The sequence below is a fragment of the Shinella sp. genome (assembly GCF_052438155.1).
GTDB lineage: Bacteria > Pseudomonadota > Alphaproteobacteria > Rhizobiales > Rhizobiaceae > Shinella.
The window spans coordinates 1-57671 of sequence record NZ_JBQVPI010000025.1 but is presented as its reverse complement, the minus strand read 5'-3'; the positions used below and the strand labels follow the sequence as shown (position 1 = coordinate 57671).

Here is a 57671-nt window from a genome sequence, read left to right as displayed (position 1 = left end):
GGGCTCTGGGACCTGACGATGCAGACGCTGGCGCTGATGCTGATCGCCAGCCTCATCTCCGTCGCCATCGGCGTTCCGATGGGCATCTGGCTTGCGAAAAGCGAGCTGATGCGGCGCATCACGCTGCCGGTGCTCGACGTCATGCAGACCATGCCGAGCTTCGTCTATCTCATTCCGGCGATCATGCTCTTCGGCCTCGGCAAGGTGCCGGCGGTGCTCGCCACCATCATCTATGCCGTGCCGCCGCTCATCCGCCTCACCGATCTCGGCATTCGCCAGGTGGATGGTGAAGTGGTGGAGGCTGCAACAGCTTTCGGCGGCAGCCCGCCGCAGATCCTCTTCGGCGTCGAGCTTCCGCTCGCCACGCCTACCATCATGGCCGGCCTCAACCAGACGATCATGATGGCGCTCTCCATGGTCGTCGTCGCCTCGATGATCGGCGCGCGCGGCCTCGGCGAGCAGGTGCTGAACGGCATCCAGACGCTCGACGTCGGCAAGGGGCTGGAAGCCGGCCTCGGCATCGTCATTCTCGCCATCGTGCTCGATCGCATCACGCAGGGTTTTGGCCAATCCAGCCGGAAGGAACGCGGCAATGACTGACATCGCAATCCGCAACGTTTCCAAGATCTTCGGTGGCAACTGGAAGACCGCGTTGGCGATGACCAAGGATGGCGCCGACAAGACGGCGATCCTCGCCAAGACCGGATGCAGCGTCGGCCTCGACAATGTCAGCCTTGACATTCCGGGCGGCCGCGTCTTCGTCATCATGGGGCTCTCGGGCTCCGGCAAGTCGACGCTGGTGCGCCACATCAACCGCCTGATCGAGCCGACCAGCGGTGAAATCCTGGTCGATGGCAGCAATGTGCTCGACCTGAAGCCGAAGGACCTGCGCGACTTCCGCAACCGCCGAGTCAGCATGGTGTTCCAGAATTTCGGGCTGATGCCGCATCGCACCGTGCTGCAGAACGTCGTCTACGGCCAGCGCGTGCGCGGGCTCACCAAGGACGATGCCAAGCCGATCGGCATGAAGTGGATCGAGACGGTCGGCCTTGCCGGCTACGAAAACAAGTTCCCGCACCAGCTTTCCGGCGGCATGAAGCAGCGCGTCGGCCTGGCGCGGGCGCTGGCGGCCGATACCGACGTCATCCTGATGGACGAGGCCTTTTCCGCGCTCGACCCGCTGATCCGCGCCGACATGCAGGACCAACTGCTCCAGCTCGAAAAGAACCTGCACAAGACCATCGTTTTCATCACGCACGATCTCGACGAGGCCTTGCGTATCGGCGCGCAGATCGCGATCCTGAAAGACGGCAAGCTGGTGCAGGTCGGGACCCCGAGCCAAATCCTCAACAGCCCCGCCAACGACTATGTCGCCCGCTTCGTGCAGCGGCGCGCCGGCGCAGGAGAAAGCCAGCATGCCTGAGACGATCGTCCTCGATCGCCCCCTCACCTGGCAGGAGATCGCCGCCGTCGCGAAAGGCGCGGCGCTCTCCCTGTCGGACAAGACATGGCAGCGCATCGCCGATGCGCGTGCCATCGTTGACGCGCTCGTGGCCAAGCGCGTGCGCGGCTACGGCATCAATACCGGCGTCGGCGCACTCTGCGACGTGATCGTGGACATTCCCGAGCAGCAGGCGCTGTCGCGCAACATCCTGCTCAGCCATGCCTGCGGCGTCGGCGGGCCGCTCGGCCGGGAAGAGACCCGCGCGGTGATGGCCGCTCAGATCGCCAATTTTTCCCATGGCTATTCCGGCGTGCGCGTCGAGACGGTCGAGACGCTGCTGGCGCTGCTCAATGCCGATATCCTGCCGGTCATCCCGTCGAAGGGATCGGTCGGTTACCTCACCCACGCCGCCGCTATCGGCCTCGTGCCGATCGGTGAAGGCGAAGCGCGTCATAAAGGCGAGACGATCTCCGGCCGGCAGGGCATGGAGATGCTGGGTCGGACGCCGCTGGTGCTCGGCGCGAAGGAAGGCCTCAGCCTCGTCAACGGCACGCCTTGCGCAACCGGTCTTGCAAGCCTCGCCGTTGCCCGCACGGTGCATCTGCTCGATTGGGCCGATACCGCCGCCGCGATGAGCTACGAAAATCTCGGCGCACAGGCGGACCCTTTTGCCGCCGCGCCACTGGCACTACGCACCTCGCCCGGTCTCCAGACGGTCGGTGACAATCTTCGCCGCCTGCTGGCTGGCAGCCCGTTGCTCGCGCAATCCGCAGGGTCGCGCACGCAGGATCCGCTCAGCCTTCGCGGCGTGCCGCAGGTGCATGGCGCGGTGCGCGACAGCGTCGCGCAGATTGCCGAGGTCGTGAACCGGGAACTTTCGAGCGTGACCGACAATCCGGTGGTCGCGGGCTCGCCGGAAGCGCCCGAGGTTCACTCGCAGGCGCACGCCATCGGCGCCGCGCTTGGACTAGCCATGGATGGGCTCGCCGTCGCGGCTGCCGAGCTTGCTGCCATCTCCGAGCGCCGCATCGACCGGCTCGTCAACCCGCTCGTCAGCAACCTGCCCGCCTTTCTCGCGGAAGGCAGCGGCGTGGCCTCCGGGTTCATGATCATTCAGTACACGGCGGCCGGCCTCGTTGCCGAAAACCGCCGCCTCGCCGCCCCCGCCAGTCTCGACGGCGGCATTACCTCTGCCCTGCAGGAAGACATTCTGACACACGCCACCCCGGCGGCGGACAAGGCGCTGGCCATCATCACCAATCTGGAAACCGTTCTGGCAATTGAGGTGATGAGCGCGACGCAGGCCTATGACATGCAGCCGAGCCAGAGCGGCAAGGCGGCAGGCACCGGAGCCCTTTACGAGCGCGTCCGCACTGTTGTGCCGATCTATCGCGACGACCGGCCGCTCAACGGCCTGCTTGCGAGCGTGCGGAACCTTCTCCGTACGACCGCGGCATAGTGAAACCCCCTCCCGGCAAAACCGGGAGGGGCAAAAGCTTACTTCGTCGCGTAGAACTTCGCCATATCAGGCAGGCGCTTGACGCGGATGCTGGAGGCCTTGCCAGCGGTGCGGAAGGCTTCGAAGCGCTCCTTGCAGACCTCTGCCATCAGGGCGGTCGCCGGCTTCAGGTAGGTGCGCGGATCGAAATTGTCCGGCTTTTCCTTGAAATTCTTGCGGATCGTGCCGGTCATGGCGAGGCGCAGGTCCGTGTCGATATTGACCTTGCGCACGCCGAGCGGGATCGCCTTCTGGATTTCGGCGACCGGGACGCCCCAGGTCTGCTTCATCTCGCCGCCATAGGTGGTGAAGAGGTCCTGCAGCTCCTGCGGAACCGACGACGAACCGTGCATGACGAGATGCGTGTTCGGCAGCTTCGCATGGATTTTGGCGATCGTCTCGATCGACAGGATGTCACCATCCGGCGCGCGGGTGAACTTGTAGGCGCCGTGGCTGGTGCCGATGGCGACGGCGAGTGCATCGACGCCGGTCCTGGAGACGAAGTCGAGGGCCTGGTCCGGATCGGTCAAAAGCTCTTCGCGGGTCAGCTTGCCTTCAAAACCGTGGCCGTCTTCCTTTTCACCGGCGCCGGTTTCCAGGTTGCCGAGACAGCCAAGTTCACCTTCCACCGAAACACCGGCTGCATGGGCAATCTTCACGACTTCCGCCGTGACATCGACATTGTAGTCGTAGCTGGCGATCGACTTGCCGTCGGCGAGCAATGAACCGTCCATCATGACCGAGGTGAAGCCGTTGGTGATGGCCGAAATACAGGTGGACGGCTGGTCGCCGTGGTCGAGATGCAGGCAGACGGGGATATGCGGATACTCTTCAGCCGCACCGAGAATGAGGTGCCGCAGGAAGGCGTCGCCGGCATAGGCACGCGCACCGCGGCTTGCCTGCAGGATCACCGGAGAATCCGTCGCATCCGCCGCGCGCATGACCGCCTGGATATATTCCAGGTTGTTAACGTTGAATGCTGGCAGTGCATAGTCGTTTTCCGCTGCGTGATCGAGCAATTGCCGCATGGTGATCAATGCCATTCCTGTCCTCCTTGGATGCAGTTTCACGGGTCGGCGGCACTATTCACACATCGTCCGCCATATGCAACAGGCCTGAAAGACCGCATCGTAGGCCAAATCGATTAAATGGCGCACGGGAAATGAATTTCCCGTGGACAGGGCAAAAATCCGGCCCGCGCGTGCGGGCCGGATCCGGAAAATTCAGGCAATTCAAATAAGTAGGACAAATGCCCGGCGGCTGGGCAGTCGCCGCCGGCGCAAAATGTCAGTCGTCTTCGCTCGGCTCCGGCGGCGTGAAGCTGCCGCGTTCGCCAGTGATGATCTCACGCTTGCCGACATGGTTGGCCGGACCGACAAGGCCCTCCTTCTCCATGCGCTCGACAAGAGAGGCAGCGCGGTTGTAGCCGACGGCGAGACGGCGCTGGATATAGGAGGTCGAGCACTTGCGGTCGCGCATGACCACCTTGACGGCCTTCTCGTAGAGATCGTCGCCATCTTCGGCTGCAATGTCGCCCTTGTCGAACACCGCACCACTCGCCGGCTTCTCGTCCTCTTCGTCCTCTTCTTCGGCGGTGACCGTTTCGAGATATTCCGGACGGCCCTGCGCCTTCAGGTGCAGCACGACCTTTTCGACTTCTTCGTCGGACACGAACGGACCGTGCACGCGCGAGATGCGCCCACCGCCGGCCATGTGCAGCATGTCGCCCTGGCCGAGAAGCTGTTCGGCACCCTGCTCGCCGAGAATGGTCCGGCTGTCGATCTTCGACGTCACCTGGAAGGAGATGCGCGTCGGGAAGTTCGCCTTGATCGTGCCGGTGATGACATCGACCGAGGGACGCTGCGTCGCCATGATCAGATGGATGCCGGCGGCACGTGCCATCTGGGCGAGCCGCTGGATCGCGCCTTCGATCTCCTTGCCGGCAACCATCATCAGGTCGGCCATCTCGTCGACGATGACGACGATGTAGGGCATCGGATCAAGCGCGAGTTCCTGATCCTCATTGATCGCCTCGCCGGTTCCCTTGTCGAAACCGGTCTGCACGCTGATGGTGATCGTCTCACCCTTGTCGCGCGCCGTGGCCACGCGGCTGTTGTAGCCATCGATGTTGCGGACGCCGAGGCGCGACATCTTGCGATAGCGATCCTCCATCTCGCGCACCGCCCATTTCAGCGCCATGACGGCCTTCTTGGGGTCGGTGACGACGGGGGTCAAGAGGTGCGGAATGCCGTCATAAATCGACAGTTCCAGCATCTTGGGGTCTACCATGATCAGGCGGCACTCTTCCGGGCGGAACCGGTAGAGCAGCGACAGGATCATCGTATTGATGGCGACGGACTTGCCCGAGCCGGTGGTGCCGGCAACAAGCAGGTGCGGCATCTTGGCGAGTTCGGCAACCACCGGCTCGCCGCCGATGGTCTTGCCGAGGCAGATCGGCAGCTTGTAGCCGGACTTGGCGAAATCGGCCGAGTCGATCATTTCGCGGAAGTAGACGGTTTCGCGCGTCGCATTCGGCAGTTCGATGCCGATGACGTTGCGGCCGGGTACGACGGCAACGCGGGCCGAGAGCGCCGACATGGAGCGGGCGATATCGTCGGCGAGGCCGATGACGCGGGAGGATTTGACGCCGGGTGCCGGCTCGAATTCATAGAGCGTGACGACCGGGCCGGGTCGGACATGGATGATCTCGCCGCGGACGCCGAAATCTTCCAGCACGCTTTCGAGAAGGCCAGCATTCTGCTCGAGCTGTTCCTGCGTCAGCACGAAGCCGACGGTGCGCGGCGGCTCCTGCAACAGTTCGCGCGGCGGGTATTCGTAGGTATCGCCGGCGGATGTCGCCAGGGTGACCTGGAACGGCTTGGCGCGGGAGAGCACCGAGGATGGGGCCTCGCGCACAGGCTCGATGACGGCGGCCGGGGTGATGGTTACCGGTACGGGCTTGATTGCGACTGCCGCCGGCACGGCAACAGGTACGACTTCGATGACCGGCGTTGCGGCGACGACGACCGGCTCCGGCTTCACGTCCGAAACGGCGACAGCGGTCTCGACTATTGCCTGCCGCGTTGCGGCCGGGCGGCATTCGACGACGCGGAACAGCGAGGCGATGGTATCCGGCTCTTCACGCTTTTTCTCGATGACTGCAGGTGCACGCGTCGCAATGGCAACGGGAGCCGGTGCGGGCGCAGGCATGGGCATGCGCACGACTGTGGCGGCCCGTCGTACGGGCGCCTCGGAAGGCTCTTCGTCCGGAACAAACGTTTCCCAGAACGCATGGTCGGAGAGATGCGCAAAACGACTGATCGCGGCGCGCACGTCCGGCTTGACGACGGGCTTCGCGATCGGGGCAGCCTGCACGGTGGGCGCAGGCGCCGGCAGTGGGGTCGCCGGCTTGAACACGACGGCGGCATCGGCGGGTGTACCCGTCGTGCCGGCGACAACAACGGCCTGGACCAGCGGCGGCGTGGGTTCGACAGACAGTGCCGCGGCCGCAGCCTGCTGTTCCTCGGAACGGCGGCGACGATCTTCGAGCGCCTCGCGCAGACGCTGGAGCAGTTCCGACTGCGAGAGCTGTGCCGCCTCGGAAAGCTTCGTTGCCGGGGCTGCCTGCTCGACGACCAGCTGGGCGTGCTGCGCCTCTTCGGCCGCCGCCTCCTCGATCTTCGCGGCCACCTTGTCGGGGGTGCGCGTGAAGCGGACATTCGGGGCCATGTAAAAATGGCTCTCCCAGCTTCCGTCGGTATATTGGCCCGGGTCGTAGCTCCTCAGCGCGGGCGAGCGGAACCGCGGGCGGTAGTCCTCGTCATTGGCAATCGGCTCGCCGGCCGCATGCCAATCCTCGACCTGCGGAATCTCTTCCGGCAAGGCATTGTTTTCATAAGAGTCATGCGTCGCCTGAGCGTCGCTTTGCCCTTCGGTTTCAAGGATGGGATAGAAGTTTGTTCTGGAAATACGCATGAACCTGCAAACTCGACGATCATTGCCGATAGGGATGCGTAGATGGTTAGGAAATGAAGGTTAACATTGTCTTTGGAACGGACGGAAATCGTCTTCACGATCCCGTTTCAATCCAGCCGCATCCCCTCCGATCCGAAGAGGTGAAGCCGCTCCAACGGCAGGTTCACGCGGACTTTCAGGCCGGGATTGAGCATGCTGCGATCGAGCGTAAAAATTTTCAGTGGGATATCGTGAATGGTCACATGCATGATGATGCCGAACCCTGTCGGCTCGATGAGGTCGACCGTTGCCTCCAGAGCGCCCTGATCGCTCAGCACCACATGCTCCGGCCGGATGCCGAGCGTCGCCACCGAGCCTGATTCGATGCCGGCCCGCTGGTCGACGGGCAGCGTCACACCGTTTTCGAGCCGAAGCACAGCCTTGCCGTCCGAGACGACATAGCGTCCCTCGAAAAAATTCATGCCAGGCGAACCGATGAACCCGGCAACGAAAAGGTTCGCCGGCTGGTCATAGAGATCAAGCGGCGTGCCAACCTGTTGCACGATACCGGCATGCATGGCGACGATCCGGTCGGCGAGCGTCATCGCCTCGATCTGGTCGTGCGTGACGTAAATGGAGGTCGCGCGCAGATCGGCGTGCAACTTCTTGATTTCCGCGCGCATCTGTTCGCGCAGACGGGCGTCGAGGTTGGAGAGCGGTTCGTCGAAGAGAAAGGCTTTCGGCTGGCGCACGATGGCGCGGCCCATGGCGACACGCTGGCGCTGACCGCCGGAAAGCGCGCGCGGGCGGCGCTCCAGCAAGGGATCGAGGCCGAGCTTCGACGCGGCATTGCCGACCGCGCTGGCGATCTTTTCCTTGGCGGTGCGGCGCAGCCGCAGGCTGTAGCTCATGTTGTCGGCAACGCTCATATGCGGATAGAGCGCATAGGACTGGAACACCATGGCGATGTCGCGGTCCTTCGGTGGAAGATCGTTGACCCGCTTGCCATCGATGCGGATTTCGCCTGCCGTGACCTCCTCAAGGCCGGCGATCATGCGCAGCAACGTGGATTTCCCGCAGCCGGAGGGGCCGACCAGCACGATGAATTCGCCGTCGCGAATGGTGAGATCGACGCCGTGCAGGACGGGAAAGGTGCCGAAACTCTTGCGGATGCCGTGGATGTCGATGGAAGCCATTGAAAACCCTTTCAGCCTTTGACCGCGCCGGCCGTCAGGCCCTGCACGAGATAGCGCTGGATGAGGAGGAAGAAGAGGCAGGCCGGGATGAGCGCGAGGATGCCTGCCGCCATCATCTGCCCGAAATCGACCGAGAATTTCGAGACGAAGGTGAGCAGGCCCACCGGGAAGGTCGCCGCGTCGTTGCCGGAGATCAGCATCAGCGCGAAGAGCAGTTCGCTCCAGGCGGCGGTGAAGACGAAGCCGAGCGTTGCGGCGATGCCGGGAAGCGTCAGCGGCAGGATGATCTGGCGGAAGGCGATGAACTGCGTCGCCCCATCGATCATCGCCGCCTCTTCGAGATCCTTCGGGATGCCGTCGAAGAAGGACTGCATGAGGAAGGTCGCAAACGGCACGTTGAAGGCGGTGTAGACGATGACGAGGCCGGTCAGGCTGTTGGTGAGGCCGAGCGGCGAGAGCATCTTGAAGATCGGCGCGACCAGCATGACCAGCGGGAACATCTGCGTGATCAGCATCAGCGCGACGATCCAGTACTTCGCCCGGAAATTGAAGCGCGACAGCGCGTAGCCGGCGAGCGAGGCGAGGATCGTCACGGCGATGGCCGTGGAGCCGGCGACGATCAGGCTGTTCTTGAAGAAGGTCGGGAAGGCGCTGTGAGCGATGACGAACTCGTAGTGCTCGAAGGTCGTGCGCGACGGCCACATCCGCACGCCCTCGCTGTAGAGCAGGTCGTTCGGCGTTACCGACACCTTCAGCAGCCAGAACAGCGGGAAGAGCGCCACGACGATATAGGCGAGAATGGCGAGGCGGTGCGCGACGGTGAGGAGGAGCTTGCTGGTGCGCATGATTTCAACCCTTGTTCAGCAGCGTCTGGCGCAACACCACGATGAGCATCGAATAGGCGAGCAGCAGCACCAGCAGCACGAGGGCGATCGCCGAGGCGTAGCCGAAATCGAGCCGCTTGAAGGCCTGGGTGAAGATGTAGCTCGCGACGATCTGCGTGCGGTCCGCCGGCCCGCCATTGGTCATGACCACTATGAGGTCGGCAAAGTTGGAGATCCAGACGGTGCGCAAGAGGATGGTGATGGCGATGGTCGGCGCAAGGAACGGCAGCGTGATCGACAGGAAGCGCTGGACCGGCCCTGCCCCGTCGATGCTGGCCGCCTCATAGAGATCGCGCGGGATCGCCTGAAGTGCGGCGAGCAAGGTGATGGCGAAGAACGGAATGCCCCACCAGACATTGGCGACGATCGGCCCCCACATGGCGAGATGCGGATCGGAGAGGATGTTGTTCGGCGCATCCATGATGCCGAGCGCATACATCCAGTGCGGCAGCGGGCCGATTACCGGATTGAACAGCCACGCCCAGTTGAGGCCGGCCAGAAAACTCGGCACCGCCCAGGGCAGGAAGACCAGCGCCTGCGCGAGGCCTCGACCCGCAAAGGGTTTGTCCAGCAGCAGTGCGAGGATGAGGCCGAAGATGAATTGCAGGAAAACCGAGGCGCCCGTCCACCACAATGTGTTGCGCAAAGCCCGGAAGAAGGCCTGGTCCTCGGCGAGCGCGCGAAAATGATCGAGCCCGATGAAGCCGCCGGAAAACGGCTTCAACAGCTGGATGTCTCGAAATGCATAGGAAATGCCGAGCACCAGCGGCACCAGCATGACCGTGATGATGAGGATCAGCGCCGGGGCACTGTAGAGATAGGGCTCAGACGCGTCGGCGATCCGCTTCCTGAGCGGTTTGGTGGCTTGTGGATGGGCGGCAACGGTCATCGTCTCGCTTCCGTTCTCGGGTTGCGCGGCGTTTCGAAAGATGGTTCCGGACGGAGCCTCGTGTTCCCCGCCCGGAGGTTCCCCGGCCTATTTCTTGGCGAGGAACTTTTGCTGTGCCTTGGTGAGATAATCGGCCCACTGGTTGGCGAGATCTTGCGGCGTGATATCGCCGAGAAGCGCTTCCTGCGAGGTCTTGATGACCAGCGAATCCTTGAAGAAGGCGAACTCTTCGAGATGCGTCGGCATCACGGTCGGCACGGCGTCCTTGTCCTCAAGCTCGGCGAACCAGCCCTTGAACTGCTCGCTGGCATAGAAGGGGTCCTTTTCCGCCGAAGTGTGGACCGGTAGCGCGCCCGTGCGCTTGTTCCACTCGATATTGCCTTCCGGCCCTTCGAGCGTCTCGATCAGCTTCCAGGAAAGATCCTTGTTGGCGCTGGACGAGAACATCGACCAGCCCGCGAAACCGATCGTCGGGAAGGTCTTGCCGCCCGGTCCCTTCGGCATGGTCATGATGCCGTAGTCTTCCGCCTTCATGCGCTCCGCAATGGCGATGAGCGCATCCGGGTCCTGGTCGAGGAAGGCGCAGGTGCCGCTGTAGAAACCGGCGACGATCTCGTTGAAGCCCCAGTTGACGCTGTCCTTCGGTGCATAGCCGTTCTTGTAGAGATCGACGACCCAGGTGAGGCCCTTGACCCAACCTTCGCTGTTGAAGGTGGAGGTGCCGTCCTCGTTGAAGAATTTATTGTCACCGGCCATGGACGCACCGAACATCACCCAGCCGTTGAGGCCGCCCGGGCCGCCGCGCAGGCAATAGCCGTATTTGCCGGGCAGCGCCGAAATCTTCTTCGAGGCCTCCGCGAACTCGTCCATGGTCTTCGGCGGTTCGGAAACGCCAGCTTCGGCGAGCAGCTTCTTGTTGTAGAACATGGCGCGCAGATAGAAGCCGTAGGGCAGCATATAGGCCGTGTCCTTGATGTCGCGGCCGAGTTCCAGCGCGCGCGGCGTCAGGCCGGGCGTATGCTCCCATTTTGCAAGATAGGGCTCGAGGCTTTCGAGCATACCGTTATTGGCATAGAGCGACAGCCAGGTGTCCGGCATTTCCATGACGTCAGGCACTTCTCCGGCCGAGACCATGGTGGCGAATTTCTGGAAAGCCTCGCCCCAGGGCAGCGAGATGATCTCGACCTTGGTGCCTGGGTTTTCCGCCTCGAATTTGCCCACAATGGATTTCAGCGTTTCCGTGCGCTCGGGGCTGGTAATCACCTCGACGAGTTTTAGCGTCGTATCGGCCAGCGCGCTGGTCGCCATCAGCGTGGTGAGCAGGGCTGCGGTCAAAAGTCTCTTCATGGTCGTTCCCTCTTTTCTGGTTGAATCTGATTTCTGACGTCAGGCTTCGGATGCGGCTGTTATCGCCGCTTCCAGATCACTCCACAGGGCCTCGGTTCCCTCCAGGCCCACATGAAGACGCACGGACCGCGCATCGATACCGAACGTATGCGCGGAATTCGGTTGGGCCTTCTGCTGCAACACCACCTCGCCCGGCACGATCAGGCTCTCATGGCCGCCCCAGGAGACGCCGAGCTTGAAGAGCTGGAGGTGATCGGCAAAGGCGCGGATATCGATGCCTTCGCGGAAGGTGAAGGAGAACAGGCCGGATGTGCCGGTGAGCCCCGGCGGCAGGCGATTGGCGAGCGCCGGGTGGAAGACCGTGTCGACGATATCCAGCGCCTGCAGCCGCTTGGCGATGTCGAGCGCGGACGCCTCATGCGCCTTCATGCGGATCGGCAGGGTGCGGAGCCCCCGCACCAGCAGCCAGGCATCAAAGGGCGACAGCTTGCCGCCGAGATACGGATAGGCCTCCGAGCGGATGCGGCCGATCAACTCCTTCGAGCCGGTGACAATGCCGGCGACGACATCGCTGTGACCGCCGAGATATTTCGAGGCCGAATGCAGCACGAGATCGACGCCCAGCGTCAGCGGCCGCTGGAAGATCGGGCTTGCCCAGCTGTTGTCGATGACGCTGACGACGCCCTGCTGCTTGGCAAGGGCGGCCAGCGCACCCACGTCATGCGCTTCCATGACCCAGCTCGTCGGGCTTTCGAGATAGAGCAGCTTGGCGCCCGGCAGCGCCTTGGCGACCGCCTCCTCATCGCGACCGTCGACATAGGTCACCTCGATCTTCATGCGCTTCAGATGCGTGCCGAACAGGCGGAAGGCGTCCGGATAGCAGTGGCGTACCGCGACGATGCGGTCGCCCGGCTCAACGAAGGAGAGCACCGTCGAGGAAATCGCGGCCATCCCGCTGGCAAACCCCAGCGCATCCTGGCCGCCTTCGAGCTTAGCCAGCATTTCTTCGAAAGCACGTACCGTCGGGTTGAGGCCGCGCGTATAGATCGGCCGCACAATCTCGCCACGATAGGCGGCCACCATCTCGTCATAGCTGCCGAAGGTGAAGAGCGAGGTCTGCACGATCGGAGGAACCACCGCCTCAAAGGCATTCGCCTCGTCATGGGCGACGATAAGAGAGGCAAAGTCGAACGGATCGGCTCCGTTGATCATCGGGACATGTCCTTGATGTCTTCCTCGACGACGGCGAGGATTTTTAGGGTTTCGGCGCGGGCGGATTCTGGGTCCTGCGCGGCGATCGCGTTGAAGAGCGTGCGGTGAAACGGAAAGGAACGGCGGGCGAAATCGGGCCGGTTGAACGGCTTTTCCCAGAAGCGCTCGAAGGCACCGCGCATCTGTTCGAGAAGCTGCTTGAACAGCGGGTTGTGCGTCGCGTCGTAGATGGCAAGGTGAAAGGCAAGATCTTCCGGGCCGGACGTGCCCTTGGCGAGATGCACCCGCTCCATCTCGTCGAGCTTTGCCTCGATCGTGACGACGTCTTCCGCGGTGCGCCGCCGCGCTGCCACCATGCCGGCCTCGCACTCGATGCCGCGGCGAACCTCCAGCGTCTGGAGCAGCACGTCGCGCAGATGGATCGCGTCGAAGGAGAGCGGCATGTGCACGGTGGCGCTCGTCACCGGCTTCAGGAGATAGGTGCCGCTGCCCTTGCGGCTTTCCATGACGCCGAGCGCCTGGAAATGCCGGATCGCCTCGCGGATCGTCGACCGGCCGACCGCCAGTGCCGCCATCAGCTCGCGTTCCGCCGGCAGCCGGTCACCGGCCTGCAAGTTCGCACGATCGATATAGGAGGCCACAGCCTCCGTTACCTGTCGCGCCCTGTCGATGGGCGGCAACGGCTCGATTCGTGGCCTGTCGCTCGGATCAGCTGGCATGACGCCAAGTTCCCTGTTTGATGTCAGCTTCTCAAATTGGTCTGACATCTTAGCATTATGCGGCGAAACCTGCCTGTCAAGCGGCAATCATTGGCGAGCAGATCGATCACAAATAAAAACGGGCCGATCCAAAGATCGGCCCGTACCGGGAGAAAGCCGCTCAGCTTAACGGCATGGAGCGTGGAAAATTGATCCGCCAACCAATTTGACGCCTCTAGAGGCGTGGGCGAGACGCCGCGTCGCCGTACCAGCCACCGACCGCCTCCTCGAAGGCGAGGCCGGCGCGGAAGACATCCGCATCGCGATAGGTGCGGCCGACGATCTGGAGGCCGGTCGGCACGCCATTGCCGGCATGGCCGGTCGGCACCGAAAGCACGGGGCAGCGGCTCATCATGTTGAACGGCGTCGTCATGACCCAGCCGAGCGAGGGGTTGACCACCTTGCCGTTGATCTCGACCGTGCCTGTCGAATGGTCGAAATCAGCCGGCACGGCTGGCAGTGCGTTGGTCGGGCAGACGAGCACGTCGTAACGCTCGAGGATCGGCCCGAGCGTCTTGTACATCTCGCCGACGACCTCCAGGCTCGCGACGAAATCCGTGGATTTCGAGGCGCGGCCATGTTCGGCGAACTGGCGGGCATAGGTGGTCATCTCGTCGCCATGCGTGTCGAGAAGGGTCGAGAGATAGCCGCCGAAAAGGTGTTCGAGATACCCCATGCCGGCAGCGAGAACGTGCTTCGGCCAGCCGAGATCGACCTCCTCCACCGTCGCGCCCAGCGAGCGGAAGACATCGAGCGCCGCGAGCGTGTTCTTCTGCACCTCCGGATCGACCTCGAAGAGGCCGAGATCCATGGAAAATGCGATCTTCCAGCCCTTGATCGGCTTGTACTCCAACGGCAGGCGCAGCTTCGGCCGCAGCGACACGATGTCGTCCGGGCTCGGGCCGCACATGATGTTCTGCAGCAGGATAGCGTCCTTCACCGTGCGCGCCATCGGGCCGGTATGGCAGAAGAAATCGAGGTTGAACGGCGTGTCGTCCGGGTTGCGGCCATAGGGCGGCTTGTAGCCGACGACACCGCAGGCCGACGCCGGAATGCGGATCGAGCCGCCGATATCCGAGCCCGTAGCAAGCGACGATGTACCGGACGCGAGCGAGGCGCCGGCCCCGCCGGATGAGCCACCGCAGGTGAAATCCGGGTTCCACGGATTGCGGGTGACGCCCCACAGGCGCGACCAGGTGGTGCCGGCGCAGCAGAATTCCGGCGTCGCCGTGCGTGCGTGCACGATGCCGCCCGCCGCCATGACCCGGGCATTCATCGTCGAGGTCCGGTCCGCGATATGGTCCTTGTGGATCAGCGAGCCGATCGACGTCGGCTTGCCCTTGATCTCGCTTTCGTCCTTGATGCCGACCGGCAGGCCCTCAAGCACGCCGGTGCGTGCGCCCCTAGCGTATTTGGCTTCGGCCTTGTGGGCAAGGTCCATCGCCTCGTCGAAATGCGTATAGGTCAGTGCGTTGACCGAGGCCTTCAGCGTCTCGGCCCGGCGGATCGTCGCCTCCATCAGTTCCACGGGCGAGAGTTCACGGCTCTTGAAGCGGCGGAGCGCTTCGTGGGCGGGCAGGTAACACAGGTCGAGATCGGTCATGCTTGGCTCCGGTGGGATTGTCTTGTCGGAAGGGCGCATCACTTCAGCACCTCGGTCCAGATTTTCGTGTAGAGGTCGGTAACGTGCTGCGGACAGGCCGGCGAAAAATGCCCGTTGTCGACGAATTCGGCCGGCACGACGATTTCCGGCGCATTGCGCATCTCTTCCGGCATGTATTTCTCCGAGCCGACGATGCCGTTCGCGTAACGCGCATAGGCGGAAATCAGCGCGGCATTTTCCGGATCCATGATGAAGTTCTGGAAGAGTTTTGCGTTCTCGACGTTCGGCGCGGTCTTCAAAACCGCGACACTGTCCATCCAGATCGGATAGCCCTCTTTCGGATAACCATAGACATAACGGGAGCTGACCAGGCGCACCCGCATGGCGGCACCACCCCAGTTGACGCCCGCCGCATAGTCGCCGTCGACGAATTTTTCGGTGCTCGGATAATCGAGCGCCACCCACTTGTCGCGCGCAGCCGCGAGGCGGTCGCGGACCTTGCGCAGGATGGCGAGATCGTCGGTGCAGGCCGTGCCACCTTCGTAATAGATGGCGAGCGCGAGCACGTCGCCCATTTCCGGCAGCACGTTGATCTTGCCGACGAGTTCCGGCGGTGGATCGAGGAAGATCGCCGAGGTGTTCGGGTCGCCCGAATAGACCTCGGTATCCACCAGCACGCCGGTCGTTCCCCATTGCCAGGGCACGGTATAGTGGCGGCCGGGATCGAACGCCACGTTCACCCAGCGCGGGTCCATGTTCTTGAAATTTTCCATCTGGTCGGGGCGGGATTCGAGCAACAACCCCTCATCGATCCAGATCTTCACGAAGGTCGAGGACGGCACGACGATATCGAACTGGCTACCGCCCTGCCGGGCCTTAGCAAGCGCCGTATCGTTGGAATCGAAGTCGGTGACCGTCACCTTGACCTTGTAGGTCTCCTCGAATTTCTGGACCAGTTTTGGATTGGTGTATTCCCCCCAATTGTAGATATTCAGAACGCCCTCCGCATGGGCCTGCCCGAAGGCAAGAAGGGCGACGATCGATGTGGCGGCAGTCACAAGCATGCGCATGAAAAACCCCCTTGGATTCGACGAAACGAGGCACACCGTCCGCGAGTGAACGCCGGTTGCTGCGCGCAGGATTTTCAGGGATGGCGGATCCTCCATTGCCATCCCGCCTCCAAGGCAAATCTCGCCGCGCCCGCCTCCCCGCGGTTGCCTCGTGGGGCAGTAAGAAACAAACTGAATGTTTAGTCAAATAGTTTTATAGCGAGAAGGATGCACTTCGCAGCGGCATGTTCAAAGACGCATAGGATCAGGACGCCGGCCCCTATGGAAGCAATGCGAGAAGACGCCCGGCTCCCGTGCCCGGCGTAAAGGCGGTGCGCATCGTCCGCGCATCGCGACTTTCGATGTGGAGTAAGGCGCCTTGCTCGGCAAGGGCATTCAATTCGCGTAGCACGAGGGCATGGGCGAGGCCGAGCTTGCGGGCAAAGGTGCGGCTGTCATGTGCGACGCCGAGATGGGCGGCAACGAGAAGACCGGCCTGTATCGCTGTCAGGTGCGGAGCCTCGGCTTGAAGACGTGCGACGCAGGCCAGGAAACGGTCGATATCCGGCGCGCCGCCGCTCACGCCGCCTCGCGCCTGCGGAAGGTCACCATGACGGATTTGGAGGTCGGCGTGTCGCTTTCATCCCCGGCGCTGCCGAGCGGTACCAGCACGTTCAGTTCCGGATAGTAGCCGGCAATGCTGCCGCGCGGGATATCATAGGGCACGAAGCGGAAATCCGCCGCCAGGCGCTCGATACCGTCGTCATGGTCCCCGACCACGTCCACCCGCTCTCCCGCCTCGGCCCCCATGGCCTTCAGGTCTTCCGGATGGATGAAGATGACCTGCCGCTCGCCGTAGACCCCGCGATAGCGGTCATCAAGGCCGTAGACGGTCGTGTTGTACTGGTCGTGCGAGCGGAACGTCTGCAAGGCGAAACGTCCGCCGCCACGTTTTGCCCGCTGATGCACGGTCTCATGCGGCAGCGTCCCGGAGAAGAACGTCGCCTTGCCCGCCGGCGTGTCCCATTCCCGATGCGCGGCCGTGTTGCGCAGCAGAAAGCCGCGGGGCTTGCGCAGGCGCTTGTTGAAATCCTCGAAACCCGGAATGGTCGCCTCGATATGATCGCGGATACGGTCATGGTCGTCGGCAAGCTCCGCCCAGTCGACGACAGCGTCGCCGACGGTTGCCGCCGCTATCCCGGCAATGATGGCTACTTCGGACAAGAGATGCGGTGAGGCCGGACGGTTGATGCCGGCCGAGCCGTGCACCATGCTCATCGAATCCTCGACGCTGATCAGCTGGGACTGGCCCGCGGAATTGAGATCCATCTCGGTCCGGCCGAGGCACGGCAGGATGTAGGAGACCTCGCCCGGCATCAGATGCGAATGGTTGGGCTTGGTGGCGATGTTCACCGTCAGCTTGAGGTTGCGAAGCGCCTTTTCGACCAGCGCACTATCCGGCGTCGCGCGGGCAAAATTGCCGCCAAGACCGATGAAGGCCTGCGCGGAACCATCCAGCATCGCGCCGATCGCCGACAGCACGTTGTGCCCGTGTTTGCGCGGCACGGCGAAGCCGAAATGCTGCTCCAGCGCATCGAGAAAAGCTTCCGGCGGTTTTTCGTTGATGCCGACCGTACGGTCGCCCTGCACGTTGGAATGGCCGCGCACCGGGCAGAGGCCGGCGCCCGGCCTGCCGATATTGCCGCGCAACAACATGAAATTGGCGATCTCGCGGATCGTCGCGACGGAGTGCAGGTGCTGCGTGACCCCCATCGCCCAGGTGCAGATGACGCGTTCGGCATTTATGTAGACGTCCGCCGCCCGCTCGATCTCCGCGCGGGTCAGGCCGGACTGGTCCTCGATCTCGGCCCAGCCCGTCGCCTCGACGGCGGCACGATAGTCTGCAAGACCGGCGCAATGCTCGGCAAGGAAGGCATGGTCGAGTACGGCGGGAAGGCCGGCGGCGACTGCCGCATCCTCGGCCGCGAACACGGCTTTGGTCATGCCGCGCACGGCCGCCATGTCGCCGCCAAGCTGCGGCTGGAAATAGTGGCTGGCAATGTCGGTCGAACCGCCGCGCAGCATCTCGATCTTGTCCTGCGGATCGGAGAAACGCTCGAGGCCGCGTTCGCGGATGGGGTTGAAGACGACGATGCGGGTGCCGCGGATGGCCGCGCGGCGCAGATCCCCCAGCATGCGGGGGTGGTTCGTGCCGGGATTCTGGCCGATCACGAAGATCGCATCGGCCTTCTCGAAATCCTCCAGAAGCACCGTGCCCTTGCCGACGCCGATCGCCTGGCGCAGGCCCACGCCGCTCGCCTCATGGCACATGTTCGAGCAGTCGGGAAAATTGTTCGTTCCATAGACGCGCACGAAGAGCTGGTAGAGGTAGGCCGCCTCGTTGCTGGCGCGACCGGACGTGTAGAACTCCGCACGATCCGGGTTTTCCAGGCTTTTGAGGATGGCGCCGATCTCGGCAAAGGCGTCGTCCCACGCGACCGGCAGATAGGTGTCGCTTGCCGCGTCGTAGCGCATCGGATGCGTCAAACGGCCGTGGAGCTCCAGTTCATAGTCCGTCAGCTTGCGGAGTTCCGAAACGGTGTGTGCGGCGAAAAAGGCCGGCGTGGCCCGCTTTTCCGTTGCTTCCCACGCCACGGCCTTCACGCCGTTCTCGCAGAATTCGAAGGAGGAGCCGTGCTCCGGGTCGCCCCAGGCGCAGCCGGGGCAATCGAAGCCGTCCGGCTGGTTGGCCTTCAAGAGGGTGCGAGCACCGGAGATCGGCATGCCGCTCTCGAGCAACCGCTTGCCGCAACTCTTCAACGCTCCCCAGCCGCCGGCTGCGGAGGACTTTTTGCCGATAAAGGTAGTAGCCATTCCTCCTGTATTTGCGATCCGTCAGGAATGATCAAGGGGACGGTTCGTATGGCTTGATAGGGAATTCCTATCGCCTGCAGCCACCGCCCGGCATCGCCGCACCTATCGGACGACAGAAGAGGGGCGGCCGGGAGCCACCCCTCTCCTTTCAACCGCGACGGGAGGAGATACGACGCGGTTACCGTCAGGGCGCCGACGGGTCGCTGCCCTCATGCCTCAAGTGAAAGGCGGTTACCCCGTCGCGTTCCACAGATCACGCACCATCTGTCGCAGCATGAGCGCCTCCGCCCAGCGGTCCGTCGTGTCATTGCCGTCCCTGCCGGTGATCGCATAAGGCTTGGGACCGAGTTCGCAGGTGAAGACGAGTTCGGCATCATCGGCTGCGCGCGACCGCCAGCTACGAATACCGTAGTCCCACCATTCGAGGAAGAGATCGACCCAGGGACGATGATGCGGAAAGGAAATTTCGATCTGCACCTGCTCGCGTGACGCGACGCGTCCGTGAAAAGCCTGCGCATTGCGCAAGATGCGCCGGATCAGCGCGTGGTTCTCCTCCTCGATCGGAAAGGCAAACTCCCGGCCGACCAGGAAATGCGACAGGTCGGCGAGGAGCGGCAGATCGGGCCGTTGGTCCAAAAGGTCCAGCGTGAAGAACAGGTCCGTGGTCATCCGGTCGCGGTGCGTTTCGATCAACACGGGAATGCCCGCATCCTCGGCAAGCCGCATCCAGCCGTCGAGCAGCGGCAGGCAATCCTCCACCCGGCGCAGACGGGTATCCGGCTGCAGGTTGATGTGGCTGACGGGATACTTGGCTGCAAGCTCCAGCGGCAGGCGCAGGTCATCGACCGTACGCGGGAAGCAGACGCCCTCGATCTTCAGGCCAGTCCCCACTATGGCCTGGTTGAGGCGCGTGACGTCAGCGCGGTTGGTATAGTGCGCGCTGATACCGTCGAAACCGGCATCAGCGATCATCGCGACATTTTCCGCAAGACTGCGTTCGTGGCCATCCGTGTGCCGGCGCTCCATGGCCCAGAGGGATTGGAAGAAGAGCAGGGGCTGCATCAGGCTGCCCGCGCGCTTTTCAAAAGCGATTTGAGGTTCACACCGGGATCTTCAAGCGTTGCAGGATCGGGGTTCATCCCGGCAGCGATCAGCATCTCGGCCAGTTTGATGTCCTTGGCGAGACTGTTTCCGGGGCCAAGGCCCGCCGCCGCCACAAGGCATCCGTTATCGAGGAAGAATTCCAGTTCCCCTTCGCCGACTGACCGCACCACACTCTGATGCGACGGCAATGGCAAGCCCGCGACCTGCAAGCCGAGATCATATTGATCCGACCAGAACCACGGAGCGGCGGCAAAGGTCTCGTTTGCTCCGGCCATATTCCGGCCGGCCGTCTCGGCCTGGCTGCGGGCATTTCGCCAGCTCTCGAACCGGGTATGCCCGCCACCGGCCTGGGATACCGCGGCGCAGTCTCCGGCCGCGAAGACGTGCGGATCGCTGGTGCGAAGGGAAACATCCGCCAGGATGCCGTTGCCGGTGGCGAGCCCCGCCGCTTCGGCCAGCGCCATATCCGGCTGAACGCCGATCGCAGCGACCACGATATCCGCGCGCACTAGACTACCGTCAGCAAGCAGGACCGAGCCCGGCGTGATTTCCGCAATGCCTTGGCCCAGATGAAATTGGACGCCTTCTTCCACGTGCCGGGCATGCAATTTCGCTGCAAAGCGCGGGGGAACGGCCCGTCCAAGCGGTTTTGGTGCCACCTCGATAATGCTGACGGCAACACCTTTGGCACGCAGCACGGCTGCAAGCTCCATGCCGATCAGACCACCGCCGATGATAGCGACACGCCCGCCGGCTTGCGCGCGGGAGAAGATCACCGTCGCATCTGCATAGGTTCGGAAGTCGAGCGCGTGGTGTGCCCCGGGGCAGCTCAATTGTCTGGGTCGCGCACCCGTGGCGAGGAGCAGTTTTTCATAATGCAGGGAACGACCGTCACTGAGCGTCACACTCAGCAGACCTGTATCAAGACCCGATGCCGAGACGCCCTGAAGATAGTCGATGCCTGCGGCTTCCAGTGCTTCGGCCCCGCAGATCGCCTTCATCTGTACGGTGCCTTCGAGCGGCTTAGACAGCGGCGGGCGTTCGTAGGGCAGGTGCGGTTCCGAGCCAACCAGCGTGACGGCGCCGGCAAACCCTGCTTCGCGTACGGCGAAAGCCGCCCTTGTGCCGGCCTCGCCTGCGCCGATGATGACGATACCGTCCATGGTGTCTCCATGTGAAAGGGACCGACACATCCGCAAGATGCGCCGGCCCAGAGGGAGGATCAGTTCTTGTTGGCGTAGTCGGCCATGTTCTTCGGCGTCACGAGTTCGAACGGCACCCAGACCTGCTTTTCGACCGGTTCGCCGCGCACCAGCGCGACCGCGGCATTCACCGCGCTGGCTGACTGGCCCTTGGCGTTCTGGAACACGGTCGCGTCGAGATCGCCGGCCGCCATGGCGGCAAGGCCGTCCTGCGTGGCGTCGATGCCAACGACGATCACGTCCTCCATCGAGACACCCGCCGCCTTGAGTGCCTGGATGGCGCCGATCGCCATTTCGTCATTGTTGGCGAAGACCACGTCGATCGGCTGGCCGGCGGTGATCCAGTTGGTCGTCAGGTCCATCGCATTGGTGCGCGTCCAGGCGCCCGACTGCTCGTCGGCAAAGGTTACGCCCTTGCAATCGCTGGCCGCCAGCGTTTCCTTGAACGAGGAGGTGCGGTCGCGCGAGGCCTGGTGCGCGAGATCGCCCATCAGGATATAAACCTGTGCATTGCTGGTCTTGCCCTTCTCCTTCAGGATCGAACAGGCGGCTTCCGCGCCCAGCTTTCCGGAATCCGTTTCCTTCGATCCGACATAGGCCTGCTTTTCCGGTAGCTTGCCGACATTGTCGGGCTCAAGGTTGAGATAGACCAGCGGAATGCCCGCCTTCTCGGCCGCTTCGCTGATGCCGGGTGCGGCGGACGTGTCCGTCAGCGTCATCACGATAGCGTCCACGCCAGCCGCGATGAAGTTGTTCACCTGGTTGAGCTGCTTGGAAATGTCGGTCTGCGCATCCTCGATCTGCACGTTGACGCCTTCCACCGCCGAAGCCCGTGCGCTGATGCCTTCGCGCAGAAGCGTCTGGAAGTTGTTGTCGAAGCTCTGCATGGAGACGCCGATCGTCTCCGCCGAGGCAGCACTTCCCATCAAGGCGGCCAAGGCGGCCGCCAGGTACATCGATTTCATCGTATCCTCCCAATGGGTGCCGGCTCACCCGATCGCATTCCGGAGGCCCGGTCGGGCCCGGTCTCTAAAGGCGCGCCCCTAGGTCAGGGCCACGCGAACCTCTCCGTCGACGACCTCCGCTGGATAGGTTTTCAGGTTCTCGCAGGCGGGAAGCCGGATGGCCTCGCCGGTGCGATAGTCGAAGACGCCGGAATGCTTGGGACATTCCACCTCGAAATCCATGACCAGCCCATCCGCGAGATGGATCGCCTCGTGGGTGCAGAGACCGGCCGTGCAATAGACCTGGTCATCGGGGGCGCGGTAGATCGCGTAGGTGCGGCCGCCATGATCGAAGCGAATGGCGCCTTCCTGTTCGATATCGTCGAGCTTGCAGGCGGGAACCCAGATCATTCTGCTGCTCCCTGGATTTCGGCGCGGGCCTTGCGGGCGGCGAGCTTTTCCTTGCGCCTGCGGTAGCGCTCCTGCATCTGCGCCTCGCCCTCAGTCGAGCCGTCGTGCCAGGTGCCGAACCACTTATCGAGCGGGATCAGCGCGTCGCCGTAGTTCACCTCGAAATACTTGTGGTGCAGGTAGTGCGCATAGGCGTGGCTATCGACCAGCTTGTCCTCGCCCACCTCGACCTTGTCAAAGCCGACATGGCCGGGGATGGCGCCGAAACCCGCATAGTGCAGCTGGTAGAGCATGAGGATCGGGTTGGACGGCAGGATGAGGTGATAGAACGCCGTGCCGAGATAGAGCAGATGCTCGACCGGATGCATCGACAGCGACGACCACGGCGACGGGTTCACGGAATTGTGGTGGACCGAATGCACCCACTTGTAGAGGAACGGCGTGTGGATGAGCCGGTGGATGCAAAAGAAGTGGAATTCGTGAATGATCGGCACCACGAGGGCCACGAGCGCCAGTGTCCACGGGTTCTCCGAAAAGCTCAGCCAGGGTGCATAGCCGTTGGCATAGGCCCAGAGCATGGCCACTTCGATGGCCGTCCAGATAGTGACGCCCGAAAGGAACGTGCGCAGGATGTTGTCAAGGTTCTGGCTTTCGAACCAGAAGGCCTTGTTCTTCTGGTCTGAGGGGAATTTTCCATTGTACTTGAAGCGGTTTTCCTGCCGCTTCAGCACATAGAGGTGGACCTCGAAGGCGCCGTAGAAGAGGAGAACGCAGACCGCATTCACGGCATAAAGCCAGGCCGCCCAGCCGATGCTCAATGTCTGCATGGTTTCGACGGACGGAATGACCCAGGCCCAATAGGCGACCGCCGACAGGGCAAAGATCACATTCCACGGGAAGAAGTAATGCGGCAGCCATTTCACGACTGCCATCAGCTTTGGCGGAAAGACGAAGAGCGGCGCGGTTTCAACCGGCTCGTTCGGCGCCCAGTCACCGCGCTTGTTGCGCTTGCCATATTTCAGATCGTCCATTGCGCTCTCCTTCGGGTTTTGGCCCGCACAATTTGTGAAAGGAGAGCGCATGACGCGCCTTACCCGTACGTTCTGGTTGGAACGCCGGCTCTCCTCCTGATTTGAAAATTATCAGGAGTGCCGTGGAACGGCGAAGGCTTCCTTGATCAAATCAGATCAAAGCCCTTCGGCGGTTATGGTGATGAAACGAATGGGATTCCGGTCCGGTTCGATCTCGGTCAGGCCGATGCGGCGCAGGATGAGATCAAGCGCGCGTTGCGCCTGCGCCTCGGGTGCCTGGTCGAGCACGACATCCATGATGCCCTCGCTCAGCGCCGAGCGTGTATAGTCGGTCAGTTCGTGGCCGACGAACAGGATATCGCGGCCCCGCGGATGGCGCCGCAGCACGCTGATGAGCGCGGAATTCGCCCCGCCCGCATTGTAGAGGCCGACGAGGTTCGGGTATTTTTCAAGCGCAATGGAGAGTGTTTCCGCACTGAAACTCTCCTCATCCCGGCTGTAACCGAGCCATTCGAAGGCGATCGACCCTGGATGATCCAGAAAATAGTCGGAGAAGCCCCGAATACGGTCGCGGTGCACCTGGTAGATCGGGTGGCAGAGCGCCACGACTGGCCCCTCCACCTTGGCCATTCGCGCGATGAAATAGGCCGCCGTACGGCCGGCGGCATAATTATCGATGCCGACGAATTCCGCGCTGTTGCCGGACGCTCGGGTCACGACATGGACGACGGGCACGCCGCGGGCGATGACCGCCTCCACAGCCGCGCTGATCAACGGACTGTTGGGAACGGCGAGGATCAGGCCGGCGCGGGGCGTCTCGGTGGAAAGAATGCGTTTGGCGATCTCCTCCGGCTTCATTTCTTCCGTGAAGCTGCGGTGAACGACGGCGAGCGGATCGAGCGTGGCGGCAATGCGTTCGAACGCCTTGGAAAGCCGTCGATAGAAGGTGGTCTCGGGGCGCACCATCAGCACTTCGATGCGCAGCAAGCCGCGATGGGTGTCGGGCAGCGTGCGCGGGTATTTCAGGCTACGCGCCGCAATGACCACCTTCGCGACCAGATCGGGCCGCACCCCGCCGCGGCCGTTCAGCACGCGCTCGACCGTGGCGGTCCCGACACCGGCATGCCGGGCGATGTCCCCGTAGTTCGGCTTGCTCACGTCGCGAAGGCCTTGGATTGAGTAACGCTGCGATGAGATGCCAAACTACCGCAAGACGTTTGCCTATGCGCGCGCCAAAATGGCCTCCGCCGCCTTTTCCGCAATCATGATGACCGGCGAATTCGTATTGCCGGAGACAATCGTCGGCATGATCGAGGCATCGACGACGCGCAAATTGCCGATCCCGTGCACGCGAAGCTTCGAATCCACCACAGCCATCGGGTCGTCGCCCATCTTGCAGGTGCCGACGGGGTGGAAGATCGTCGTGGCGATGTCGCCAGCGCGCTGGATCAGTTCCTCATCGCTCTGGTATTCGCGACCCGGCAGCATTTCCTGCGGACGGAAGCGATCGATCGCCTTGGTCTGCATGAGGCTGCGAGCGTGGCGAATGGATTTGGCCGCAAGCAGACGGTCGCCGACGGTCGAAAGGTAGTTGGGGCGTATTTCCGGTGGCAAAGCCACGTCGCGGGTCGTGACGTGCACAGTACCCCGGCTTTCGGGCCTCAGATTGCAGACGGAAACCGTGACGGCCGGGTAGCGGTGCAGCGGCTCGCCGAGCCGATCGGTGCTGAGCGGCTGGACATGGTATTCGAGATCGGCCGTGGCGACGGCGGGATCGCTTTTCGCAAAGATGCCGAGCTGACTCGGTGCCATGGAGAGCGGGCCGGAACGATTGAAGGCATATTGCAGGCCCATACCGGCGCGGCTGAACAGGTTGTGGTAGAGTTGGTTCAGTGTACGTGCGCCTTCGATCTTGAAGACAGTACGGATCTGCAGGTGGTCCTGCAGGTTTTCACCGACGCCCTGCAGCGCGTGCTGCACGGGAAGATCGAACGCCGAGAGCACATCCGGCCGGCCGATGCCGGACAGTTCCAGGATCTTCGGCGAGTTGATGGCGCCGGCCGACAGCAGGACTTCGCGGGAAGCCCGCGCGATGCAGAGTCGTCCACCAAGGCGGAAGCGGACGCCGGAGATCGCCTTGCCCTCGAATTCCAGCCGCTCAGTCTCGGCCCCAGTCAAGACGCGGAGGTTCTTCCGTTTCATGGCAGGCCGCAGGAAGGCCTTCGTGGTGTTCCAGCGCAGGCCGCCGCGCTGGTTGACCTCGAAATAGCCGGAGCCTTCATTGTCGCCGTCGTTGAAGTCGTCGGTCTTCGGAACCCCGAGTTCCTCCGCCGCATCGCGGAACGCATCGAGGATCGGCCAGGACAGGCGCTGGCGCTCGACGCGCCATTCACCGCCGGCACCGTGCATGGCGGATTTACCGCGATAATTGTCTTCCGACTTCAGGAAATAGGGCAGGACATCGTCCCAACCCCAGCCGGCATTGCCGGCCTGCCGCCAGCCGTCATAGTCGGCCGCCTGCCCGCGCATATAGATCATGCCGTTGATCGATGAGCAGCCGCCCAGCAATTTCCCGCGCGGATAGTTCAGCGCGCGACCGTTAAGCCCGGCTTCCGCGGCCGTCTTCATCATCCAGTCGGTGCGCGGATTGCCCATGCAGAAGAGATAGCCGATCGGCACATGCACCCAGTGATAGCGGTCCGTGCCGCCGGCCTCGAGCAGCAGCACCCGGTTCTTCGGGTCGGCCGAGAGCCGGTTTGCCAGGACGCAGCCGGCCGAGCCGGCGCCGACGATAATGAAATCGTAGGAGCCCTCGTCGACCGGCGTTTCAGTATCATGCAAAGTCACGCCGCAACTCCGGTAGCTCTGGGTTCGGTTGCCGAAAGCCGCCGCCAGAGCGGTGTCATGGCTTCCGTAATGTCCTTGTAGAGGGCGTACCGCCGGTCATAGTGCGCGGCAAGGGCACTGTTTGGCCTATAGTGCCGGTCGGTGCGCACCATGGCATTTGCGCCATCGGTGAAATCCGCAAAGAGACCGACGCCCGTGCCCGCCGCGATTGCCGCACCTAGAGCGCCCGTCTCGCGCGACACGGCGACGGTCACGGGCACGCGCAGCGCATCCGCAAAAATCTGCGGCCAGAGCCGGCTGCGCGAACCGCCACCAGACAGCACCGCCTCCTCGAAGGTCGCGCCCGCCTTGCGGATCGTCTCGACATGCTGGCGGTGGCCGAAGGCGACACCTTCGAGCAGCGCACGGATCAGGTGTCCCTTGGTATGCCAGCCGGCAATGCCATAGAAGCCGGCACGCGCATGGCCGTCCTGTTGCGCGCCGTAGAGATAGGGGTGATAGAGCGGATCATCTGCCGCAGGCTCCACTGCCGCGGCCAACGCGCAAGCTGCATCGAACGGCGAAACGCCCTCCGCATGCTCGCCTTCGAAGAATTCACGCACCAGCCATTCGAGGTTGGCCGCCGATGTGGCGCTGTTTTCCATCGCCATGTAGCGCGTGCGGTCGAAGGTCGAGGACATGAAAACCGGACCGTCGAGATCGGGACTGTCGATGATGACCTGATTGATGCTCCAGGTACCGGCGATGATCGAAGCGCTGCCGGTGCGCGAGACGCCCGAGCCGAGCGCGGAGGCCACGACGTCGAACAAACCGCCGATGACAGGCGTGCCGGCAGCGAGCCCCGTCTCCTTGGCCACCGCTTCCGTCACCCGCCCGGCGATGTCGGCGCTTTCGATCAGTCGCGGCAGCAGCTCCAGGCAATCACCAAGGCCATAGGCCTCCATCAGCGCCTTGTCGTAACGACGGGCGGAAAGATCGAGCAGACCGGCGCCGGACATGTCCGACATCTCGCTGACGCGCTCGCCGGTCAGGCGGTTGACGACGAAATCCTTGGAGTAGAATACCGTGCCGATACGCTTGAAGACGTCCGGCCTGTAGCGCTTCAGCCAGGCAAGCAGCGTCGGAGTCTGGGACGGCCAGGGGCGTTGGCGGGCGATGGGATAGGTGCGATCGCCCACGCCTTCCGCCAGCCATTCCTCGACGAGGCCGGTGGCACGTGTGTCGATCGACTGGATGCCGATCAGCGGTTCGCCGTCCCGGTCGAGCGCATAGAGCCCGTTGCCGTGGCCGGCGCAGCCGATGGCGGCAATGTCGCTCGCCGCGATACCCGCCTTGTCGAGGCAGGTGCGGATGACGCGTTTCGCATTGGCCCAGAGTTCGCCGAGATCGCGCTCGACATGGCCGGGGCATGGCATGCGGCTATGCCCCTCCTCCCCCGCATGCGCCACTTCCCGGCCGGCGAGGTCAAAGATCACCGCCTTGATGACCGTGTTGCCGGCATCGAGCCCCAACAGATATTTCTGCATTCTGAACCCCTCCCAAGGCTCCAGCTTCCGCAATTCCGGGAAAACCGCCTCGCGGTTTCCCGGAATTGCTCCAGCACCTCAACCCTGCTGATACTGCGCGAAGGCTTCCTCGCCGCTCGCATCGTCGTGGATAATCGCCATCAGTCCGCGCACCACGGCATTCGGGTTGGCATGCTGGTAGATGTTGCGCCCATAGACCATGCCCATTGCGCCCTGCCGCATCAAGGCGGCAGATTTGGCGAAGACGGCACCGAGATCCTCCTTGCCGCCGCCGCGCACCAGAACCGGGCAGCGCGCCGCCTCGACCACGCGGTGGAAATCCTCCGCATTGGTCGTCGGGTCGGCCTTCACGATATCCGCGCCCATTTCGCGCGCAAGGCGCGTCAGGGTGACGATCTTTTCCGCGTCGCCATCGACCATATAGCCGCCGCGCTCCGTGACGGGCTGCATGACGAGCGGCTCGATCATCAGCGGCATGCCGTATTTTTCGCAATCGGCGCGCACGCGGGAAATGTTGTGCACGCATTGACGAAAGAGGTCGGGCTCGTCCGGCAGCATGAAGAGGTTGACCACGACGCAGGCGGCATCCATCTGCAACGCGCCGATCAGCGGCTCCGCATCGTTCTGCAGCACGGCCCACATGTCGCGATGGCGGATACGATTATAGGGGTTGCCCATGTCGATGCGCATGACCAACGCCGGCTTGTCCTTGCCGGGAATGTCCTGCAACAGGTCGGCCTGGCCATAGTTCATCTGGATCGCATCGGGCCTGGCATCGACCAGTGCCTTCACAACGGCGGGCACGTTTTCCAGCCCGTCGAGAAAGGACGGCTCGTTGCACACGCCGTGATCGATCGCCACGTCCAGGCAACGGCCGTTGCCGAACAGCCGGTTCATCCGGACCTTGCGGTAGTCTCGCATAGTTCACTCCTTTGTTCATTCCTTGCGGAAAGGGTTTCCTCGGCGACGCCGTGGCGCTCGCGCATGAGGGTTAGAAAACGGTTGCGCTCTTCGATTTTGCGCGGTGTCGGCCAGCCTTTTTCGGCGGCCAGCACGTCGAGAGCGGCATCAGCCATGGCAAGTGAGAGTTCGCCGGCGATGGCAAGCGTCGTGCGTCGCGTGAGCAGGTCGTCCAGATGTTCGACCGCTTCCGAGCGGATGAGATGGACAAGCTCCCGGACGCTGTAGCCTTCATGCGGCAGCGGATGATCCGGTGCAGCGGCGATGAAGCGCGCGACATCACCGGCATCCGTGCCGTAGCGCTCGAACAGCACTGCCGCGCGCTCCGCAGAAATCCCCGTCGAGGCCGCGAGGTCGCGAACCCAGCCGCTGCGATCGTTGGGAAACGCCCGGCCGCCGCCAATGGTGCGTTCTGCCGTATCGACGCGACGCGACAGACCGAGCCGTTCCAGCGCCATATCGGCAGCCATTTCACCAAAGGAGCGGAAGGTCGTCCACTTGCCGCCGATCATGCAAAGCACTGGTGGACCGCCATTCCGGCCCTCGAGCACTGTGCAGAAATGATCGCGCGGGATGCGGCCGGTAAAACTGTCCTTGCTGGCCGGCAGCGGGCGCACGCCGGCAAACTGGAAGACGATTTCTTCCGGCCGGATTTTGACTCCCGGCAGCACGAAGGCGAGCGATTGCAGGATATAGTCGCGCTCGTCCGCCTCGCAGCGCACCGTACCGGGATCGTCGACGCGGATATCCGTCGAGCCGACCAGCACCTTGCCGAGGTAGGGGAACAGGATGCAGATGCGTCCGTCCTCGTTCTCGTAATAGATCATGTGCCCGTCGAGCATGTCGCGTAGCGCGGGATTGTCGATGATGAGGTGCGAGCCCTTGGTGCCGCCCATCAGCGGCGCGGGGCGCGCATCGTCCGGAAACAGCGCGCCATTTGCGATATCGATCCAGCCGCCCGTCGCGTTGATGACCAACCTTGGCTGGATAGACAACGTCTCGCCGGACACGCCGTCGCGCAGCAAAAACTCTCCCGCACCCCTCTGCTCGACCGTCGCATAGTTCAGGGCCTTGGCATTCGAACCGGCGGACAGGCCATCGCGCAGAAGCTCGATGCCGATGCGCTCCGGATGGCTCACCCAGGCATCGTAGTAGGTCGCGGAGTTGCGGATCGCCGGATTGAGCGCCGGCCACTTTTCCAGCGTCGCCTTGCGGCCGCGGAACTGGTGTTTTGGCATCAGCGCGCGTTTGCGCGTCAGGAAATCGTAGATGCCGAGGCCCGTCTTGATGGCAATGGCACCACGGCGGCTAGGGCGGCGCGTGAGGCCGAGGAAGCGCACGATGCCGTTGGCGAGGCCGGAGAAGATGTCGAAGATCGGCACCGTCGTCGGCAGCGGCGCCACATAGTGAGGGGCGCTGCGGAGCAACCGGTCGCGCTCGACGAGCGATTCCTGCACCAGGCTGAATTCGCCGTTCTCCAGATAGCGCAGACCACCGTGAACCATGCGCGAGAGAGCGGCACTGGCGCCGGAGCAATAGTCATCCTTCTCGACGAGGAGTACGTTGACGCCCTGCAACGCCAGCTCGCGAAAGACGCTGAGCCCGTTGATGCCGCCGCCGAGGACGCACACGTCCACCTTCGGGCTCCGGCGAAGCCCGTCCATTGTCTCTGCACGGTTCATGATGGCAGCCTGTTATCCGTCCATGGTGACGAGTTGCGCCGATATGGCGGCATTGATCGCCGCAAGATCGTCTGTCGAAAGACTGAGCGTGCCCGCCCGCGCATTGTCGAGCGCCTGCGCCGGGTTGCGCGCGCCGCAAAGCCCGAAGGTCACGCCCGGCTGCGTCAGCGTCCAGGCGATCACCACCTGTGCGATGCTGGCGCCGTGGCCTTCCGCGACAGGCCGGATCGCCTCGGAAAAATCCTTGGCCTTTTGCCGGTTGGCGACCGAGAAGCGCGGGTTGTCCTTGCGCTGGTCGTCGCCGGCAAAGACGCGGTCCGGCCCGATCGTGCCGGAGAGCAGGCCAAGTGCCAGCGAGGAATAACTCAGCGTCGAAACGCCGTTGGCAAGAGTGAGCGGCAGCAGGTCCGCCTCGATCTCGCGATCGATCATGCTGAACCGCTCCTGGATCGCATCGAGCGACCCGGTAGCAATATACTGTTCGAGTTCCGAGCGGTTGACGTTGCTCGCGCCGATCGCGCGGATCTTGCCGGCCTTTTTCAGCTCTTCGAGCGTCGCGACCGTCTCCTCGATGGGTGTCGTCGGGTCCTGCCAGTGCGTGATGTACAGGTCGATATAGTCCGTGCCGAGCCGGCGCAGGCTTTCCTCGACCTCGTGGATGATCGAATCCCGACCGAGATAGCGGTGCACCGGCTTGCCGTCCTGATCGAAGAAGTGGTTGCCCTTCTGCGTATGCCAGACGAGTCCGCATTTCGTTGCGATCACCGCCCTGTCACGACGGCCGACAAGCGCCTTGCCGACGATTTCTTCCGACCGGCCGAGGCCATAGGCCGGCGCCGTGTCGATGAGCGTCACGCCGGCATCGAGCGAGGCCTGGATGGCGGCAATCGATTCCGCCTCGTCCGTGCCGCCCCACATCCAGCCGCCGATCGCCCAAGTGCCGAGGCCGACGGCAGATGCCTTGACGCCGGAGCGCCCGATGTCACGGGTCAATTGTTCGCCGCTCATGCGGAAAATCCTTCCTGGGATGCAATGTCGAGGATGCGAGCACCCGTCGCCTCGTCGGTGACGAGCGTATCGAGGTGGTTGCCACGCAGCACGCTGAGAATCGGGCCGGCCTTGTTGGGGCCGCTCGCGACGCCGATCTTCGTCGGGATCGAGGCGAATTCCTGGAGCGTCAGCGAGACCAGCGAGCGGTTGAGGCTGTAGTCGCAGACCCGTCCGTGATCGTCGAGCAGATGGGCGAGCAGTTCGCAACTCGCGCCCGAGCGTTCGATTGCCGCACGGTCGGTGCTGGAAGAGGGATGCAGGTCGTAATAGCTCGAGTCGTCCGTGAGGATAGAGCCGATACCCACCACCGCCACCTTCGCCTCGCGTGCCCGCTGAAAAACGTCGGCGACGGAGCGCATGTTCATCAACATCGCCCGCTGCGCGGCATCGTCGGCAAAGAGCGGCGCATGGATCTGGTAGGAGCGCCCGCCAAGCCGGTCGGCCATCAGCGTCGAGACGTGGTTGACGTCGGTGTAATGTTTGCCCTGCACGCAGCCCGTCCCGGGGATAACCTCGACATCGAAGCGGCGTGCTGCCTGCAGGCCGGCGACGACGGCACTGACGCCCTTGCCGCCGGTGATGCAGATCGTGTCGCCATCGGCGATCTCTTCGAGCAGCAGCCGGGCTGCCGCTTCGCCGACTGCCTGAAGCGCTGTCTGCGGATTGTCGGAGACCGTCGGCACCACGACGGCGCGGCTGATGCCGCCGAGCGCCAGAAGCCGCTCTTCCATGTCGACCAACGGTTCGACCGGCGACTTGATCTTGATCTCGACGAGGCCGAGCTGGCGGCCGCGCTTGATGAGGCGGTTGACGGTGGCGTGCGAGAGACCGAGCTGGTCGGCGATCTGTGCCTGCGTCAGGCCTTCGAGGAAGTGCAGCACGAGCGCCTGGTGCATCTGGCGGGCGATCACGATCTCTTCGCGCGGCGCGGTCGTCTTGGGTTTCAGCTTGGCGATCGGCATGTCAGGCGGCCTTCCGCTTGTGCATGAAATGGTCGATGGAGACGGCGGCGAGCAGGATGCAGCCCTTGATCATGTCCTGCCAGTAGACGGAGACATTGAGCAGGATCAGCGAGGAGGTGACGACCGAGAGCAGCGCGATGCCGAGGATGGCGCCGAGAATGGTGCCCGAGCCACCGTTGAGCGAGGCTCCGCCGATAACGGCCGCAGCGATGATGTTCAGCTCCATACCGGCACCGAAGGTGGGGGTCGCGGCCCCGAAGCGGGACATGTAGACGACCCCTGCGACACCGGCAAGCGTCGAGCACAGCACCGTTACCCAGAACTTCACCTGGTTGGTCTTGATGCCGGAATAGAGCGCGGCCTTCTCGTTGCTGCCGGTGTAGAAGACCTTGCGGAAGGCGGTCGCCCGGCGCAGCAGGAAATCGAACAGCACGACGACGGCGACGAAGATCAGGATGACATAGGGCACACCGTAGAACGTACCCTGCCCGACCGCCTTGAAGCCGGCCGGCAGCGTGAAGAGCGAGAGCGGCGTGCCCTTGGTGATGATGAGGCAGAGACCACGCACGATCACCATGGCTGCCAGAGACGTGATGAAGTGGTTGAGGCCGACGACCGTCACGAAGAAGCCCATGGCGCCGCCGATGGCGCTGCTGGCCAGGATGCCGATCAGCGAGGCCGTCCATGGGTCGAGGCCTGCGAGGAACAGCGAGCCGGAGAGCACCATCGCGAAGCAGACGACGGAGCCGACCGCGAGGTCGATGCCGCCGACGATCAACAGGATCGTCATGCCGACGACGACGATGCCTTCGACGGAAAAGCTCATCAGCATGGCGCGGAAATTGCCGAGCGTCAGGAAGTGCGGCGAGGCGAAGCTCATGATCACGCAGAGTGCGAGGATGATCGCGATCAGCCCGGCCTCGCGCATCGTGCCGAGGCGTTTGAAAGACGATGTCTTCGGCGCGCCGGCCGTCATCGTGTCGATTGCCATTCCCGTCTCTCCCAGTTTCTTCTCATGCGGCATGGTTTGCCGCCTTTGCCGTACCCATGCCCGATGCAAGGCGGATCACGGCCTCTTCCGTCATCTCGTCTCCGCCGAGTTCGCCCGCGATGCGTCCTTCACGCACCACAAGCACGCGGTCGCAGAGCCCGAGCAGCTCCGGCATTTCCGAGGATATGACGACAATCCCAATGCCCGAGCGCGCAAGATCACGCAGCAGGCGGTGAATTTCCGTCTTCGCGCCGACATCGATGCCGCGCGTCGGTTCATCCATCAGGATGACCTTGGGCTTGACCGCCAGCTGCTTGGCGATCGCCACCTTCTGCTGGTTGCCGCCGGAGAGCGATTTGACCGGCGCATCGACGCCGCTCATGCGCACCCCGAGCCGCTTCGCAAAATCCTCCGCCAGCGCGGTCTCCGCCCGGCGTTTCAGCAGGCCGGCTGGATTGGTCAGCGCCTTCAGGTCCAACACGGAGATGTTCTGCGCGATGGACAGTTCGAGAAAGACGCCGGAGCCCTTGCGGTCTTCGGACAGATAGACGATGCCCGCCTTCACGGCATCCGAATAGGATTTGATCTTCTGCGTATCACCATGCAGGCGCACCGTGCCCGCAGTGTGCGGCCGTAGCCCGCAGATGCCCTCGGCGATTTCCGTGCGGCCGGAGCCGATGAGGCCACCGATGCCGAGGATTTCGCCCCTGCGGAGTTTGAAGCTGATATCCTGGAAGCGCACATCGTCACCAATGCGGTCTACTTCAAGGATCGTGGCGCCGGACGCCTCGTCCGCACCGAGTTTGTCCGGATAGAGCTGCGTGATCTCGCGACCGACCATGCGGCGCACCACGTCGTCCGGCGTCACATCGGCAATGCGGTCGGTGCAGACATAGCGGCCGTCGCGGAACACCGTGACCCGGTCGCACAGGCTGAAAATCTCGGCCATGCGATGGCTGATATAGATGATCGATATGCCGTTCGCCTTGAGATCACGAATGATCGAGAATAGCTGCTGCGCCTCGGTTTCGGTGAGCGCTGCGGTCGGTTCGTCCAGAATGAGCACGCGGCAGTCGAGCGTCAGCGCCTTGGCGATCTCGACAAGCTGCTGGCTGGAAATCGGCAGGTCTGCGACCTTGCGGCGGACGTCAATGGCGGCAAGCCGGTTCATCACGGCCTGCGCGTCGCGTTCCAGCGCGCGGTAATTCATGAAGGGTGTCCGGCGGCGGTTGGTCGCTGCCATGAACATGTTTTCGGCGACCGTCGCATCCGGGCAGAGCGCGATCTCCTGATGCACCAGGCCGATGCCGAGCGCCTGGGCGGCAGCGGGCGACGCGATGCGCACGGCCTTGCCGTCAACGCGGATCTCGCCCTCGGTCGGCTGCAGCACGCCGGCGATGATGTTCATCAGCGTCGACTTGCCGGCGCCGTTTTCGCCGCAAAGCGCATGGACCTCGCCGCGCTCGAGCGTGAAGTCGACATCCGTCAACGCCTTCACTGCCCCGAAATGCTTGGTCACGCCATGAATGGTGAGCACCGGCTCGGCCATCGTCTTCCTCCCTCTCCTCCCGAGACCATCCGCGCCGCAAGGCGCGGATGGCGTTCTCTTGGGAGATTACTCCTCGATGCCCTTGGTGCCGCGACGCTTCAGGTACTTGTCCCAGTAGAAGTCGTCGGCATTTTCAGCGGTCACGATGGAAAGACCGTTGTCGACGAAGGGGATGCTCATCGGGTTGAAGCCGGAGCGCTTGGCGTCGTTCATCGGGTCGATCAGCTCGGGATGCTTGGCGAGCCACAGCAGCATGAAGCCCATGTAGCCCTGCATGCCCTGGTTCGGGTTGATCGAGCCGAACACTTCGCCAGCCTTGATCATGTCGAGGATGTTGGCGTTGACGTCCGCGCACATGACGAGGACCTTGCCGCCCGCTTCCTTGTTGGCCTGCGCCGCGCCGATGGCGGAGTTGGCTTCCGGCATGAAGACCGCGCCGAGGTTCGGATTGGCCTGAATGAGGCTCGACAGGCCCTGATAGGCCTTCGTCGGATCCTGGTTGGAGGCGGCGCGACCGACCAGCTTCATGTCCGGCCACTTCTCTTCCATGCGGGCGACGAAGGCCGTGATGCGCTTGTCGTGGTTGTCCTGGCCCGGATTTTCCAGAACCGCATATTCGCCCTTGCCGCCCAGCTTCTCGGCGATCGCGTCGGCGGCATAGGTGCCTTCGCGGGTGTTGTCCGAGGTGATGAAGGAAATACGCTTGGAGAGCGGAGAGTCAGCCGCAAAGGTCACGACCGCCGTGCCCTGGTCGATGGCGCGGTTGATCGGCTCGATGAACGGGTCGGAGTTCATCGGATGCACGAGAATGCCGGCCGGGTTCTGGGCGAGCGCCTGGTCGAAGGTGGCGATCTGCTTGTTGACGTCATATTCCGGCGTGCCGGTATATTCCGTCTCGCAGCCGAGCTGCTGGCCGGCCTGCTTGAACATTTCATAGACCGGGAACCAGTATTCGACGCCCGACACCATGACGTTCATGACGTATTTTTCGCCCGGCTTGCAGCGGAACGGGTTTTCCGTCTCGGCGGCGGCGGAACCGGCAAAAAGCGTTGTTGCAAGGACCGCCATCGCGGTCGTCGTCAGAAAAGTGCGCAAAAGTCCTCCTCGAGGCCGAAGCCCCTCCCAAAAAGCCCGAGGGCGTCGAAACGACGCCGCTGATCGCGTTGAACCCGAACTTCCTCCTCGAAGTCCGGTATGGGCAGGTAACCGCAAAGGAGATTGCCTGTCAATATAATTCACGATCTGAAATATATTTCATGGGCATCGGATGAAATCAAGCCCGCTGACTGAAATATCTTTCACGGCGCGCCAAACCGCAAGAGGGATGGAGCAGACAGACGGTGCGCATAGCCGCCTGTCTGCTCCATCCCGTCGATATCGTTTGCGGGAGCGGCAGCCCGATACCGCAGCCGCCGTCGACACCCTCAGCTCAGGCTTTCACCCGAGCGGCCGTCGGATCGTACAGTGGGTCGAGGTGGATTTTTGCCGGCGTGCGCTCCATAGCGACGACCAGCTCGTAGGTGCCCCCTGCGAGAAAAGCGTCGTCCACACCCTCGGCGCGGCGCACATAGCCGTAGCCGACATTCTTGCCGAGCGTGTAGCCGTAACCACCGCTGGTGAGATAACCGACGGGCTCGCCGTTCCGGAGAATCGTCTCGCGTCCGACGAGCACGACATTCGGGTCGTCGACCGTGAAGCCGGCGAATGCTTTTTTGCGCAGTTCGCCCTGCGCCGTTTCCAGCGCTCGGCGGCCGAGGAAGTCGGTGTCCTTGCGCAGCTTCACCGCCCAGCCGAGGCCGGCGTCGAAGGGCGTGTCGTTCGGCGTGATGTCCGAACCCCAGGCGCGATAGCCTTTTTCAAGGCGCAGCGATTCCAACGCCCGGTAGCCGACAGGGCGGATGTTGGAGGCAGCCCCCGCCGCCATTAGCGTGTCGAAGACGCTTCCGATGGCGCCGATCGGCACATGCAGCTCCCAGCCGAGTTCGCCGACATAGGTAACGCGCAGCGCCCGAACCGGGTGTCCTGCAATCGAAATCTCCCGCACATGACCGAACGGGAAGCCGGCATTGGACACATCTGCGTCAGTCACCGCCGAAAGCACGGCGCGTGCCTTGGCCCCCATCAGCGAGAGCGTGCCGAACTCTTCCGTCACGTCGCGAAGCGTCACCTCGAGGCCTGCCGGGATGTGATCTTCGATCCAGCCGAGATCGTGGGTGCGGAAGCCGGTGCCCGTGACGATGTAGAACTTGTCCTCGGACAGTCGCGCAACCGTCAGGTCCGCCTCGATGCCGCCGCGGCTGTTGAGAAGCTGGGTATAGGTGAGCCGACCGGCTGGCTTGCCGACATCGTTGGCGCAGATCCAGTCGAGCGCCTTCAACGCGTCCGGCCCCGTCATTTCATACTTGGCGAAGGACGACTGGTCGAAGATGCCGACGGCTTCGCGCACATGGCGATGTTCCTCGCCGACGGCGGAGAACCAGTTCTGCCGGCCCATCGAATAGACGTCCTTCGGCTCCATGCCGTCAGGCGCAAACCAGTTCGGGCGCTCCCAGCCGAGTTTCGAGCCGAAGACGGCACCATGCGCCTTCAGGCGCTCATAAAGCGGCGAGACGACATGCGGGCGGCCGCTTTCATATTCCTCATGCGGGAAGCCGATGGTGTAATGTTTGCCGTAAGCCTCCAGCGTGCGGTCGAGCACCCATTGGCGATCCCGGTGCATGCCGGCGAAGCGGCGGATGTCGACGACCCAGAGGTCGAGCGGCGCTTCGCCATCGACCACCCATTGCGCCAGCACCCAGCCGGCGCCGCCGCCCGACGCGATGCCGAAAGCATTGAAGCCGGCGCCGACGAACATGTTCTTGCACTCCGGCGCAACGCCGAGAATGAAGTTGCCGTCCGGCGTAAAGCTCTCCGGCCCGTTGATCATCTGCTTCACGCCCACCGTTTCCAGCGCCGGCACGCGGGCAATCGCCTCTGCCATATGCTGCTCGAAATGGTCGAAGTCGTCATCGAACAGCCGGTAGGCCCAGTCGTCCGGCACGTCGCCGGTCGTCCAGGGCTGCGGGTTTGGCTCATAGCCCCCCATGACAAGCCCGCCGACTTCCTCCTTGAAGTAGGTGCGGCGATCGGGATCACGGATGGTGGGCGCGTCCGTCGAAAGGCCGGGGACCTTTTCGGTGATGATATACTGGTGCTTGACCGGCTGGAGCGGCACGTTGATGCCCGCCATGGCGCCCACCTGCCGCGCCCACTGACCGGCGCAGTTGACGACCTTGTCGCAGGCAATGTCGCCGAGCATCGTGCGCACGTGCGTGATGCGGCCATCCTTCAGCTCGAAGCCCGTGACGCGCACGTTCTCGACGATCTTCGCGCCGTGCATGCGCGCGCCTCTGGCGAGCGACTGGGTAATATCAGAGGGGCTTGCCTGCCCGTCCGTCGGCAGCCAGCTGGCGCCGACGAGATCGCCGACCTCCATCAAGGGCCACATGGCCTTCACCTCCTGCGGCGTCAGCAGGTGCATGTCCATGCCGAAGCTTTTGGCGGTCGTGGCGAGGCGGCGGAATTCGGTCCAGCGGTTCTGATTGGTGGCAAGGCGCAGGCAGCCGGTCATCTTCCAGCCGGTGGCAAGGCCCGTTTCCGCCTCCAGACCCTTGTAGAGATCGACCGAATATTTGAGCACCCGGGTGATCGAGGCCGAGGAACGCAGCTGGCCGACGAGGCCCGCCGCATGCCAGGTCGAGCCGGAGGTCAGCGTGCCCTGCTCAAGGAGGACCACATTCGCCTTGTGATCACGCGCGAGGTGATAGGCCGTCGAGCAGCCGATGATGCCGCCGCCGATGACAACGATCTCGGCATGGGATGGCAGGGTCATTTGATTCGTTTCCCGTATGTGGATCTGTAATGTTCGAGCGCCTGGTCGAGACGGTCGAGATTTTCGCTCGTGTAGCCGACATAGTCGGCGCCGGGTGCAGTGAGGTGCAGTTCGGAAACCATGCTCCACATCGCCTCGCGCAACAGGGAGGCGCATTGCATGGCAGCGTGGGAGTGGAGGAGCGCAGCGTCGGGCGCGCCGCCGAAATAGGCCGCGAGAAAGTCGTCCGCTTGCTCGGGGGAAAGACCAGCATTCGACGTGGCCCCAGCCAGATCGAACATCGCCGTCGAAAAGCCGGCATATTCGAAGTCGATCAGCCAGAGCCGTTCCCCGTCATCGAGAATGTTAGCCGGCAGGAGATCGTTGTGGCCGAAGACGATCGGCAGCGGTGCCTGCGCGGTCTCCAGTTCGTCGGCAAGCGCGAGATAGCCGGGCAGTTGCCGCATCATGCGGCTGTTGCCGGCCTTGAGGGTGCGGGCATAGTCGCGCACGACATGGAAGGGCCAGAACAGGAAGGCCGCACCGCTGATTTCCGCGGGCATTTCCGTGTGGAAACGGCGCAGCACCTCTGCCACCCGCCGCCGCTCGGCAACGACGTCCGCCGCGCCAAAGGTTTTTGCGCCGAGATAGGCGGAGACCATGACGCCGGGCTCGGCATAGTGCACCGCAGGCCCGAAGCCCGCCGCATGTGCTGCCCGTGCGGTCATCAGTTCGCGATCGCGGAAGACGTGATGGAACGGATAGTCCCTGCCGAAGCGCACGACATGACGCCCCGCGCCGTCACGAACAAGATAGCTTTCATTGCTGATGCCGCCCTTCAGGGGCGCAATCTCGATGTGGCCACTCCAGCACGGCATGGCCCGGATGCGATCTTCGACCATGCGGCTGAGCTCGGCATGCCCATCCATTCATTTCCTCCCGCGCTCCCCATAAAGTGGAGCCGCCCTCGCACGCCGTTCCCCGGTTGTTTTCTCTCGACGGCGCGCACCGTCAATGTCATGCGGGAGGAAAGCGGCTGTCAATCCTCAAATGTGGCTTTTTCTGCCTTTGTGACCGTTTTTGAAGCTTTCTTGCCAGTCGGCTCGCGAAGGATTATGAAGTGGAAGAACGCATTGCGGGCCCGAAGATCATGAACCACTCCAAACGCCACAACGACATTCTCCGGCTCCTCCAGCAGGACGGCACGGTGACGATTGCAGACCTCGCGCAAAGGCTCGACGTTTCGCTGGAAACCGTGCGGCGCGACATCAAGCCGCTGACGACGAACGGCACCGTCGTGAAGATGCATGGTGCCGTGGCCCTGCCCTCCATCGTCGGCGAGGCGCCCTTCGAAAAGCGCATGCGGGAGAACAGCGAGGCCAAGAAAGCGATTGCGGTTGCGCTGGCCGCAACCATTCGCGACGGCGATTCGATCATGCTCGATACGGGTACGACGACAAGCTATCTCGCCCGCGAGCTTCTCGGCCACCGCCGCCTGACGGTCGTCACCAATTCCTCCGACATCGCGCGCACGCTGTCGACGGTCAACGACAACCGGGTCTACATGGCGGGCGGCGAACTGCGCAGCGACAATGGTGCTGCCTTCGGCATATCGGCAATCGAGTTCATCAGCCACTTCACGGTGGGCCACGCCGTCATCTCAACGGGGGCGATCGACGCCGCGATCGGGATTATGGACTATGATCTGGAGGAAGCGGAGTTCGCCCGTGCCGTCGTCGCACAAGGCCGTCGTGCGATCGTCGTCACCGACCATACGAAATTCGGCAGGCAGGGTCTGGTGCGGGTTTGCGACTTCAGCACGCTCACGGACCTCTTCACCGACAAGGCGCCTCCGCGCGACGTTTCGGCGGCACTGAAGACGGCCGGGGTCACCGTAACGCTTGCATGATGCCAGGCGAAAAACGGCCCGGCGAGGTCCGCCGAGCCGTTTGCATGGGGAGGAATATCAGTTCATTGCCGACCACTGGCGACGAACTTCATCCGCATCCTTGTTGAGATGGACATGCGCGTCGACATGATCGACCCAGTCGAGCGGGATGAGATGATGCTGCCCATCCTCGGAATCCTTCCGAGTAAGCTTGATGCGGCTGTCACCTTCCATGTGGTCGACAGTGCCGACATGGCGACCATCGGCGGCACGGACTTCCATATGCTCGCGAATTTCGTTTGCAGCGACCATGGATGTTCTCCTTTTCGGTAATGGTTTGCAAAGAGGAAACGCAGGCGGTCGGCCCGCGGTTCCTTTCTTATCCATTGCCGCTGCCCACAGGTGGCCCTGGGACTATTTCCGGTGATGGACGGCCTGCAGGCCATAGACCGGTGTCGGAAGCCCCTCCATGCGCGCCTTCAGTTGCAGCGAAAGATACTGCGAATAGTGGCGGGACTGGTGCAGGTTGCCGCCATGAAACCACAGCGCCTCCTGCTGCGTCGGCTTCCACATGTTGCGCTGCTCGCCCTCCCACGGTCCCGGATCCTTCGGCGTGTCGGAGCCCAGGCCCCAGACCTTGCCGACCGTGTCGGCGGTTTCCTGATCGATGAGATCGGCGACCCAGCCGTTCATCGAGCCGTAGCCCGTCGCATAAACGATGACGTCTACCGGGATTTCCGCGCCGTTCGAGAGCTTTATGGCGTTCTTCGTGATCTCCTCGACCTGTCCCGCGGCAAGCTTGACCTTGCCGTCGATGATGAGCTGCGAGGCGCCGATATCGATATAGTAGCCGGACCCGCGGCGCAGGTACTTCATGAAGAGGCCAGACCCATCCGCGCCCCAATCGAGCTGGAAGCCGGCTTTTTCCAATGCTGCATAGAAGTCCGCGTCCCGCTCGCGCATCTTGTCGTAGAGCGGAATCTGGAACGTGTGCATGATACGGTATGGAAGCGAGGCGAAGATGAGGTCGGCTTTGGCCGTCGTCATGCCGTTCGCCAATGCCTGTTCGGAGTAGAGCGAGCCGAGGCCGATATCCATCAGCGTGTCGGACCGCACGATGTGGGTGGTCGAGCGCTGGATCATGGTGACATCGACGCCCGCCTCGTGAAGGGCCGCGCAGATGTCGTGGGCCGAGTTGTTCGAGCCGACGACCACCACCTTTTTACCCTTGTAGCCATCCGGCCCGGGATGCTGGGACGAGTGATGCTGTTCCCCCTCGAAGCGGTCGCGACCGTTGAAGTCCGGAATGTTCGCCTTGCCGGACATGCCGGTGGCAAAGACCAGCTGTTTCGGTCGGAGCACGACCTCCTCGCCGTCGCGATCGACGACGATCGTCCATTCCTTCGCCGCCTCGTCCCATTTCGCCGATTTGGCGGTCGAGCGTGTCCAGTAATTCAGCTCCATGACCTTGGTGTAGAATTCCAGCCAGTCGCCGATCTTGTCTTTCGGTGCGAAGACCGGCCAGTTCTTTGGAAAATCGATATAGGGCAGGTGATCGTACCAGACGGGATCGTGCAGGCAGAGCGACTTGTAGCGCTTGCGCCAGCTGTCGCCCGGCCGGTCGTTCTTTTCGAGGATGATCGTCGGCACGCCGAGCTGGCGCAGCCGCGCACCGAGCGCAATGCCGCCCTGCCCGCCACCGATTATAACGGTATAGGGCTGCTTCTCGTAGCCAAGCGTGCGCTCCTCGTCCTCGCGCTCTTCCTTCCAGGTCTTTGCGCCGATGTTCTGGCCATGCCGGGCGCCAAGCGGTCGGGTGAAGCCGGTCTTTTCCTCGTGGCCCTTGAGTTCCCCAAGCGCCGTCAAAAGCGTCCAGATGAGGCCGTTCTTGAAACGCACCAGCCCGTAGCCGCGCCCGGTCGCCGTCTCGAACGAGATCCAGCTTTCCAGCACGCCGTCACTTTCGGTCGCCTCCTCGCCGGTCGCCACGCGCCAGTTCGAGGGTTTTGCTGTGGCGAGCTGGGCCTGCAGCATGTCGCGAACCTGGTCACGGCCCTCGACGGTCTTGAGATTCCAGGTGAAGGCAACGAGGTCGCGCCAGTAGCATTCCTCGGCGAACAGATTGACGGCGTCATCGATGCGGCCGGCTTCAAGCGCTGCGCCGAATGTGTCGAGAAGCGCCTGGACGCGGGTGGTGGGGGTTTTGTCGAGCATGGTTTCTCCTCCTGCTATCTCCCGCACAGAGAGGAGCAAGCGGCGTGCCAAATTCCGTTTCCACTGATTTATGAGCAGGTTAAGGGAAAGCGACGGCCGCAAAACGGCGAAATGCAACAGGTGGCGTGCAACAGGTGTTGCAGCCGCTGCATCAGTTGAGGCGCTTCAAGCGACGATGGATCGTCGAGCGGTTGACGCCGAGCTTTCGGGCCAGTGCCGAGATGTTGTTGTCGCAATCGTCGAGCGCCCGGCGCAAGGCGTCCTCATCACCCGCGGCGTTGGCGACCGGAGCGGCGAAAAGCTGGTCCGGCAGGCAATCGGGATCGATGACGCCGCCCTCCGACAGGGCCGCGGCCACACGGAGCGCGTTGGAAAGCTCGCGCAGATTGCCCGGCCAGCCATGAGCGAAAAGTGCCGCCCGAGCCGCCTTGTCGATCCGGTAGGTTGCGCCGTCGTCCTTTTCGACGCGGCTGAGAAGCTGGTCGATCAGCCAACCAAGATCCTCCCGCTCGCGCAACGGGGGCAAAGCGAGTGTCGCGGCGTTCAGGCGGTAATAGAGGTCCTGCCGGAAGCGTCCCTCCTTCACCAGTTCCGCCAGATCGCGGTGGGATGCCGAGAGCACCCGCAGGCGGACCGGCCGCGCCTTCAGTGCACCGACAGGCTGGACTTCATTTTCCGAGAGGACGCGCAGCAGCCGGCTTTGCAGGGCAAGCGGCATGTCGCCGATCTCGTCGAGGAACAGCGTGCCGCCGTTCGCCTCCTCGATCAGGCCACGTTTGCCCTTCTGGCTGGCGCCGGTAAAGGCGCCGGGCGTGTAGCCGAAGAGTTCGGATTCGATGAGGTGTTCCGGGATCGCCGCGCAATTGACGGCGACGAAATTGCCGTCACCGCCACAACCATCATGGATCGCCCGCGCCAGATATTCCTTGCCGCTGCCCGTTTCCCCCTGGATGAGGATCGGGATATTGCGCACTGCCAGTTTCGCCGCACGGGCCTGCATTCTTTCCATAGCGGCATCGCCACGGCTGAGGTCGCGCAGCGCTCGCGGCAGGCGCGGCTCCGATGGTACGGTCGAACGCAGGTTGACGGCGGGCGCGATGGCACTGGCAAAGAGCACCAAGCCGTTGCGCGCCCGAAGTAGTCTTTCGCCATTCGGCCGGCCGCGCATGAAGCGTGGCAGGTCGTCGACGTCGATATCGAAAACCTGCGAAATCGGCTGACCGAGAACGTCGCGCGTCGAAAGCCCGCCGAGATCCATCGCGCGGGCGAGCGCGCCAAACCCGCCATGGGTCATGCCGGTGATGCGGCCGCTGCCGTCGAGCGCGATGGCGGCATCAGGGTCGACATCAAGGAATTCCGGCGAGCGGGCAAGGCGCAGCACCCAGTCGTTGCGGGTGCGGGTCATGAGATTGGCAAGCTCGATGCGCCGCGTCGTGGAGGCGACCAGATGCAGCGCAAGCTGCTGGCTGGCCTTGGCGGTCGGCGAGCGCAGCTGGGAGATATCGAGCACGGCGGTGAGGCCGCCCAGCGTATCGAAGATGGGCGCTGCGGTGCAGGTCAGCCCGATATGGCTGGTGTCGAAATGATCGTCCTGATGGATGATCACCGGTTCGCCGGAGACGAGGCAGGCACCGACCGCGCAGGTGCCGGCCCGGTTTTCCGACCATTCAGAACCGAGAGAGAGCCCCGCCCGGCGCAACTGGTTATCGAAGGTGGGGTCGCCCATGAAATCGACGGTCACGCCACGCGCATCCGACAGGAGAAGGACGTAGTTCTGCTCGGCAATCTGGTTGAACAGCGTTTCGAGGCCTGAGCGGCCGATGCGGATAAGTTCTTCCGCCTGCTCGCGATGCTCGCGCAGCTTCAGCTCCGGAACGATATAGGCTTCCTGCGCGATCGTCGGATCGAGCTTGTAGTCGTTGAGACAGCGCAGCCAGGATTGGACGACGGGCGCATCGCGCGGGCTGACCGCGCCCATGCCGACGCGTTCGATCTCCCGTATGTGCGACAATGTCGACACCATCCAGATATCCTCCCGCACCTATGGTGGCACAGGAGGCGATCTGCGACAATCCACTCAATCGCCCCATTCAATCAGCGCCAAGCGCGACGGCCGGTTGAAGCCGCGAGGCGTTGCGGGCGGGCAGGTAACCGAAGACGAGGCCGGTGAGGAACGAGCAGGCGAAGGCGAGTGCTACGGGACCGACCGTAAAGCTCACCGGCAGACCGAAGACCTGCGCAAGCCCACCGACGGACAAGCCCAGCACAACGCCGATGGCGCCGCCGATCGCCGACACGACGAGCGCTTCGATGAGGAATTGCAGCAGGATGTCCCGTTGCCGCGCGCCCGTGGCCATGCGCACGCCGATCTCGCGCGTTCGTTCGCGCACGCTCACCAGCATGATGTTCATCACCCCGATGCCGCCGACGAGCAGCGAGATGGCGGCGACCGAACCGAGGAAGAGCTTCATCGTGTTCGAGGTTTCGGTAAAGGCCTCACGCACCGAGGACATGTTGGTGATCTGCGTGTCCTCGGCCTTGTGGCGCTCGTTGAGCAAGGCCTGAATGGCTTCCTGCGTCAGGTCTATCGCCGAGGCGTCCTCGACCTGCACGGTGATGGTGCGCACGTTGCGCTGGCCGAAGAGCCGCATGCTGCCGGTCGAAAGCGGCACGAGGATCACGTCGTCCTGGTCGTTGCCGCCGGCACTCGCCCCCATCTCGCTCATCACGCCGATCACCTGGAAGGGGATCTTGTTGACCAGCACATATTGGCCGAGCGGATTGCCGCCGTCGGGAAACAGCGTCTTGGCCACCGTCTGGCCGAGTACGGCGACCGGCGCATAGGTATCCATGTCGTCCGCATTGATGAATTCACCCGAGGCAACCGTCCAGCTCTTGGCGCGCGGGAACTGCGGCACCGTGCCGTTCGCCGTCGTCTGGTAATCGATGTTGCCGTGGCGCAGCGTCACGGTGCTCGTCATTTCCGGCACGGCGAAGGTGACATTCGGCACGTCCAGAATGGCATCGGCATCCGCGGGAATGAGCGTCACCGGAATGCCGCCGCTGGTGCCGCGGAAATTCGCCATGCTCGGCCGCACAAGCAGCAGGTCGGACCCCATCGAGGAAATACGGTCGAGCACGGAATTCTGCGCGCCCGTGCCGATCGCCAGCATGGCGACCACCGAGCCGACGCCGATGACGATGCCGAGAAGGGTCAGCACGGTGCGGAACAGGTTGGCGTGCAAGGCCCGGATCGCCATCTTGACCGCTTCGGAAACATCGGCAATCGCGGCAGAACCTTCCTTGACGGCCTTTTGCAGGCCGGCTGCCGCAACCGGGGACGGGCGTGGCTTGCGGGCGCGGTCGGAGGTGATGCGGCCGTCGCGGATCTCGATCAGCCGGTCAGCGGCTTCCGCCACCTCACGCGAATGGGTGATGAGGATGATCGTATGGCCATCCTGGTGCATCCTGTGCAGCAGGGCCATCACCTCTTCGCCGCTCTGGCTGTCAAGCGCGCCGGTCGGTTCGTCGGCAAGGATGACGCGGCCGCCGTTCATCAGCGCGCGGGCGATCGAGACGCGCTGCTGCTGGCCGCCGGAGAGCTGGTTAGGCCGGTGGTCGAGCCGGTCGCCGAGCTTCAGCGAGGAAAGCAGCATGTCTGCCCGCTCCTGCCGGTCGCGCGCCGAAATGCCGGCATAGATCGCCGGTACCTCGACATTTTCACGGGCACTCGCCGTCGGGATGAGGTTATAGCTCTGGAACACGAAGCCGAAGGTACGGCGGCGCAGAGCCGCCAGATCGTCGGTCTCGAAATCGGAAACCGGCTCGCCATCGATCAGATAGGTGCCGGTGGTCGGCTGGTCGAGACAGCCGAGAATGTTCATCAGCGTCGACTTGCCGGAGCCGGACTGGCCGATGATCGCGACGAATTCTCCCGCCTCGATGTCGAGAGAGACGCCGTGCAGCACCTCCACGGCGAAACCGTCGTTGAAATAGGTCTTCGTGACGTCCTTGAGCGATATGAGCGCCGTCATGGCAACCTCCTCAGAACATCGGTGGCATGCGCGTGTTGCGCCGTGAACCCCGATTGCTCGCGGCACCGCCATCGGCCGAACCGGAGCCAACGATGACCCGGTCGCCTTCTGCAAGGCCGCTTTTCACTTCGACGCTCACACGGTTGCGAATGCCGGTCTCGACGTCGCGCACGTCGTTGCCGCCCGACGCCGTGACGACCGTCACCTGCGCCTGGGGCTTGCCGTCGCCACGCTTCATCGTCACGGCCCCGCTCGGCACGACCAGCACGTCGCGTGCGGCAGCCTGCACGAAGAACACCTGCGCGCTCATCGATATCATCAGTTCGCCGTCCGCGTTCGGCACGTCGAACAGCGCATTGTAGAGCACGACGTTGTTTTCGACCGTCGGCGACGGCTCGACCTGCCGAAGCGTGCCGGTGAAGCGTTTTCCCGGTTGGCCGAGCAGCGTGAAATAGGCCTCCATGCCGACCTTGAGGCGGCCGACATCCGCTTCGGAGACTTCGGCGCGCACCGTCATGGTCGAGAGGTCGCCGATCGTGACGATGGTCGGCGCCGTCTGGCTGGCGTTCAGCGTCTGGCCTTCCTTCACCGGATTGGCGACGATGGTGCCGGCCATGGGCGCATAGATCTTGGTATAGCCGAGATCGACCTCGTCGCCGGCGAGCGTCGCCTGCTGCTTGCGGATCTGGGCCTCGGTCGCGTTGACGTCCGCCTCGGCGGCGGCGAGGTCGGCGACAGCCTGGTCAAGCGCCTGCTGGGCGGCGGCATTGCCGGCAACCAGATTGCGCTGGCGGGCGATGTTTGCCTGCTTGAAGACAAGTTGTGCCTTCTTGGATTCGAGCTGCGCCTGGAGATTGGCCAGCTCCGCGCGGTTGATCTCGATACGGTTCTCGATTGTTGCCGGGTCGATCTCGGCAATCAGCTGGTCCTTCGTGACCGCATCACCGATCTCGACATGCATCGCCTTGAGCTGGCCGGAAACCTGCGCACCGGCATCAACCGACTTCACGGCCTCCAGCGTACCGACCGCAGTCACCGCATTTTCGATGTCGCCGCGCACGACGGGCTGCGTGATGATCGCCGTCGTCGTCTCGGCCGGCGCGTAGGCACGCCAGCCATAATAGCCGGCACCGGCGATGAGCGCGATCACCGGAAGCCAGATCCAGGCGCGCGACCGTCGCTTGCGCCGAACGGGCGGGGTCGCGCCCGGCATGAAGGTCACATTGGCGTGGCCCCCCTCTTCGCCGGGCGTCTCATCTTTTTTCGGTCGTGCAGTCTTGGTCATCGGTGTTCCTCGGATCGAGGTCATGCCTCTGCCGTCCCTTTAATAGACATGTGACACCCCCCACCCCGAAGTTGAAGCCCTTGTGATCATTATATTTTCGTAATGTTTCCTCATTGGGACGCTGGCGGGAGGCGCTCGATGACCGCGCCGCCCCTCCGGCACGGCGGTGGAAAGGCGTCTGCATCAAGCCGCTTTTTCCACCCGGTTTCGCAGGCTCATGCCGACCATGACCATGCGGGCGGCGTCCTCCGCTGCGTGCGCGAGCAGCTTCGGCGCGGATGAAATCGCGTCCTCCAGCGAGCATGGTCGCGTCAGGATGGAGGCAAAGGCATCGATACCCTGCTCGAAATTCAGCCGCACGCCCTTGCCGATCGTGCCGGCCAGCGCGATGACGGGGACACCCGCACGCTTTGCCCGCTGCGCCACCTCTGCCGGTACCTTGCCGAACGGTGTCTGGCCGTCGAGGCTGCCCTCCGCAGTGATGACGAGGTCGGCCTCGGCAATGAAGCGGTCAAGCTCCAGATATTGCATGACGATGTTGTAGCGGGGATGCAGTTTGCCCCCGAGCAGGCCGAGAACGGCAGCACCAAGCCCGCCCGACGCTCCCGAACCGGGCGCCATGCCAACCTCGATGCCTGTCGTGTGCCGGATACTTGCAGCGTAGGTTTCCATCGCGGCCGCGAGAACCTCCACCTGTTCGGGCGTCGCACCCTTCTGGGGGCCGAAGACCCGGGCAACACCGCGCTCGCCGAGCAGCACATTGTGCCAGTTGACGGCGGCATCGATACGGACAGTGTCCAGGCGCGGATCGCGGCCGGACAGATCGATCACCGCAAGATCGGCGAGCGCTGCACCACCACGCGGCAGAAGGTCACCTTCGCTGTCGAGAAGCCGGATACCCAGCGCCTCGGCCATGCCGGCGCCACCATCGTTGATACCGCTGTCGCCGCAGCCAAGCAGGATGCGGCGGGCACCGCGGTCGAGCGCCGCGTGCACGAGTTCGCCGACGCCATAGCTCGTCGTCAGGCAGGGATTGCGGCGGTCGCGGGGAACAAGGCTGAGCCCGGCGGCAGCCGCCATCTCGATGACCGCCGTCGGCTCGCTGCATCCGCCGAGAAAACCGAAATGCGCCTCGACCGGATCGTTGACGGGACCGGTTACCGTCAGGTGATGAAGCGTTCCGCCTGTTGCCTTGACGAGGGCCTTGGTGAAGCCCTCCCCGCCATCGGCCATCGGTGCCTTCAGCACAATGGCCTCGGGGAACGCCCGGAGTACGCCCTTTTCGATGCAGTCGGCGGCTTCGTCCGCCGAGAGGCTTTCCTTGAAACCGGAGGGGGCGACAAGAACCGTGAAAGACATGGATCGTTCCTTTTCTATTGTGACAATGCTGTGACAAGGGAGGAACGACGCGCTTCGATTTCTATTCCACCAACGGCGAAAAAAACTTAGCCGGCTCAATAAAAAAGGCCGCCACTGGCGACCTTTTTGTCTCGTTCTCAGACGCTTCAGCGCAGAGGCAGGCCTTGCAGGGGCCAGACGAGCGTGGCGAAGACGAGAAGCAACGCGATGAACGGCACGATCAGGAAGCTGGCGAGCCGAAGCAGATCGGTCTGCCCAAAGGGTGGAGGATCCATGGCACCGAACAGGGCGACCGGCTTGGCGGAGACCATCAGCGTCTGGCAGAAGCCGCTCGCCAAAGTTACCACCATCACGAGATTGAGCGGATCGACCCCGAGGCCCGCCAGGGGCAAGGCAAGGGCCGGGATGAGCACCGTCGCCCGCGCCGTGCGGGATGTGATCACGATATGAGAGAGTTGCCACGACGGCGGCAAAACCGATGACGACCACGGGCCAGGCGGCCACACCTTGCCCCAGCAGCCCGACCAGGCGGTCAGCCAGCACCTTTGCCGTGCCGGTTTCAAGCAGCGCTTCGCCGATGACGAGGGTGCCGGCGAGAAAGAGCAAAAGGTTCCATTCGACGCCTTTCAGCGCTGTCTTGAGCGAAAGGCCGGAAACCCGCTCGGTCGCCAGCACGAGAGCGGCGGCAATGGCAGTCAACGCCATGCCGATACCGTGGAGCGGCTGGGTCGCAAAGAGCAGGATCATCACGCCGGCAACAGCAAGCACCTTCCATTGCTGCCGTGTGACCGGTACTGGGCCGCCGTCTTGCTGGCGTTGCGCGAGCACAAGTGTCCTTTCCTCGCGCGTCAGGAAGGCATGCAGGAGGACGCCGCAGGCGAACAGGCAGCAAAGCAGCGAAAACGGGCCGGCAAGCGCTATCCAGGCCAGGAAGCCAGGTCCCTCGCCCCGCACGCGCTCCATCATGTCGGCAGCGACGAGATGGGCGCCGGCGCCGATCAACGAAGCACCCGCGGACAACAGAATGATCGACGGGAAGAGCAGCGCCAATGCCCGGTTTACCCGCACATTGTCGATTGCTGCCGAAAGGCCGAGATAGACCGGCGCCAGTATGGCCGCGCGCGCCGAGGTCGACGGGATATGAAGGCGGTGGCGAAGATCAGGAGCGTGAGCGCCCAGAACAAGCTCTGCACGGTGTTGATACGGTCTAGCAGACGGCCGATGACCTGCCGGACACGGGCAAGCGGCATGGTTGGCACGGCCGCGGCGGACGGTACCCCGCGCCGGTCGGCGCGGGGCTCGGGAGGGGCGATTGCGTAAAGGGTCACGATGCCCTCCTTTCAGTTTTCTGCCGGGGTCTCAGTCGTCGTCCGAGGAGGAGTTGGAGGACGAGTTCGAACTCGAATTGCTCGAGGAGTTGGAAGAACTGTTCGAATTGGAGTTGCTCGACGAATTCGAATTGCGGTTCGAATTCCAGCCGCCGCGGCGGTTGTCGTCCCGGTCGCGCTTGAAGCCGCGATTGCCGGACTGACGCAGGATGGGTTTGTCATCGCGCAGCGCGTGCAGATCGCGCTGACGGGTGGTGAGATGGTGCGGCCGCGTGCGCCACATGGTGGACTGGCCGACGGATGCGGATATTGATGGGCCGCGGCGCCTGAAGCCGCAGCGCATCGGGCCCATCGACACGGCCATCAATGCCGATCATAGTTCCCTGGCAAAGGCACGGCTGGAAATCCTGCGGCTGGGCGAGATGGATGGCACGCAATCGGGAGCGCAGCATGGCACTGCGTCGCCGCCCTTCTGGTCGCCGCGTCGGGCAGTGCGTGCCCGGCTTTCTGCCAGCATCTGAACTCGTGGCGGTCGATGCGTTCCAGCGGCTTCGCAGGCCCTCGGGTGTCGCGAGTCTCTATGATCTCGTGGCGCGCTCGACCTTCTGATGCAGCGCGATATCAAGGTGATCAATCTCAGCCTGACAGGCCCCTCGAACCTGCTGCTGGAGAGGGCGGTGAAGGCGGCGATCGGGCGGGGTACGATCCCCATCGCTGCGGCCGACAATGACGGGCCGAATGTCAAGCCGGTCCCGCTGCCTACGAGGACGTTATCGTCCGTGACGGCGGTCGATGCTGCGCGCAAGCCCTATCGCCGTGCCGTGCGGGGTAGGCATATCGATATCGCCGCCCCCGGCGTCAACGTCTGGACGACGGCTTCCGTTTCCGGCGCCCGCCAGAAGAGCGGCACGTCCTTTGCCGCGCCCTTCGTGACGGCTGTGGTGTCCGTCCTGGCCTCCGCCCGACCCGACCTGTCTCCCAAGGAGATCGAAGCGGAACTGATGAAATCTACGGAAGACATGGACCAGCCTGGGCAAGGAGGTCATTCCCATCGAAGGATCAAACTCTGGTTGTGCCGCCCCGCCGACGAGGATGGCTCTGTGCTTGACGAGATCGTTCAGAACCGTCGGCAACGCCAAGGCGACCAGGCGATTGTGGACTGGAAATCCGTTACGGGGCCCTGGCCCGAAATCAACCGGCAAAGCCGAATTCCCTCGGCGTGCCAGAACGGAAATTGAAGTGATATCGCCCAGTTTACTTTACCGACCAGACGGTATAGTTGTTCCTCGTACTTAACGCGGTGTGGGAGGAAACACAGTGCATTGGGATGGATTTCTGAGAACGACGGCGCTTGCGGGCGTCATGCTGTGGGCAGGCTCCGCGACGGCGGCGGAAGTGTCCATATTCTGCAGCTCGGCCGGCGCCGAGCTGGAACTTTGCCAATCGGCCTCCGAGGCCTGGGCGAAGGAGACCGGCAACACGGTCAAGATCAACAAGATGCCGGCGAACTGGGGTGAGGCGCTGCCGCTCTACCAGCAGCTTCTTGCCGGCAAGTCCGGCGATATCGACGTCCTGACACTCGACAACATCTGGGTCGGCGCGCTCGCCGCCCACCTCATCGACCTCAAAGAAAAGGTGCCGGCGGAAGAGCTTTCGGCGCATTTCGACGCAGCGCTCGCCGATTCCACCATTGAGGGCAAGCTGCTTGCCATGCCGTGGTTCGTCGATGCGGGCCTGATGTTCTATCGCAAGGACCTCTTGGAAAAGTATGGCAAGGCCGAGCCAAAAACTTGGACTGAGCTGACCGAAACGGCGAAGTTCATCCAAGAACAGGAACGCGCAGCCGGCACCAAGGACATGTGGGGCTATGTCTGGCAGGGCCGCGCCTATGAAGGCCTGACCTGCGACGCACTCGAATGGGTCGCCTCCTATGGCGGCGGCACCTTCATCGCGCCGGACGGCACGATCACCGCAAACAATCCGAAGGCCGTCGCAGCACTCGATCTCGCCCGATCCTGGATCGGCGGCATCAGCCCGGAAGGCGTGCTGAACTATGACGAGGAAGGCTCGCGCGGCGTCTTTGAGGCCGGCACGTCCGTCTTCCACCGCAACTGGGGGTATGTCTGGGGCACCAGCCAGGCCGAGGGCTCGACGCTTGCCGGCAAGGTTGGCGTAATGGCGCTGCCGGTCGGTGCCGAGGGCGAGAAATCGAGCGGATGCTACGGCGCGGGCCTGCTCGGCGTCTCCAAATATGCCGAAGATACCGACGCGGCCGTCAGCCTCGTTCGCTACCTCACGGGCGCCAAGGAGCAGAAGCGCCGCGCGCTGCAAGCCTATAGCCCTACGCTGAAGGCGCTCTACCAGGACGAGGAAATCCTGAAGGCCAACCCGGCGCTGCGTTTTGCGGAAAAGGCCTATGCAGAAAGCGCCTCCCGCCCCTCACAGGTCACCGGCGCTTCCTACAACCGCGTCTCGCAGCGCATCTTCAACGGCGTTCACAACGTGCTGAGCGGCAAGGAAGGTGCAGAAGAGGCGCTTACCAAGGTCAGCGCCGATCTGGAGCGGTTGAAGAAGCGCGGCTGGTAAGTCTCGCACCCAACCAGAATTGCGCAAAAACAAGGAGATGGAGCGTTTTGCGTTTCGGTGAAACGCGAAAACGCTCCAGTATCGAGGACAGAATAGTGAACATCGCGATCGCACCGTGCTGCTGGGGCGTCTATTGGCCCACTGGCAACGACCTCGGCTGGACCGATTATCTCGACCGCATCGTGGCGGCCGGCTACCGGTACACAGAGCTTGGCCCCTACGGTTACTTCTCGACCGACCCAAAGGTGCTTTCGCAAGAACTCCACCGCCGCGGCCTCTCCGTGGTCGCGGCGGCCCATGTCCACACGCTGGCGGATTCGGGTACGGCCGCCGCATTGGCGGAGCGGACGCATCAGATCTGCGCGTTGCTTTCGGCCGTCGGCGGCACGCATTTCATTCTGATGGACGAATCGGAGTTCTATCCGAAGGACCAGATGGGCGTCTTCGACGAAGCCGGCTGGCGCACCGTCGTTGATCTTACCCTGCAAAGCGCTCGCATCGTGCGCGAGCACGGCCTGCAATTCAGCTTCCACCCCCATGTCGGCACCTGTGTCGAACATGAAAGCCAGATCGAGCGGCTTCTGGCCGAAACCGATCCGGCGCTTGTAGGCCTCTGCCTCGATACCGGCCATCACGCCTATTGGAAGGCCGACCCGAAAGATTTCTTCCTGCGTCACACGACACGCATCAACGCCATCCATCTCAAGAATATCGATGGCGCCTTCCGCGAGAAGGTTTTGGCCGAAAACATCCATTGCGATCGCGCCTTCGAGGACGGCATCATGACCGATCTCGACCGGGGCGCCGTCAACATCGCCGATTTCATGCGCACGCTGATCGCCCATCACTACGATGGCCCGTTGGTCGTCGAGCAGGACCTTGCGCCGAAGCATCACGAGACGCCGGAAGCGATCGCCGCGCGGAACTTTGCCTTCGTCTCCTCTCTGCTGCAGGGGCGGACCAGCTGATGAACGTTGTAATCCACAACAATCCCGCGGCGCTCGGCGAGCATCTCGCAACCCGCATCCTTGCGGAACTTCGGGCTGCAAATGCAGCCGGCCGGCCCTATGTGCTCGGCTGCCCGGGCGGGCGCAGTCCCATGCCAGTCTATGAGGCGCTGGAGCGGCAGTTGGCAGCCGACCCGGTCGATTGCACTCGGCTGGTCGTGGCGATGATGGACGAATATCTGCTGTCGAGCGCGGAAGGGCTTCTTCCTCCGCCGGCATCGGCACACTATTCCTGCCGCGGTTTTGGCGAGCGGGAAATCGTCGGCCGGATCAACCGGGCTCTGCCGGCAGAACTCCGCATGCCGGTGGAGAATTTCCGCATGCCCGCCTTCGGCGCGCCCGAGGCCTACGACGCGGACCTCACTACCCTCGGCGGGATCGACCTCTTCCTGCTGGCGTCCGGTGCGGGCGACGGCCACATCGCCTTCAACCCACCGGGCTCGGCCCGCGACAGCCGAACGCGCATCGTGACGCTTGCCGAACAGACGCGGCGCGACAATCTCGCGACCTTCCCCGAATTCCGCGGGCTGGACGAAGTTCCGACGCATGGCCTCACTGTCGGCATCGGCTCCATTGCAACCCTCTCGAAGGCGGTCGCAATGATCGTCTGGGGCGACGGCAAGCGCGAAGCCTTCCGCCGGCTTTCGACAGCGTCGGCTTACAATCCGAGCTGGCCGGCAACCATCGCCGTAGAATGCCGGAATGCCGAACTGCATGCCGACGCGGCAGCCGGGGCAAACCAATGACACGGCACGCGATCGGCATCGACGTCGGCGGCACCAAGACGAAGGCGTGCATCGTGCGCCTCTCGGATGGCGCTGTCGTCGCCGAGCGCACCGAGGCCACGCCCTGCCAGGATGGCGGCGGCGCGGTGCTCGATCTCGTCTGCGACCTCGCGGCGACCATGCGGGAGCGTGCAGACATGGAGGCGCTCGATACCGCGGCACTCGGCATCTGCCTGCCGGAGCTCGTGACGCGTGATGGTGAGCCGGCTTCGGCCTGGAATTTTGACTGGCGCGGCCTCGACTATCGCGCACGCCTCGGCAGCTTCGGCGCCTTGCACATCGACAGCGACGTGCGCGCAGCGGCGTTCGCGGAGGGCTGGACAGGTGCCGGCAAGGGCATCGATCCCTTCGTCTACGTCACCATTTCCACGGGCCTTTCCCATTCTCTGGTGATCGGCGGCACGCCCTATGAGGGCGCCCGCGGCTTCGCCATCCACTTCTCCGGCAGCGATCTCGTCGCCTTCGACGGCCCTGCGCGCGACCGGCAGGTGCGACATAATCTGGAACTTTTTGCCGGCGGCAAGGCGCTCGGCGAACGTTACGGCGTGCTTATCGGCCGGCCGGACGCCACCGCACTCTCGCTTTTCGAGGCGGCGGCCGAGGATCCCCGGGCGGCCGAGATGGTCGAAAACGCGCTGCTCTCGCTCGCCTCCTATCTCGGCCAGCTCATCAACACGCTGGACCCCGCCGTGCTCGTGCTCGGTGGCGGCATCGGCAGCGATCCTGACGTAACGCCGAGGCTGGCGGCGCTGACGCGCGACTTCATCTGGGCCGAAGGCGCGCGCAACATGCCGATCGTGGCGAGCCTCATCGGCGACACCGCCTGCGCCATCGGTGTGGCGGCGCTGGCAGACAGGGCAGTTCCCGCGGCAGACCGCGGCCGTTTGGCGTCTGGAACTGCGGAAAAGACAATCAGCAAGATGGAACGGTCATGAGCGGTATAGATCTCATCAACGTCGTCAAACGTTTCGGCGCGCTGACCATCATCGACGAACTCAACCTCGCAATCGCCGAGGGCGAATTCGTGGTCTTCGTCGGGCCGTCGGGCTGTGGCAAGTCCACGCTTTTGCGCATGATCGCCGGGCTCGAAGAAATCTCCGACGGCGAACTGCGCATCGCCGGCAATCGCATGAACGAGACGCCGCCGGCCAAACGCAACATCGCGATGGTCTTCCAGTCCTACGCGCTCTATCCGCACATGAATGTCGAACGCAATCTCGGCTTCGCGCTGGAAACCGCCCGGCTTCCCGCCGCCGAAATCCGCGAGCGCGTCACCAGGGCCGCAAGATTCCTCAAGATCGATCACCTGCTGGAACGCCGGCCGGCGCAGCTTTCCGGGGGCCAACAGCAACGCGTCGCAATCGGCCGCGCCCTCGTACGCCAGCAAAAGCTCTTCCTGTTCGACGAACCGCTCTCCAATCTCGATGCCGACCTGCGCATGGAAATGCGCGTCGAGATCGCCCGGATCCACCGCGAGGTGAAGGCCACCACCGTCTATGTCACGCACGACCAGATGGAGGCGATGACGCTTGCCGACCGCATCGTCGTGCTGAAGGATGGCTATATCGCCCAGATAGGCACGCCGATGGAGCTTTACGAGCGTCCGGCCAACCGCTTCGTCGCAGGCTTCATCGGCTCGCCACGCATGAACTTTTTGCCGGGTCTCTTGGCGCGCGAGGGAGAAGAAAGCGTGCTGTCGCTCGCAGGCGGGCGCCACCGCCTCTCGGCTCATGACTATGCGGGCGACGTCACGCTCGGCATCCGGCCGGAAGACCTGATGCTTGGCGGCGGCGAGGCGGCACTCGAAGCTGAAGTGCTGCTCGTCGAGCCGCTTGGCGGGGAATCCCTCGTCCACCTCAATGTCGGCGATGGCCGATCCATCGTCGTCAAGGCGCAGGGCAAACCGGATGTACGGCCGGGCGCCACGACCCTCGTCGGCTGGGAACACACGCGCGCGCATCTCTTCGGCAAGGACGACCGCGCACTTCTTCCGGGGAGAGCGTGACATGGCGAAGGGAGCGATCGGCCTCAATACGATGCGGGCGCGAACGGCCTGGCTGTTCCTCGCGCCGAGCCTCGTCGTGCTCTTCGCAGTGGCCCTCTGGCCGCTTGGGCGAACCTTCCTGTTCTCCTTCACCGACGCCTATCTCACCGAGCCGGACATCTACGACTATATCGGCTTCGAGAACTACTTCACCCTGTTCGAGGATCCGCTCTGGTGGCAGTCGGTCCGCAACACGCTCTATTTCACCGTCATCTCGGTGTCGATCGAGACGGTGCTGGGGCTCGCCATCGCGCTTCTGCTGAACGCCCACATTGGCGGCCGCGGCCTGATGCGCGCTGTCATCCTCATCCCATGGTCCATCCC

At 63.5% G+C, this 57671-nt stretch carries 49 protein-coding genes and 1 pseudogene (1 of these 50 running past the window's edge); 12 read left to right on the top strand and 38 right to left on the bottom strand.

Features of this window, described 5'->3' with window-relative positions:
- The 3 genes in view from ACT6VE_RS28265 to ACT6VE_RS28255 are tightly spaced (each overlapping or abutting the next) and all read left to right on the top strand, a layout consistent with a single transcriptional unit that may run on beyond the window.
- A protein-coding gene (locus ACT6VE_RS28265) for an ABC transporter permease (protein ID WP_444801626.1) crosses the window boundary here: on the top strand, positions 1-600 show its 3' portion. The gene continues 258 nt to the left of window position 1, outside the view; only the last 600 of its 858 coding nucleotides appear in the window; its start codon lies beyond the left edge, outside the window; the stop codon is at positions 598-600.
- Positions 593-1423 carry a quaternary amine ABC transporter ATP-binding protein gene (locus ACT6VE_RS28260; protein WP_069062576.1) on the top strand — a complete coding sequence of 277 codons (831 nt, stop codon included), beginning with the start codon at positions 593-595 and terminating at the stop codon, positions 1421-1423. Before ACT6VE_RS28265 ends, ACT6VE_RS28260 begins: the two co-directional genes overlap by 8 nt.
- A complete protein-coding gene (locus ACT6VE_RS28255) occupies positions 1416-2903 on the top strand; it encodes an HAL/PAL/TAL family ammonia-lyase (protein WP_444801625.1) in 1488 nt (495 codons plus the stop codon). Before ACT6VE_RS28260 ends, ACT6VE_RS28255 begins: the two co-directional genes overlap by 8 nt.
- A gap of 38 nt (positions 2904-2941) precedes the next feature.
- On the opposite strand, the gene fba is transcribed toward ACT6VE_RS28255, so the two are convergent.
- The 29 genes from fba to ACT6VE_RS28110 form a co-directional block, all read right to left on the bottom strand.
- The gene (fba, locus tag ACT6VE_RS28250) at positions 2942-3985 is read right to left on the bottom strand and encodes a class II fructose-bisphosphate aldolase (protein ID WP_444801624.1); all 1044 of its coding nucleotides are present in this window, start codon (positions 3983-3985) and stop codon (positions 2942-2944) included.
- A 244-nt stretch (positions 3986-4229) separates the two neighbouring features.
- Positions 4230-6917 (bottom strand): DNA translocase FtsK, encoded by a 2688-nt coding sequence (locus ACT6VE_RS28245; RefSeq protein WP_444801623.1) that lies wholly within the window; start codon positions 6915-6917, stop codon positions 4230-4232.
- Positions 6918-7024: 107 nt separating this feature from the next.
- Positions 7025-8092, bottom strand: coding sequence for an ABC transporter ATP-binding protein (locus ACT6VE_RS28240; RefSeq protein ID WP_444801622.1), 1068 nt, complete (start codon positions 8090-8092; stop codon positions 7025-7027).
- 11 nt (positions 8093-8103) lie between these two features.
- Positions 8104-8937 carry a carbohydrate ABC transporter permease gene (locus tag ACT6VE_RS28235; protein WP_444801621.1) on the bottom strand — a complete coding sequence of 278 codons (834 nt, stop codon included), beginning with the start codon at positions 8935-8937 and terminating at the stop codon, positions 8104-8106.
- Positions 8938-8941: 4 nt separating this feature from the next.
- A complete protein-coding gene (locus ACT6VE_RS28230; RefSeq protein ID WP_444801620.1) occupies positions 8942-9865 on the bottom strand; it encodes a carbohydrate ABC transporter permease in 924 nt (307 codons plus the stop codon).
- Positions 9866-9952: 87 nt separating this feature from the next.
- Positions 9953-11212, bottom strand: a complete 1260-nt coding sequence (locus tag ACT6VE_RS28225) for an ABC transporter substrate-binding protein (protein ID WP_444801619.1) — start codon at positions 11210-11212, stop codon at positions 9953-9955.
- 39 nt (positions 11213-11251) lie between these two features.
- Positions 11252-12424: a PLP-dependent transferase gene (locus ACT6VE_RS28220; protein WP_444801618.1), complete on the bottom strand. Its 1173-nt coding sequence runs from the start codon at positions 12422-12424 to the stop codon at positions 11252-11254.
- Positions 12421-13143: a FadR/GntR family transcriptional regulator gene (locus ACT6VE_RS28215; protein WP_444801617.1), complete on the bottom strand. Its 723-nt coding sequence runs from the start codon at positions 13141-13143 to the stop codon at positions 12421-12423. Before ACT6VE_RS28215 ends, ACT6VE_RS28220 begins: the two co-directional genes overlap by 4 nt.
- A 214-nt stretch (positions 13144-13357) precedes the next feature.
- On the bottom strand, positions 13358-14785 hold the full coding sequence (locus ACT6VE_RS28210) for an amidase (RefSeq protein ID WP_444801616.1): 1428 nt from the start codon (positions 14783-14785) through the stop codon (positions 13358-13360).
- A gap of 38 nt (positions 14786-14823) precedes the next feature.
- A complete protein-coding gene (locus tag ACT6VE_RS28205; protein WP_444801615.1) occupies positions 14824-15855 on the bottom strand; it encodes an extracellular solute-binding protein in 1032 nt (343 codons plus the stop codon).
- A 259-nt stretch (positions 15856-16114) separates the two neighbouring features.
- Entirely contained in the window at positions 16115-16417 is a 303-nt protein-coding gene (locus tag ACT6VE_RS28200; RefSeq protein ID WP_444801614.1) for a hypothetical protein, read from the bottom strand.
- On the bottom strand, positions 16414-18708 hold the full coding sequence (locus ACT6VE_RS28195; protein WP_444801613.1) for an FdhF/YdeP family oxidoreductase: 2295 nt from the start codon (positions 18706-18708) through the stop codon (positions 16414-16416). The genes ACT6VE_RS28200 and ACT6VE_RS28195 overlap by 4 nt, the downstream gene beginning before the upstream one ends.
- Before the next feature lie 231 nt (positions 18709-18939).
- The gene (locus ACT6VE_RS28190) at positions 18940-19773 is read right to left on the bottom strand and encodes a sugar phosphate isomerase/epimerase family protein (protein ID WP_444801630.1); all 834 of its coding nucleotides are present in this window, start codon (positions 19771-19773) and stop codon (positions 18940-18942) included.
- Positions 19770-20975: an NAD(P)/FAD-dependent oxidoreductase gene (locus ACT6VE_RS28185; protein ID WP_444801612.1), complete on the bottom strand. Its 1206-nt coding sequence runs from the start codon at positions 20973-20975 to the stop codon at positions 19770-19772. The genes ACT6VE_RS28190 and ACT6VE_RS28185 overlap by 4 nt, the downstream gene beginning before the upstream one ends.
- A gap of 59 nt (positions 20976-21034) precedes the next feature.
- Positions 21035-21979, bottom strand: coding sequence for a substrate-binding domain-containing protein (locus ACT6VE_RS28180; protein WP_444801611.1), 945 nt, complete (start codon positions 21977-21979; stop codon positions 21035-21037).
- 78 nt (positions 21980-22057) lie between these two features.
- Complete coding sequence (locus tag ACT6VE_RS28175) at positions 22058-22369, bottom strand: MocE family 2Fe-2S type ferredoxin (protein WP_444801610.1); 312 nt, start codon at positions 22367-22369, stop codon at positions 22058-22060.
- Complete coding sequence (locus ACT6VE_RS28170; RefSeq protein WP_444801609.1) at positions 22366-23400, bottom strand: sterol desaturase family protein; 1035 nt, start codon at positions 23398-23400, stop codon at positions 22366-22368. Before ACT6VE_RS28170 ends, ACT6VE_RS28175 begins: the two co-directional genes overlap by 4 nt.
- 156 nt (positions 23401-23556) lie before the next feature.
- A complete protein-coding gene (locus tag ACT6VE_RS28165) occupies positions 23557-24558 on the bottom strand; it encodes a LacI family DNA-binding transcriptional regulator (RefSeq protein WP_444801608.1) in 1002 nt (333 codons plus the stop codon).
- 63 nt (positions 24559-24621) lie between these two features.
- Complete coding sequence (locus ACT6VE_RS28160) at positions 24622-26241, bottom strand: GMC family oxidoreductase (RefSeq protein ID WP_444801629.1); 1620 nt, start codon at positions 26239-26241, stop codon at positions 24622-24624.
- A gap of 2 nt (positions 26242-26243) precedes the next feature.
- Positions 26244-27773 carry an FGGY-family carbohydrate kinase gene (locus ACT6VE_RS28155; protein WP_444801607.1) on the bottom strand — a complete coding sequence of 510 codons (1530 nt, stop codon included), beginning with the start codon at positions 27771-27773 and terminating at the stop codon, positions 26244-26246.
- A gap of 78 nt (positions 27774-27851) precedes the next feature.
- Positions 27852-28694, bottom strand: coding sequence for a class I fructose-bisphosphate aldolase (locus ACT6VE_RS28150; RefSeq protein ID WP_444801606.1), 843 nt, complete (start codon positions 28692-28694; stop codon positions 27852-27854).
- A complete protein-coding gene (locus ACT6VE_RS28145; RefSeq protein WP_444801605.1) occupies positions 28667-30415 on the bottom strand; it encodes an FAD-dependent oxidoreductase in 1749 nt (582 codons plus the stop codon). The genes ACT6VE_RS28150 and ACT6VE_RS28145 overlap by 28 nt, the downstream gene beginning before the upstream one ends.
- 12 nt (positions 30416-30427) lie before the next feature.
- The gene (locus ACT6VE_RS28140; protein WP_444801604.1) at positions 30428-31423 is read right to left on the bottom strand and encodes an aldo/keto reductase; all 996 of its coding nucleotides are present in this window, start codon (positions 31421-31423) and stop codon (positions 30428-30430) included.
- Positions 31420-32427, bottom strand: a complete 1008-nt coding sequence (locus ACT6VE_RS28135; RefSeq protein WP_444801603.1) for a sugar-binding transcriptional regulator — start codon at positions 32425-32427, stop codon at positions 31420-31422. Before ACT6VE_RS28135 ends, ACT6VE_RS28140 begins: the two co-directional genes overlap by 4 nt.
- 1 nt (position 32428) lies before the next feature.
- Positions 32429-33418, bottom strand: coding sequence for an ABC transporter permease (locus tag ACT6VE_RS28130; RefSeq protein WP_444801602.1), 990 nt, complete (start codon positions 33416-33418; stop codon positions 32429-32431).
- A gap of 22 nt (positions 33419-33440) precedes the next feature.
- Positions 33441-34967, bottom strand: coding sequence for a sugar ABC transporter ATP-binding protein (locus ACT6VE_RS28125; RefSeq protein WP_444801601.1), 1527 nt, complete (start codon positions 34965-34967; stop codon positions 33441-33443).
- A gap of 66 nt (positions 34968-35033) precedes the next feature.
- On the bottom strand, positions 35034-36062 hold the full coding sequence (locus tag ACT6VE_RS28120) for a substrate-binding domain-containing protein (RefSeq protein WP_069062548.1): 1029 nt from the start codon (positions 36060-36062) through the stop codon (positions 35034-35036).
- Positions 36063-36396: 334 nt separating this feature from the next.
- Positions 36397-38838, bottom strand: coding sequence for a GcvT family protein (locus tag ACT6VE_RS28115; protein WP_444801600.1), 2442 nt, complete (start codon positions 38836-38838; stop codon positions 36397-36399).
- Entirely contained in the window at positions 38835-39746 is a 912-nt protein-coding gene (locus ACT6VE_RS28110) for a phosphotransferase (RefSeq protein WP_444801599.1), read from the bottom strand. The genes ACT6VE_RS28115 and ACT6VE_RS28110 overlap by 4 nt, the downstream gene beginning before the upstream one ends.
- Before the next feature lie 221 nt (positions 39747-39967).
- Here ACT6VE_RS28110 and ACT6VE_RS28105 point away from each other — a divergent pair, with 221 nt between their 5' ends.
- Entirely contained in the window at positions 39968-40726 is a 759-nt protein-coding gene (locus tag ACT6VE_RS28105) for a DeoR/GlpR family DNA-binding transcription regulator (protein WP_069062545.1), read from the top strand.
- Positions 40727-40783: 57 nt separating this feature from the next.
- On the opposite strand, the gene ACT6VE_RS28100 is transcribed toward ACT6VE_RS28105, so the two are convergent.
- The 9 genes and pseudogenes from ACT6VE_RS28100 to ACT6VE_RS28060 form a co-directional block, all read right to left on the bottom strand.
- Complete coding sequence (locus ACT6VE_RS28100; protein ID WP_069062544.1) at positions 40784-41017, bottom strand: DUF2171 domain-containing protein; 234 nt, start codon at positions 41015-41017, stop codon at positions 40784-40786.
- 102 nt (positions 41018-41119) lie between these two features.
- Positions 41120-42919: an NAD(P)/FAD-dependent oxidoreductase gene (locus ACT6VE_RS28095; RefSeq protein WP_444801598.1), complete on the bottom strand. Its 1800-nt coding sequence runs from the start codon at positions 42917-42919 to the stop codon at positions 41120-41122.
- Between the two features lie 151 nt (positions 42920-43070).
- Positions 43071-44942: a sigma-54-dependent Fis family transcriptional regulator gene (locus ACT6VE_RS28090; protein WP_444801597.1), complete on the bottom strand. Its 1872-nt coding sequence runs from the start codon at positions 44940-44942 to the stop codon at positions 43071-43073.
- Between the two features lie 67 nt (positions 44943-45009).
- Positions 45010-46953 carry a MacB family efflux pump subunit gene (locus ACT6VE_RS28085; RefSeq protein WP_444801596.1) on the bottom strand — a complete coding sequence of 648 codons (1944 nt, stop codon included), beginning with the start codon at positions 46951-46953 and terminating at the stop codon, positions 45010-45012.
- Between the two features lie 10 nt (positions 46954-46963).
- The gene (locus tag ACT6VE_RS28080) at positions 46964-48238 is read right to left on the bottom strand and encodes an efflux RND transporter periplasmic adaptor subunit (RefSeq protein WP_444801595.1); all 1275 of its coding nucleotides are present in this window, start codon (positions 48236-48238) and stop codon (positions 46964-46966) included.
- A 183-nt stretch (positions 48239-48421) separates the two neighbouring features.
- Positions 48422-49597 carry a glycerate kinase family protein gene (locus ACT6VE_RS28075; protein WP_444801594.1) on the bottom strand — a complete coding sequence of 392 codons (1176 nt, stop codon included), beginning with the start codon at positions 49595-49597 and terminating at the stop codon, positions 48422-48424.
- Positions 49598-49743: 146 nt separating this feature from the next.
- Positions 49744-50040: a hypothetical protein gene (locus ACT6VE_RS28070; RefSeq protein WP_444801593.1), complete on the bottom strand. Its 297-nt coding sequence runs from the start codon at positions 50038-50040 to the stop codon at positions 49744-49746.
- A 64-nt stretch (positions 50041-50104) separates the two neighbouring features.
- Positions 50105-50707, bottom strand: a pseudogene (locus ACT6VE_RS28065) (SLC13 family permease); the annotation flags it as partial.
- A gap of 249 nt (positions 50708-50956) precedes the next feature.
- A complete protein-coding gene (locus tag ACT6VE_RS28060; RefSeq protein ID WP_444801592.1) occupies positions 50957-51208 on the bottom strand; it encodes a hypothetical protein in 252 nt (83 codons plus the stop codon).
- Between ACT6VE_RS28060 and ACT6VE_RS28055 the strand changes: the two genes are divergently transcribed.
- The 8 genes from ACT6VE_RS28055 to ACT6VE_RS28020 form a co-directional block, all read left to right on the top strand.
- A complete protein-coding gene (locus tag ACT6VE_RS28055) occupies positions 51198-51446 on the top strand; it encodes a hypothetical protein (RefSeq protein WP_444801591.1) in 249 nt (82 codons plus the stop codon). The two genes, ACT6VE_RS28060 and ACT6VE_RS28055, sit on opposite strands and share 11 nt — an antisense overlap.
- Positions 51447-51533: 87 nt before the next feature.
- Complete coding sequence (locus tag ACT6VE_RS28050) at positions 51534-52163, top strand: S8 family serine peptidase (protein WP_444801590.1); 630 nt, start codon at positions 51534-51536, stop codon at positions 52161-52163.
- Positions 52164-52242: 79 nt separating this feature from the next.
- On the top strand, positions 52243-53511 hold the full coding sequence (locus tag ACT6VE_RS28045) for an ABC transporter substrate-binding protein (RefSeq protein WP_444801589.1): 1269 nt from the start codon (positions 52243-52245) through the stop codon (positions 53509-53511).
- A gap of 95 nt (positions 53512-53606) precedes the next feature.
- Positions 53607-54479, top strand: a complete 873-nt coding sequence (locus ACT6VE_RS28040) for a sugar phosphate isomerase/epimerase family protein (protein WP_444801588.1) — start codon at positions 53607-53609, stop codon at positions 54477-54479.
- Entirely contained in the window at positions 54479-55264 is a 786-nt protein-coding gene (locus tag ACT6VE_RS28035) for a 6-phosphogluconolactonase (RefSeq protein ID WP_444801587.1), read from the top strand. The genes ACT6VE_RS28040 and ACT6VE_RS28035 overlap by 1 nt, the downstream gene beginning before the upstream one ends.
- Positions 55261-56238: an ROK family protein gene (locus ACT6VE_RS28030; protein WP_444801586.1), complete on the top strand. Its 978-nt coding sequence runs from the start codon at positions 55261-55263 to the stop codon at positions 56236-56238. The genes ACT6VE_RS28035 and ACT6VE_RS28030 overlap by 4 nt, the downstream gene beginning before the upstream one ends.
- Positions 56235-57308, top strand: a complete 1074-nt coding sequence (locus ACT6VE_RS28025; RefSeq protein WP_444801585.1) for an ABC transporter ATP-binding protein — start codon at positions 56235-56237, stop codon at positions 57306-57308. Before ACT6VE_RS28030 ends, ACT6VE_RS28025 begins: the two co-directional genes overlap by 4 nt.
- Before the next feature lies 1 nt (position 57309).
- Positions 57310-57671, top strand: a 362-nt coding sequence (locus ACT6VE_RS28020; protein WP_444801584.1) for a carbohydrate ABC transporter permease, incomplete at its 3' end; no start/stop codon positions are given.

Bases quoted from the DNA above. Each gene is read 5' to 3' on its own strand.
- ACT6VE_RS28170 (WP_444801609.1), bottom strand. From the start codon at position 23,400: ATGGACGATCTGAAATATGGCAAGCGCAACAAGCGCGGTGACTGGGCG.
- ACT6VE_RS28125 (WP_444801601.1), bottom strand. From the start codon at position 34,967: ATGGCCGAGCCGGTGCTCACCATTCATGGCGTGACCAAGCATTTCGGG.
- ACT6VE_RS28235 (WP_444801621.1), bottom strand. From the start codon at position 8,937: ATGCGCACCAGCAAGCTCCTCCTCACCGTCGCGCACCGCCTCGCCATT.
- ACT6VE_RS28095 (WP_444801598.1), bottom strand. From the start codon at position 42,919: ATGCTCGACAAAACCCCCACCACCCGCGTCCAGGCGCTTCTCGACACA.
- ACT6VE_RS28205 (WP_444801615.1), bottom strand. From the start codon at position 15,855: ATGCGCATGCTTGTGACTGCCGCCACATCGATCGTCGCCCTTCTTGCC.
- ACT6VE_RS28105 (WP_069062545.1), top strand. From the start codon at position 39,968: ATGAACCACTCCAAACGCCACAACGACATTCTCCGGCTCCTCCAGCAG.
- ACT6VE_RS28255 (WP_444801625.1), top strand. From the start codon at position 1,416: ATGCCTGAGACGATCGTCCTCGATCGCCCCCTCACCTGGCAGGAGATC.
- ACT6VE_RS28240 (WP_444801622.1), bottom strand. From the start codon at position 8,092: ATGGCTTCCATCGACATCCACGGCATCCGCAAGAGTTTCGGCACCTTT.
- ACT6VE_RS28150 (WP_444801606.1), bottom strand. From the start codon at position 28,694: ATGCGAGACTACCGCAAGGTCCGGATGAACCGGCTGTTCGGCAACGGC.
- ACT6VE_RS28195 (WP_444801613.1), bottom strand. From the start codon at position 18,708: ATGGCTACTACCTTTATCGGCAAAAAGTCCTCCGCAGCCGGCGGCTGG.
- ACT6VE_RS28035 (WP_444801587.1), top strand. From the start codon at position 54,479: ATGAACGTTGTAATCCACAACAATCCCGCGGCGCTCGGCGAGCATCTC.
- ACT6VE_RS28135 (WP_444801603.1), bottom strand. From the start codon at position 32,427: ATGCCGATCGCCAAGCTGAAACCCAAGACGACCGCGCCGCGCGAAGAG.
- ACT6VE_RS28215 (WP_444801617.1), bottom strand. From the start codon at position 13,143: ATGCCAGCTGATCCGAGCGACAGGCCACGAATCGAGCCGTTGCCGCCC.
- ACT6VE_RS28180 (WP_444801611.1), bottom strand. From the start codon at position 21,979: ATGAAATCGATGTACCTGGCGGCCGCCTTGGCCGCCTTGATGGGAAGT.
- ACT6VE_RS28100 (WP_069062544.1), bottom strand. From the start codon at position 41,017: ATGGTCGCTGCAAACGAAATTCGCGAGCATATGGAAGTCCGTGCCGCC.
- ACT6VE_RS28145 (WP_444801605.1), bottom strand. From the start codon at position 30,415: ATGAACCGTGCAGAGACAATGGACGGGCTTCGCCGGAGCCCGAAGGTG.
- ACT6VE_RS28210 (WP_444801616.1), bottom strand. From the start codon at position 14,785: ATGACCGATCTCGACCTGTGTTACCTGCCCGCCCACGAAGCGCTCCGC.
- ACT6VE_RS28085 (WP_444801596.1), bottom strand. From the start codon at position 46,953: ATGACGGCGCTCATATCGCTCAAGGACGTCACGAAGACCTATTTCAAC.
- ACT6VE_RS28225 (WP_444801619.1), bottom strand. From the start codon at position 11,212: ATGAAGAGACTTTTGACCGCAGCCCTGCTCACCACGCTGATGGCGACC.
- ACT6VE_RS28140 (WP_444801604.1), bottom strand. From the start codon at position 31,423: ATGAGCGGCGAACAATTGACCCGTGACATCGGGCGCTCCGGCGTCAAG.
- ACT6VE_RS28075 (WP_444801594.1), bottom strand. From the start codon at position 49,597: ATGTCTTTCACGGTTCTTGTCGCCCCCTCCGGTTTCAAGGAAAGCCTC.
- fba (WP_444801624.1), bottom strand. From the start codon at position 3,985: ATGGCATTGATCACCATGCGGCAATTGCTCGATCACGCAGCGGAAAAC.
- ACT6VE_RS28260 (WP_069062576.1), top strand. From the start codon at position 593: ATGACTGACATCGCAATCCGCAACGTTTCCAAGATCTTCGGTGGCAAC.
- ACT6VE_RS28220 (WP_444801618.1), bottom strand. From the start codon at position 12,424: ATGATCAACGGAGCCGATCCGTTCGACTTTGCCTCTCTTATCGTCGCC.
- ACT6VE_RS28030 (WP_444801586.1), top strand. From the start codon at position 55,261: ATGACACGGCACGCGATCGGCATCGACGTCGGCGGCACCAAGACGAAG.
- ACT6VE_RS28090 (WP_444801597.1), bottom strand. From the start codon at position 44,942: ATGGTGTCGACATTGTCGCACATACGGGAGATCGAACGCGTCGGCATG.
- ACT6VE_RS28185 (WP_444801612.1), bottom strand. From the start codon at position 20,975: ATGGACGGTATCGTCATCATCGGCGCAGGCGAGGCCGGCACAAGGGCG.
- ACT6VE_RS28050 (WP_444801590.1), top strand. From the start codon at position 51,534: ATGCAGCGCGATATCAAGGTGATCAATCTCAGCCTGACAGGCCCCTCG.
- ACT6VE_RS28110 (WP_444801599.1), bottom strand. From the start codon at position 39,746: ATGGATGGGCATGCCGAGCTCAGCCGCATGGTCGAAGATCGCATCCGG.
- ACT6VE_RS28025 (WP_444801585.1), top strand. From the start codon at position 56,235: ATGAGCGGTATAGATCTCATCAACGTCGTCAAACGTTTCGGCGCGCTG.
- ACT6VE_RS28080 (WP_444801595.1), bottom strand. From the start codon at position 48,238: ATGACCAAGACTGCACGACCGAAAAAAGATGAGACGCCCGGCGAAGAG.
- ACT6VE_RS28155 (WP_444801607.1), bottom strand. From the start codon at position 27,773: ATGCAGAAATATCTGTTGGGGCTCGATGCCGGCAACACGGTCATCAAG.
- ACT6VE_RS28230 (WP_444801620.1), bottom strand. From the start codon at position 9,865: ATGACCGTTGCCGCCCATCCACAAGCCACCAAACCGCTCAGGAAGCGG.
- ACT6VE_RS28175 (WP_444801610.1), bottom strand. From the start codon at position 22,369: ATGATCTGGGTTCCCGCCTGCAAGCTCGACGATATCGAACAGGAAGGC.
- ACT6VE_RS28130 (WP_444801602.1), bottom strand. From the start codon at position 33,418: ATGGCAATCGACACGATGACGGCCGGCGCGCCGAAGACATCGTCTTTC.
- ACT6VE_RS28060 (WP_444801592.1), bottom strand. From the start codon at position 51,208: ATGTGGCGCACGCGGCCGCACCATCTCACCACCCGTCAGCGCGATCTG.
- ACT6VE_RS28245 (WP_444801623.1), bottom strand. From the start codon at position 6,917: ATGCGTATTTCCAGAACAAACTTCTATCCCATCCTTGAAACCGAAGGG.
- ACT6VE_RS28115 (WP_444801600.1), bottom strand. From the start codon at position 38,838: ATGACCCTGCCATCCCATGCCGAGATCGTTGTCATCGGCGGCGGCATC.